Source organism: Rhodococcus sp. NPDC077669, from assembly GCF_040686915.1.
Taxonomy (GTDB): Bacteria; Actinomycetota; Actinomycetes; order Mycobacteriales; family Mycobacteriaceae; genus Rhodococcoides; species Rhodococcoides fascians.
Genome location: NZ_JBFBMD010000028.1, coordinates 1 through 48,913 on the forward strand (window position 1 = coordinate 1; position 48,913 = coordinate 48,913).

At 65.1% G+C, this 48,913-nt stretch carries 46 protein-coding genes; 21 read left to right on the forward strand and 25 right to left on the reverse strand.

Going from position 1 to position 48,913, the window contains the following annotated elements:
- Window positions 1-88 precede the first annotated feature (88 nt).
- Complete coding sequence (locus AB0P23_RS22005) at window positions 89-943, reverse strand: universal stress protein (protein WP_363799408.1); 855 nt, start codon at window positions 941-943, stop codon at window positions 89-91.
- Between the two features lie 19 nt (window positions 944-962).
- Complete coding sequence (locus AB0P23_RS22010) at window positions 963-2,465, reverse strand: APC family permease (protein ID WP_283542786.1); 1,503 nt, start codon at window positions 2,463-2,465, stop codon at window positions 963-965.
- A gap of 244 nt (window positions 2,466-2,709) precedes the next feature.
- Here AB0P23_RS22010 and AB0P23_RS22015 point away from each other — a divergent pair, with 244 nt between their 5' ends.
- Window positions 2,710-3,834 carry an adenosine deaminase gene (locus AB0P23_RS22015; RefSeq protein ID WP_045841980.1) on the forward strand — a complete coding sequence of 375 codons (1,125 nt, stop codon included), beginning with the start codon at window positions 2,710-2,712 and terminating at the stop codon, window positions 3,832-3,834.
- A 30-nt stretch (window positions 3,835-3,864) separates the two neighbouring features.
- On the opposite strand, the gene AB0P23_RS22020 is transcribed toward AB0P23_RS22015, so the two are convergent.
- From AB0P23_RS22020 to AB0P23_RS22040, 5 genes are read right to left on the reverse strand one after another with little or no spacing between them, the layout of a single operon-like run.
- Window positions 3,865-5,145 (reverse strand): primosomal protein, encoded by a 1,281-nt coding sequence (locus tag AB0P23_RS22020; protein ID WP_363799412.1) that lies wholly within the window; start codon window positions 5,143-5,145, stop codon window positions 3,865-3,867.
- A gap of 15 nt (window positions 5,146-5,160) precedes the next feature.
- Window positions 5,161-5,475 carry a YbaB/EbfC family nucleoid-associated protein gene (locus AB0P23_RS22025; RefSeq protein ID WP_363799413.1) on the reverse strand — a complete coding sequence of 105 codons (315 nt, stop codon included), beginning with the start codon at window positions 5,473-5,475 and terminating at the stop codon, window positions 5,161-5,163.
- Complete coding sequence (locus AB0P23_RS22030) at window positions 5,472-5,810, reverse strand: hypothetical protein (RefSeq protein WP_032372738.1); 339 nt, start codon at window positions 5,808-5,810, stop codon at window positions 5,472-5,474. The genes AB0P23_RS22025 and AB0P23_RS22030 overlap by 4 nt, the downstream gene beginning before the upstream one ends.
- Before the next feature lie 42 nt (window positions 5,811-5,852).
- A complete protein-coding gene (locus AB0P23_RS22035) occupies window positions 5,853-6,974 on the reverse strand; it encodes a C40 family peptidase (protein ID WP_045841977.1) in 1,122 nt (373 codons plus the stop codon).
- A 6-nt stretch (window positions 6,975-6,980) separates the two neighbouring features.
- Window positions 6,981-7,313 (reverse strand): type VII secretion target, encoded by a 333-nt coding sequence (locus tag AB0P23_RS22040; protein WP_080733168.1) that lies wholly within the window; start codon window positions 7,311-7,313, stop codon window positions 6,981-6,983.
- 176 nt (window positions 7,314-7,489) lie between these two features.
- Here AB0P23_RS22040 and upp point away from each other — a divergent pair, with 176 nt between their 5' ends.
- Complete coding sequence (gene upp, locus AB0P23_RS22045) at window positions 7,490-8,113, forward strand: uracil phosphoribosyltransferase (protein ID WP_027496434.1); 624 nt, start codon at window positions 7,490-7,492, stop codon at window positions 8,111-8,113.
- A gap of 32 nt (window positions 8,114-8,145) precedes the next feature.
- The gene (locus AB0P23_RS22050; RefSeq protein WP_230593563.1) at window positions 8,146-9,036 is read left to right on the forward strand and encodes a DUF2797 domain-containing protein; all 891 of its coding nucleotides are present in this window, start codon (window positions 8,146-8,148) and stop codon (window positions 9,034-9,036) included.
- Window position 9,037: 1 nt separating this feature from the next.
- Here the strand turns inward: AB0P23_RS22050 and AB0P23_RS22055 are convergent, their stop codons facing one another.
- Both AB0P23_RS22055 and AB0P23_RS22060 read right to left on the reverse strand, forming a co-directional pair.
- Window positions 9,038-10,639: a phospho-sugar mutase gene (locus tag AB0P23_RS22055; RefSeq protein ID WP_032372736.1), complete on the reverse strand. Its 1,602-nt coding sequence runs from the start codon at window positions 10,637-10,639 to the stop codon at window positions 9,038-9,040.
- The gene (locus AB0P23_RS22060; RefSeq protein ID WP_045842090.1) at window positions 10,636-11,463 is read right to left on the reverse strand and encodes a purine-nucleoside phosphorylase; all 828 of its coding nucleotides are present in this window, start codon (window positions 11,461-11,463) and stop codon (window positions 10,636-10,638) included. Before AB0P23_RS22060 ends, AB0P23_RS22055 begins: the two co-directional genes overlap by 4 nt.
- A gap of 85 nt (window positions 11,464-11,548) precedes the next feature.
- Here AB0P23_RS22060 and AB0P23_RS22065 point away from each other — a divergent pair, with 85 nt between their 5' ends.
- From AB0P23_RS22065 to AB0P23_RS22075, 3 genes are all read left to right on the forward strand, one after another.
- Window positions 11,549-12,253, forward strand: a complete 705-nt coding sequence (locus AB0P23_RS22065; protein WP_032372735.1) for an enoyl-CoA hydratase-related protein — start codon at window positions 11,549-11,551, stop codon at window positions 12,251-12,253.
- A 116-nt stretch (window positions 12,254-12,369) separates the two neighbouring features.
- Window positions 12,370-13,533: a M20 family metallopeptidase gene (locus tag AB0P23_RS22070; RefSeq protein ID WP_032372893.1), complete on the forward strand. Its 1,164-nt coding sequence runs from the start codon at window positions 12,370-12,372 to the stop codon at window positions 13,531-13,533.
- 86 nt (window positions 13,534-13,619) lie between these two features.
- Window positions 13,620-14,783: a M20 family metallopeptidase gene (locus tag AB0P23_RS22075; RefSeq protein ID WP_032372892.1), complete on the forward strand. Its 1,164-nt coding sequence runs from the start codon at window positions 13,620-13,622 to the stop codon at window positions 14,781-14,783.
- Window positions 14,784-14,820: 37 nt separating this feature from the next.
- On the opposite strand, the gene AB0P23_RS22080 is transcribed toward AB0P23_RS22075, so the two are convergent.
- On the reverse strand, window positions 14,821-15,285 hold the full coding sequence (locus AB0P23_RS22080) for a gamma-glutamylcyclotransferase (protein ID WP_027496440.1): 465 nt from the start codon (window positions 15,283-15,285) through the stop codon (window positions 14,821-14,823).
- Window positions 15,286-15,466: 181 nt separating this feature from the next.
- On the opposite strand from AB0P23_RS22080, the gene AB0P23_RS22085 reads away from it, so the two are divergent.
- The 3 genes from AB0P23_RS22085 to AB0P23_RS22095 all read left to right on the forward strand — a co-directional run bounded on the left by AB0P23_RS22085 (window position 15,467) and on the right by AB0P23_RS22095 (window position 20,073).
- Window positions 15,467-16,870 carry an NAD(P)H-quinone dehydrogenase gene (locus AB0P23_RS22085; RefSeq protein ID WP_027496441.1) on the forward strand — a complete coding sequence of 468 codons (1,404 nt, stop codon included), beginning with the start codon at window positions 15,467-15,469 and terminating at the stop codon, window positions 16,868-16,870.
- Between the two features lie 140 nt (window positions 16,871-17,010).
- Window positions 17,011-18,243, forward strand: a complete 1,233-nt coding sequence (locus tag AB0P23_RS22090; RefSeq protein WP_363799419.1) for a PLP-dependent aminotransferase family protein — start codon at window positions 17,011-17,013, stop codon at window positions 18,241-18,243.
- A 99-nt stretch (window positions 18,244-18,342) separates the two neighbouring features.
- On the forward strand, window positions 18,343-20,073 hold the full coding sequence (locus AB0P23_RS22095; RefSeq protein ID WP_027496443.1) for a glycerol-3-phosphate dehydrogenase/oxidase: 1,731 nt from the start codon (window positions 18,343-18,345) through the stop codon (window positions 20,071-20,073).
- A gap of 163 nt (window positions 20,074-20,236) precedes the next feature.
- On the opposite strand, the gene AB0P23_RS22100 is transcribed toward AB0P23_RS22095, so the two are convergent.
- Both AB0P23_RS22100 and AB0P23_RS22105 read right to left on the reverse strand, forming a co-directional pair.
- Entirely contained in the window at window positions 20,237-21,010 is a 774-nt protein-coding gene (locus AB0P23_RS22100; RefSeq protein WP_283542785.1) for a DNA-formamidopyrimidine glycosylase family protein, read from the reverse strand.
- Between the two features lie 51 nt (window positions 21,011-21,061).
- Window positions 21,062-25,603 (reverse strand): ATP-dependent helicase, encoded by a 4,542-nt coding sequence (locus tag AB0P23_RS22105; protein ID WP_363799422.1) that lies wholly within the window; start codon window positions 25,601-25,603, stop codon window positions 21,062-21,064.
- 95 nt (window positions 25,604-25,698) lie between these two features.
- Between AB0P23_RS22105 and AB0P23_RS22110 the strand changes: the two genes are divergently transcribed.
- Together AB0P23_RS22110 and AB0P23_RS22115 are read left to right on the forward strand one after the other, a co-directional pair.
- Entirely contained in the window at window positions 25,699-25,950 is a 252-nt protein-coding gene (locus AB0P23_RS22110) for a hypothetical protein (protein ID WP_027496446.1), read from the forward strand.
- 101 nt (window positions 25,951-26,051) lie between these two features.
- Window positions 26,052-26,579, forward strand: coding sequence for a DUF1992 domain-containing protein (locus tag AB0P23_RS22115; RefSeq protein WP_032372728.1), 528 nt, complete (start codon window positions 26,052-26,054; stop codon window positions 26,577-26,579).
- Here AB0P23_RS22115 and AB0P23_RS22120 read toward each other — a convergent pair.
- Together AB0P23_RS22120 and AB0P23_RS22125 are read right to left on the reverse strand one after the other, a co-directional pair.
- On the reverse strand, window positions 26,563-28,128 hold the full coding sequence (locus tag AB0P23_RS22120; RefSeq protein ID WP_032372727.1) for an NAD-dependent epimerase/dehydratase family protein: 1,566 nt from the start codon (window positions 28,126-28,128) through the stop codon (window positions 26,563-26,565). The genes AB0P23_RS22115 and AB0P23_RS22120 overlap by 17 nt on opposite strands.
- The gene (locus AB0P23_RS22125; RefSeq protein WP_363799425.1) at window positions 28,125-29,354 is read right to left on the reverse strand and encodes an aminotransferase class I/II-fold pyridoxal phosphate-dependent enzyme; all 1,230 of its coding nucleotides are present in this window, start codon (window positions 29,352-29,354) and stop codon (window positions 28,125-28,127) included. The genes AB0P23_RS22120 and AB0P23_RS22125 overlap by 4 nt, the downstream gene beginning before the upstream one ends.
- Before the next feature lie 377 nt (window positions 29,355-29,731).
- Between AB0P23_RS22125 and AB0P23_RS22130 the strand changes: the two genes are divergently transcribed.
- Window positions 29,732-30,850, forward strand: a complete 1,119-nt coding sequence (locus tag AB0P23_RS22130; protein WP_027496450.1) for an acyl-CoA dehydrogenase family protein — start codon at window positions 29,732-29,734, stop codon at window positions 30,848-30,850.
- A gap of 3 nt (window positions 30,851-30,853) precedes the next feature.
- Here AB0P23_RS22130 and AB0P23_RS22135 read toward each other — a convergent pair whose 3' ends face one another.
- Window positions 30,854-31,459, reverse strand: coding sequence for a hypothetical protein (locus AB0P23_RS22135; RefSeq protein WP_032372726.1), 606 nt, complete (start codon window positions 31,457-31,459; stop codon window positions 30,854-30,856).
- A 54-nt stretch (window positions 31,460-31,513) separates the two neighbouring features.
- Between AB0P23_RS22135 and AB0P23_RS22140 the strand changes: the two genes are divergently transcribed.
- The 3 genes from AB0P23_RS22140 (at window position 31,514) to AB0P23_RS22150 (ending at window position 33,909) form a co-directional block, all read left to right on the forward strand.
- A complete protein-coding gene (locus tag AB0P23_RS22140) occupies window positions 31,514-32,698 on the forward strand; it encodes an NAD(P)H-binding protein (RefSeq protein WP_027496452.1) in 1,185 nt (394 codons plus the stop codon).
- On the forward strand, window positions 32,698-33,408 hold the full coding sequence (locus AB0P23_RS22145) for a type II CAAX endopeptidase family protein (protein ID WP_027496453.1): 711 nt from the start codon (window positions 32,698-32,700) through the stop codon (window positions 33,406-33,408). Before AB0P23_RS22140 ends, AB0P23_RS22145 begins: the two co-directional genes overlap by 1 nt.
- Window positions 33,409-33,471: 63 nt before the next feature.
- Complete coding sequence (locus tag AB0P23_RS22150) at window positions 33,472-33,909, forward strand: Lrp/AsnC family transcriptional regulator (RefSeq protein ID WP_027496454.1); 438 nt, start codon at window positions 33,472-33,474, stop codon at window positions 33,907-33,909.
- On the opposite strand, the gene AB0P23_RS22155 is transcribed toward AB0P23_RS22150, so the two are convergent.
- On the reverse strand, window positions 33,881-36,595 hold the full coding sequence (locus AB0P23_RS22155; RefSeq protein ID WP_283550083.1) for a molybdopterin cofactor-binding domain-containing protein: 2,715 nt from the start codon (window positions 36,593-36,595) through the stop codon (window positions 33,881-33,883). The two genes, AB0P23_RS22150 and AB0P23_RS22155, sit on opposite strands and share 29 nt — an antisense overlap.
- Window positions 36,592-37,404, reverse strand: coding sequence for an FAD binding domain-containing protein (locus AB0P23_RS22160; RefSeq protein ID WP_032401223.1), 813 nt, complete (start codon window positions 37,402-37,404; stop codon window positions 36,592-36,594). Before AB0P23_RS22160 ends, AB0P23_RS22155 begins: the two co-directional genes overlap by 4 nt.
- Before the next feature lie 382 nt (window positions 37,405-37,786).
- On the opposite strand from AB0P23_RS22160, the gene AB0P23_RS22165 reads away from it, so the two are divergent.
- Both AB0P23_RS22165 and AB0P23_RS22170 read left to right on the forward strand, forming a co-directional pair.
- Window positions 37,787-39,151 carry a helix-turn-helix domain-containing protein gene (locus tag AB0P23_RS22165; protein ID WP_363799430.1) on the forward strand — a complete coding sequence of 455 codons (1,365 nt, stop codon included), beginning with the start codon at window positions 37,787-37,789 and terminating at the stop codon, window positions 39,149-39,151.
- A gap of 7 nt (window positions 39,152-39,158) precedes the next feature.
- Entirely contained in the window at window positions 39,159-39,794 is a 636-nt protein-coding gene (locus tag AB0P23_RS22170; protein ID WP_032370679.1) for a DUF2461 domain-containing protein, read from the forward strand.
- Between the two features lie 10 nt (window positions 39,795-39,804).
- On the opposite strand, the gene pucL is transcribed toward AB0P23_RS22170, so the two are convergent.
- The 4 genes from pucL to uraD (AB0P23_RS22190) are packed head-to-tail and all read right to left on the reverse strand — an operon-like array spanning window position 39,805 to window position 43,468.
- A complete protein-coding gene (pucL, locus tag AB0P23_RS22175; RefSeq protein ID WP_363799433.1) occupies window positions 39,805-40,725 on the reverse strand; it encodes a factor-independent urate hydroxylase in 921 nt (306 codons plus the stop codon).
- Window position 40,726: 1 nt separating this feature from the next.
- On the reverse strand, window positions 40,727-41,053 hold the full coding sequence (uraH, locus tag AB0P23_RS22180; protein ID WP_032366655.1) for a hydroxyisourate hydrolase: 327 nt from the start codon (window positions 41,051-41,053) through the stop codon (window positions 40,727-40,729).
- The gene (gene uraD / locus AB0P23_RS22185) at window positions 41,050-41,553 is read right to left on the reverse strand and encodes a 2-oxo-4-hydroxy-4-carboxy-5-ureidoimidazoline decarboxylase (protein ID WP_027496461.1); all 504 of its coding nucleotides are present in this window, start codon (window positions 41,551-41,553) and stop codon (window positions 41,050-41,052) included. Before uraD (AB0P23_RS22185) ends, uraH begins: the two co-directional genes overlap by 4 nt.
- Window positions 41,554-41,563: 10 nt before the next feature.
- Window positions 41,564-43,468 carry a 2-oxo-4-hydroxy-4-carboxy-5-ureidoimidazoline decarboxylase gene (gene uraD / locus AB0P23_RS22190; RefSeq protein WP_032366654.1) on the reverse strand — a complete coding sequence of 635 codons (1,905 nt, stop codon included), beginning with the start codon at window positions 43,466-43,468 and terminating at the stop codon, window positions 41,564-41,566.
- Between the two features lie 177 nt (window positions 43,469-43,645).
- Here uraD (AB0P23_RS22190) and AB0P23_RS22195 point away from each other — a divergent pair, with 177 nt between their 5' ends.
- Window positions 43,646-44,179 carry an NTP transferase domain-containing protein gene (locus AB0P23_RS22195; RefSeq protein ID WP_032372719.1) on the forward strand — a complete coding sequence of 178 codons (534 nt, stop codon included), beginning with the start codon at window positions 43,646-43,648 and terminating at the stop codon, window positions 44,177-44,179.
- A 147-nt stretch (window positions 44,180-44,326) separates the two neighbouring features.
- On the opposite strand, the gene AB0P23_RS22200 is transcribed toward AB0P23_RS22195, so the two are convergent.
- A complete protein-coding gene (locus tag AB0P23_RS22200; RefSeq protein ID WP_363799437.1) occupies window positions 44,327-44,683 on the reverse strand; it encodes a hypothetical protein in 357 nt (118 codons plus the stop codon).
- Between the two features lie 225 nt (window positions 44,684-44,908).
- Here AB0P23_RS22200 and AB0P23_RS22205 point away from each other — a divergent pair, with 225 nt between their 5' ends.
- The 3 genes from AB0P23_RS22205 (at window position 44,909) to AB0P23_RS22215 (ending at window position 47,049) form a co-directional block, all read left to right on the forward strand.
- Window positions 44,909-45,550, forward strand: a complete 642-nt coding sequence (locus AB0P23_RS22205; RefSeq protein WP_230593561.1) for a class I SAM-dependent methyltransferase — start codon at window positions 44,909-44,911, stop codon at window positions 45,548-45,550.
- 86 nt (window positions 45,551-45,636) lie between these two features.
- A complete protein-coding gene (locus tag AB0P23_RS22210) occupies window positions 45,637-46,464 on the forward strand; it encodes a hypothetical protein (RefSeq protein WP_363799439.1) in 828 nt (275 codons plus the stop codon).
- Between the two features lie 18 nt (window positions 46,465-46,482).
- Window positions 46,483-47,049 carry an AAA family ATPase gene (locus tag AB0P23_RS22215; protein ID WP_080733179.1) on the forward strand — a complete coding sequence of 189 codons (567 nt, stop codon included), beginning with the start codon at window positions 46,483-46,485 and terminating at the stop codon, window positions 47,047-47,049.
- 10 nt (window positions 47,050-47,059) lie between these two features.
- On the opposite strand, the gene AB0P23_RS22220 is transcribed toward AB0P23_RS22215, so the two are convergent.
- From AB0P23_RS22220 to AB0P23_RS22230, 3 genes are all read right to left on the reverse strand, one after another.
- Window positions 47,060-47,746 carry a haloacid dehalogenase type II gene (locus AB0P23_RS22220; protein ID WP_032372714.1) on the reverse strand — a complete coding sequence of 229 codons (687 nt, stop codon included), beginning with the start codon at window positions 47,744-47,746 and terminating at the stop codon, window positions 47,060-47,062.
- Window positions 47,743-48,159: a DUF1707 domain-containing protein gene (locus tag AB0P23_RS22225; protein WP_032372713.1), complete on the reverse strand. Its 417-nt coding sequence runs from the start codon at window positions 48,157-48,159 to the stop codon at window positions 47,743-47,745. The genes AB0P23_RS22220 and AB0P23_RS22225 overlap by 4 nt, the downstream gene beginning before the upstream one ends.
- An 83-nt stretch (window positions 48,160-48,242) precedes the next feature.
- On the reverse strand, window positions 48,243-48,913 hold a 671-nt coding region (locus tag AB0P23_RS22230), incomplete at its 5' end, for a biotin/lipoyl-containing protein (protein ID WP_363799442.1).

The following is a 48,913-nucleotide window of genomic DNA, read 5'->3' on the forward strand; positions in this document are numbered from 1 at the left end:
ACATCTGTGGCTCTACCGGCCAGGACCCACTCCTGTCGGCAACCCACGCTTACATGCGGAGGGGCCCCAGCCAAGACCTCCATACCGTCTACTCGTGCGGAACGACGACCACCGGCACCGGGGCAGCACGCAGAATCTTGGCGGCACTCGAGCCCAGGAACACCCGCTTGGGGATCGCCAGCCGACTCGAGCCGAGCAACAACATATCACCCGGTTTCCACTCGAGGTTGCCCACGGCCTCGTCCAGTGTCGACCCGTCGGCCACCACGGATTCCAGGCCTTCGATGCCGGGGAGGGTGCGGGCCGCGAGTTCCAGATTCTCCTGTGCGGCAGCGACTTGCCGTCGACGCGTGTCCAGTGAAGTCTCGTCGCTCGGGGTTCCGGTCGATTCCAGAGAGACCAGCGAGACCAATCGAAGAGGCACGTGCGCAGCGCTGGCGAGAGTGAAAGCGAACGGCAACGGGTTCGGGGCGGATGACCGGGTTGGGACGGCGACGGTGAGATCGGTGATCGGTGCGCTGCAGAGCCGGTAACCCCGAGGGGCAAGTGCCAACGGAACTTCCGAGGCGTGCAGAAGCTGACCGGCGACCGAGCCGATCGAATGTCGGTTCAGCAGGCCGTCACTGGCACCGCCGACAACGATCATGTCGGCATCGGAGTTCACGGCGAAGTCGATCAGGGCGCGGGCGAACGACTCGTGGCCGATCACGTGCGTGGTCACCTCGATACCCGACGGGACCTGGGCGGCCGCGTCGTCCACCCAGCCCCTCGCCTTGGCCTCGAGGATCTTTCGATACGGTCCACTGCCTTCCATGACAGGTTCGTCGACGGCCATGACCAGCACGATGTCGATGGACGCGTCGAGGGCGCGGGCGAGGGCGGTGGCCAGGGCTACGCCGTCGTCGCCGCTCGGGGTGGCGAGGTAGCCGACGGTGATCTTCATGAGTTTCGGTCCTTCTCTTCTAGTAAGTGTCCGGAACCTTGACTTCGGTGGACGCGGTGAGTGTTTTGCCCTGGAAGAAATCCTTATTACCCACGAAGCACAGCAGCATCAGGGGGATTCCGAGTACCAGCATGCCGACACCGAGGACGAACACTCCGCCGATCGGACCGTAGACGGTGTAACCGTAGTCGGGCTTGATCATGTCGACTGCGCTCTGCACGAACGCCCACGTCATGGACAGCCCACCGAGAAGTGGAAAGATGCCGCGCATGAACAGGTTTCGGGCGGACGAGAACAGTGTCCGACGGAAGTACCACGTGCACGCGTATGCGGTGATGCCGTAGTAGAACGCGACCGCGAGCCCGAGCGATGCCACCGAATCCTGCAGCGCGTTGGCGCTGACGAAGGTGAGCACAAGGTAGAACATCAGGGCTGCGGCACCCATCACGAGCGTGCCGAAGCCGGGCGTCATGTACTTGGGGTGCACGCTGGCGAACCGCTTGGGGATTGCCTCGTAGACGGCCATCGACAGTGTTCCGCGGGCCGTGGGCAGGATGGTCGTCTGTGTAGAGGACAGCGCCGAGATGGACACCGTCAACAGCAGCAGCGACGCGACGATCGAGCCGGCGACCGGATCGCCGAGAATGGTGAGCACATCGTCGATGTTGTCCGGGTTGTTCAGACCGATACCCGTGTCTCCGAACCCGGCGAACGACTGCACGGCGTATCCGACGAGCACGTAGGTCGCGACGAGAATCAGCGTGGTGATCACTGCGGCTCGTCCCGGCGTCTTCTCCGAGTCCTTCGTTTCCTCGCCGACGGCAAGGCAGGCATCCCATCCCCAGTAGATGAAGATGCACAGGATGATGGCCTGGGCCGCGTCGGACATCGTCACCCCGGTGGGCACCAACCAGCTCCATTGCGGCGTGATGGCCTGCGGACCGGCCGTACCCGTCCCCACCTTGACCAGTGCCGTCACCGACACTCCGATGAGTACGCCGAACTGGACGACCAGCAACACGTTCTGCATGCGTTCGCTGATGAGGATGCCGCGAAAACTGACGTAGGTCATCGCGACGATGAAGAACGAACCGAGGGCGACCTTGGCCGCGGTGGACTCCGCCAAGTCCGACAGGCCGAGGAACTCGAACAGGTAGATGGCTGCGATCTCGGCGACGTTGGCCAGCACGATGATCGCCGAGACGGCCAGCCCCCACCCGGCCATCCAACCGACCCAGGGCCCGAAGGCCTTGGTGCCCCAGGTGAACGACGTCCCGCAGTCCGGTGTGTCGCGCCCGAGCTCGCGGTAGGCGAAGGCGGTGAGCAGCATCGGAACGAAGGCGATGAGAAACATCGACGGTGCTTTGTCGCCGACGGCCAGAACGACGTAGCCGAGGGTGGCGGCGAGACTGTAGGCCGGGGCCACCGCCGACAGTCCGATGACGATGTTGCCGACCAACCCGAGCGCGCCGGTGTTGAGTCCCTTGCCCGGAATGGTGTTGGGCGGTTCCGCAATCGACATAGGTCTCTCCGAGGTTCGAGTCGACCGAGGCGTCGGAAGTGGACCCGACAGAATCGGTCGCGTGTGATGGATGAACACTACGATTTCCGTCGCCGATTCGCTGTGTATCGACGGAATAGTTTTCATCGGAGTAACAATGCAACGAAATAGGTCGCGGAAGCGGCGGACGTCGGGGGAATCCGCGGACTCGCCGAGTGGCGATGACAGGCGCGCGTCCGCGCACGACGCGCGCTACCGTCGACACATGAGCACCGCGGAGAACACTCAGTCCTCGATCGGTGGCAGTGCGCCACTCGATCTCGCGTCCATCAGGTCGGCTCCGAAGGCGTTGCTCCACGATCACCTCGACGGCGGACTCCGACCGCAGACCGTGCTCGAACTGGCCGACGAATGCGGATACGACGGGTTACCCGCGACCGACGGTGCCGCTCTGGGGGAGTGGTTCCGCGACGCAGCGGACAGCGGATCGCTCGAGCGCTACCTCGAGACCTTCGCGCACACCGTGGCTGTCATGCAAACCCCCGAGGGGTTGTTCAGGGTGGCGCGCGAATGCGCCGAGGATCTGGCCGACGACGGCGTCGTGTACGCCGAGGTGCGCTTCGCGCCGGAACAGCACCTCGAACGCGGGCTGACCCTCGACGAGGTCGTCACCCACACCCTCGCCGGTTTCGAGGCGGGCATCTCCGCAGCCAAGGTGCGGGGCAAGAACATCACCATCGGCACCCTGCTGACGGCCATGCGGCACGCCGCACGTTCACGAGAGATCGCGGAACTGACGGTGCGTTTCCGTGACCGCGGGGTGGTGGGCTTCGACATCGCCGGGGCCGAGGCGGGCTTCCCTCCCAGCCGCCATCTCGACGCCTTCGAATACATGCGAGCCAGCAACGCGCACTTCACCATTCACGCGGGCGAAGCGTTCGGTCTGCCGTCCATCCAGGAGGCAGTGGCGTTCTGCGGGACCGACCGGCTCGGACACGGAGTGCGGATCACCGACGACATCACGACGAACTCCGACGGCACGCCGTCACTCGGTCTGTTGGCCGCGTACGTCCGCGACACCAGGATGCCTCTGGAGTTGTGCCCCAGTTCCAACGTGCAGACCGGTGCCGTCGAATCGTTGGCGACACACCCCTTCGATCTGCTCGCACGACTGCGGTTTCGCGTCACCGTGAACACCGACAACCGATTGATGAGCGACACCTCGATGAGCCGAGAGATGGTCAAACTGGTGGATACGTTCGGCTACGGGTGGAGTGACCTTGAGCGATTCACCATCAATGCGATGAAGTCCGCATTCCTGCCGTTCGACGAGCGATTGGCGTTGATCGACGACGTCATCAAGCCCGGCTACGCGGTGCTGATCGGCTGACGAGCGAGCGCGCGGCCGGACGGGAACGCCCTACTTCTTGCGGAGACGGCTCTCGAACTCTCGCTCGAGGGCGCGCCAGGCCTCGGCCTCGACGTCGAACGGTGCGCTCGGGGCCAGCCGATCGGGACTGGGCTCGAGGGTGTACGAGACGTACCAGCCCAACGGTGTGGACGTGGCGAGGGCCTCGTCCACCGAGCTGTCGCCGGCGAAATCGGCTGCATCGGTGAACAATTCGACGGCAAGATCGAGCTGGTCGACGTCCACCGCGGTGGGCCCGTCGGCAAGGTCGTCGGCGAGTCCGGGCAGTACGTAGACGTTGTCGTCGGTGATCGTGATGTCCAGGGAGCCGTCGATCGCGGCGGTCTGAACATCGGAGTAGGTGCCGACCTGCGCCAGGTCGTGATCGTGATCGTCGGCGAGATAGCGAGCCAGCGACCGCTCGGACCCGAACACGCTGATGGCTCCACCGCGGCCGAGGAAGACGGGCTTGTCTCCGAGGTAGCACCGCAGGGTGTACAGCGTGTCGTCGGACGTGATGATGCGAATGGGATCGATACCGACGGTGGTCCAGAACGTCTCCTCCGCCGCGGCAGCGGCGATGGGATCTCGGTCGACGTCGTCCTCGTCGCTCTCTGCGTCGTCGCCGGACTCTTCGTCCTCGGTGTCGTCGTCGATGTCGTCCGTTGCGTCGTCTGCATCGACGGCGTTCTCCGCAGCCGCGGTGATCTCCGCGTCGGCGACGGCAACGGCGGCGCTGTCGACGTCGGGGGAGGTCACGATGGAATCGACTGCGTCGAGGACTTCGTCCCAATGCTTCGCCACTGCTGCGCCGATGCGGTCCCACAGCTCGGCACCTTCACGGCCGAGAAAGTTCTCGACGCCACCGGCCACCGCTCCAACGAACGGATTGGTTCCGAAAAAGCTTGTGATGGGCCGTAGTTCGCAGACATCACCGATGGACGAGACGATGTCGAAGGTGGCCTGCAGTTCGGCGAGAACGTCGGCTTCGGGGTCTGCAGCCACCAACTCGGGGACTGCGACGAGGTCGAACCGATGCAGCTCGTCGGGCTCGAGTTCGTAGGCCGCGAGAGCGGACACCACCGGCCACGACGGGTGGTCGACGAGGTCGTTGTCGTCGTCGGATCGGACGAATGCGGCGAGCTCGGCAACCGTGGCGAATCCGTAGAGATCTTCCTCGTGTCCGAGGAATGCCTCCCATTCGTCGTCGCCTTCTCGCCACTCCGGTGCCCACAGAGTCGAGAAGTCACCGGCGGTCAGACCGAGTTCGATCGGGATGATGTCTCCAGCCATGGCGCGAAGCCTATCTCAGGAGTCTGTGAACGAAGCCTGCAGACTTTGCAGGATGGTCTCGCGCAGGTCCAACGCTGCGGACGCCGCCTCGGCAGCTGTGAGAACGATGGTCGACGCGAGTTCGCGGGCAGTCACCGATCCGAGATCCTCCGCGAGATCGAGGCCGACCATGGCCCCGGTTCCGTCCGCGACGACGGTCACGAGCCCGTTGGGCGAGGCCACTCGAATCCTGATGTGGTCGACGCGCTCCTGTGTCTCACGTAATCCGTCGAGCCGGTGTCGGGCGTTGTCGATCACGGTGTCGAGATCGGTGGGGTGAGAGTGGGTCATACCGGTCGCAACCAACTCGTGGGTGCCGGTTCCTGGGCCAGATCGTCGTTCGCGTCGGCGGCCGTCCGGGCGTGGGTCGGCAGACCCAGGCGATCGAGGATATCGGAGGGAACCCCGTCCTCGGCCAACCGGATTCGGCGCTGTGCCCGAGCGGCTGTGGTCGCCCGCGTGCATCGATCCAGGATCGTCGACGCCAATGCTGTTCCCCCGTAACGTAGTTCACGTTCATCGATAGCGATTGCGATCGGCACTCCATGCTCGGTGGCGCGAACGGATACCGAGCCGGATCGAGTTGCCGATACCGCGCTGACGACGGTGGTGTTCGCGTCCGTCATTGACTTCCTCTCATTCGGTCTGCCTCTCGTTCGGTCCGACCGTTACTGGGTCGGGCGGTAGAAGCCCTTGAATGCCATGTCGCTGTTGGTCGTTCTGATCGGTCCTACCTGCACCGGGTCTCCCGCCTCGACGAGCTGGCCGTTGCCGATGACCATCGCTACGTGGCCGTCCCACACCGCGAGATCGCCGGGCTGTACGTCACCGGCCGCGACCGACGAGCCGATGTCCTGTTCCTGCGCCAGCCGGGGGATGTCGACGCCCTGCTGTGCGTACGCCCATTGGGTCAACCCACTGCAGTCCAGTCCGGTGCCCGGCGTCGTACCGCCCCAGGCGTAGGGGACGCCCTGCTGCGTCAGCGCGCTGCGAACGGCACCTGCGGCTTCGGCGTTGGGGGCAGTGACGGTGCTCCCGTCGGGCAATCGCACCTCTACTCCTCGGCCGGCGTCCCCGGCGCGGGGTGAATCCATCGCCGAATTGCCCAAGAAGTGCTGTGCTCCACCGGCTCCGGGGGAGTCCGGCGTGCCGCCGGTTTGTGAGAGCGGCAGCGCGAACGTCTTCGCCAGCTTCTCCCCGGTCTCGATCACCTGAGCCGTTGCAGGTGAGGTCATCAGGTTCGAGGGCGAGCCCGGCACCGCTGCCGGGCCGGAGTCGATGGGTGCGGGGACCGCGGGCGGGGAGGCCAGCTCGCCGGCTGTCGCAGCGTGCACGGCCAGTTCAGCGCGCACACGCGCAACCACCGCCAGGGCACGCTCGAGGTGCTCGATCGCGGCCGAGATCAGCATCGTCTGCCCCATCGGGGTGGCGATGATCGGTCCTGCGGAAAGGGCGATGCCCACGAACGACTGCACTATTGCCTGTAGTTCGACGAAACCCTGCTCGGTATCCCGACATGCCCGATCGACGACGGCGGCGATATCGTCCGCGTGATCGGCAAGGGCCAGAGCACTCGCATGAGCGTTCTCGGCGTACCGAAGTGCTGCGTCCGCGGCGTCGCCGTTCCAGTTCGAAGCAAGTTCGGTGATCGCGATGCGGCCGATTCCCTGGGCGGCCTCGATCGCAGCCGACGACAGTCGCAACACGTCCGCGGGGCCTCCGGAGGGAACGGTACCGCCGCCGAAGGCACCGAGTAGCTCGACGATGGGGCGAGAGAGTAGATCGATCATCGCCGCTTACCGAGCGTCCGGTGCGCGACCGGCAGAGTGGGCCGTGACGGCCGCCCCGGTTGCGTCGTCGGTGCGGGCGTACGACACCGCAGCATCGGCGGCCGCAGAACCGAGGCTCGCCACCGCTCCCGCCAGGCGAACGACCGCATCGGTATGCGCCAGATGGGTTCCGGTCACCGTGGCCAGAAATTCCTGCCCGATCAGGCCGAACACCGGCGCCAACACGGCGGGCCCGCAGGCAGCGGCGGCAGCACCGGCCGCCGCGATCTGCTCGGCCATGGTCGACGCAGCCGCACCGTAGGCGAGCACCCCCTCGGTCTCGACGACGAGTTCGTCCATGAGTCCCCCTGAAATCGCGTGCGTTCGCGCAGTCGCCGAATGCGACGCCCAACTGGTTCGACGCGACTGCGGGCACATCGGTTCCCACGACTTGCCGTTCACCGTGCGTCTCGGCGATCTCCTCCGCTGGGGCTCATCGTGTGGGCCTCATGGTGCTGGGCCTTATCCTGTGAGACATGGATACACACGTGGTCGACCACCCACTGGCCGCCGCCCTGCTCACCACCATGCGGGACGAGCGGAGCGACAACGCCACGTTCCGCACTGCGCTCCGCCAGCTCACCCACATGCTGGTGTACGAGGCCACCAGGGACGCCGACATCGACACGTTCGAGGTACGTACTCCCGTCGCAGTCACCCAGGGCACCCGGTTGGCTCGTCCGCCGCTGCTCGTGCCCGTACTGCGTGCCGGTCTCGGCATGGTGGAGAAGGCGAGCGGTCTGATTCCACAGTCTCGCGTCGGGTTCGTCGGGATGGCCAGGGACGAGCAGACGCATCAGCCGGTGCCCTACATGGAGTCCCTGCCCGACGACCTGTCCCAGACTCCGGTCTATGTGCTCGACCCCATGCTGGCGACCGGCGGATCGATGGTGCACACGATCGAGCTGCTCGTCGGACGCGGCGCAACCGATGTCACTGCCATCTGCGTCGTGGCCGCCCCCGAAGGCGTCGCAGCGCTCGAAGCATCGGGACTCCCGGTGCGACTCGTTGCCGCGAGCATCGACGACGGACTCAACGACAATGCCTTCATCGTCCCGGGCCTCGGCGACGCGGGCGACCGTCAGTTCGGGCCCCGCTGATTCGCTCCGGTGCAACCCTGCTCGCGCTCGGGGTGTCCTGGCCCTCCGCCGGTCCTGACACCCCGCGGTTGCGCCTGCTCGACATCGAGGCCGAGCAGGTCGAGTTTCAGGAGCTGGTGGGTAACACACTGAGCTACCGCGCTCTCGGCGGTGCGGCAGACCGATACTGCACGGGCCGAACGGCATTCACTGCGGACGGGCCGCCGCGGTACGTTCCGTGCCCGGGCCGGGAGCCGGCCGTCGGATCGAGCCAGTGTGCACGGTGCGCGGACAAGGACGTGTTTCGTTTCGTTCATACCGTGCACCGCAGCGGATTCGTCTCGCGTGATCTGGAAAAGCATGTCATGGCACCGCATTGGCTCTACCTGGCGGCGTTTGCCAACGGCACCTTCAAGATCGGGACGGCCGCGCAGACTCGCAAATGGGGTCGGCTGGCCGAGCAGGGGGCTATCTGTGCGCAGTACGTCGCGCACGCGGACGACGGCAAGGCCGTGCGTGTCGCCGAGGACCTGGTGACCGAAAGGCTCGGACTACGGCAGGCCGTACGGTCGGCGACGAAAGCAGCATCGCTGTGCGTGCCACTCGATCTCGACCGGTTGGAGGCAGGCACTGCCGCGCGTGCGGAGCAGGTCCGTCAGCTGTTGACCGACGCCGCGATCGGCGGATGTCGGCCGATCGCGGAGCGGTGGACTCCGCCTGCGGGGCGGGAAACATTGAGCGAAAACGATACTCGGGTTGCCTACCCCGCCGATGTCGCAACCGGCTCTCATGGACTGCAGATCAGGACATGCGTCGGGCAGGCGGTGATCGCCTCGGTCGACGAGCAGACCTACGTCGCGGATCTGGCGGCATTGAAGGGTCGGCGCATCGAACTCGGGGCCTTCACGTCCGATCTGCCTGCGGTGCAGTCGGCACTGTTCTGAGTTACAGCTCTTTTGCGAACGCGGAGAGCTGGGCCAGGAGTTCGTACGCCGTCGCTCTCGCCCTCGCCAGATCCTGCCGGTCCGAGACGGGCTCGACGACCTCGAGGTACGCCTTGAGCTTGGGTTCGGTCCCGGACGGTCGCACGATGACCCGGAGTCCGGATCCCGCGATTTCGACTGCGTCGGTGCGCAACTCGTCGTCCCGGTCGGCGTAGTCCATGACAGTCACCGTGCGTCCGGCCAGCTCGGTCGGCGGCGTGCTGCGCAGTCGGCGCATCATGTCCCCGATGTCGGTGAGATCCTGCACTCGGCGCGACACCTGCGCACCGCTGTGGACTCCGAATTCGACGGCGAGGTCGTCGAGTACGTCGAGTAGCGTGCGTCCGTCCTGCTTCAGCGCTGCCGCGAGGTCCGCCAGTACGACGGCGGCAGAAATCCCGTCCTTGTCCCGCACCACATTCGGATCTACGCAGTGACCGATCGCTTCTTCGTAGGCGTACACGAGGCCGTCTCCGGCGCGCACGAGCCATTTGAAACCGGTCAGTGTGCGGGCATAGCGCGCGCCGCGGGCCGGTGCCAGTGCCGAGAGCAGCTGCGAGGACACGATGGTATTGGCCACCAGTGAGCCGGGCGGCGCGTCACGCAGCAGGTAGTCGGCCAGCAGAGCGCCGGTTTCGTCCCCGGTCAGCATCCGCCAACCGTGAGCGTCTCGGACTCCGACTGCGCAGCGATCGGCATCGGGGTCGAGTGCGACGGCGAGGTCGGCGCCGGTCTCGGCCGCCAGCGCGAGAACCGCGTCCGCAGCACCCGGCTCTTCCGGGTTGGGGAAGGTCACCGTCGGGAAGGACGGATCGGGCTCGAACTGCTCCTCGACCACCCGGATGTCGCGGAACCCAGCGCCGCGCAGTGCCGCCACGGCGAGTTCTCCGCCGACGCCGTGCAGTGCGGTCAGGGCGATACGAACATCGCGTGATCTCGAACGGGGCAGTCTCACAACCGAATCGAGGTAGCGCGACGCGATGTCCGAGCCGCTGGGCTCGACGGCTGTGCGAGGCACGTCGACTGCATCTGCACTGGCGTCGATGAGCGCCTCGATCTGGGCATCGCTCGGCGGAACCAACTGCGACCCGCCCCGCAGATACACCTTGTACCCGTTGTCGGCGGCCGGGTTGTGCGAGGCGGTGATCTGCACCCCCAGCTCGGCATCGAGCGCCCGTACGGCGAAGGCGACAACGGGCGTGGGGAGTGGTCGAGGGAGAAGGACCACCGAAAATCCCTGCGCGGCCAACGTTTCCGCCGCTGCGAAGGCGAACTGTTCCGAACCGGTGCGCGCGTCACGGCCCACCACGACGGTGGATCCGCCGAGGCCCTGCCCGAGCAGCCACGCTGCGATACCGGCGGTTGCTCGCACGACCACGGCGACGTTCATGCCGTTCGGGCCGGCGCGCACCGGCCCTCGGAGGCCGGCGGTGCCGAAGGTCAACGGACCGCTGAATCGGTCCGCGAGTTCGGAATCGGAGAGGCCGTCGAGTTCGTCGCGGCTCGCCGGATCGGGATCTCCCGCGATCCAGCGTTGCACACGCTCGGTGAGATCCTCGATCACAGTCGGGTGACCAACTCGTGCAGCAGAGCGCCCATCCGAGCTGCCGAATCCTTGCCCGCAGCGAGCACTTCGGAGTGATCGAGGTGTTCTCCGGTCATGCCGGCAGCGAGGTTGGTGACCAACGAAATTCCCAGCACGCGAGCACCCTTTGCACGGGCGGCAATCGTCTCGTGCACCGTCGACATGCCCACCAGATCTGCACCGAACGTGCGCAGCATCTTGATTTCGGCAGGCGTCTCGTAGTGAGGGCCCGGCAGTCCCGCGTAGACGCCGTCCTCGAGAGACGGATCGATCTCGGCCGCGAGAGCGCGGAGTTCGGGTGAGTAGGCACCGACGAGATCGACGAATTCGGCGCCGACGAGCGGCGAACGGGCGGTCAGGTTGAGGTGATCGGAAATCAGAACGGGTTGGCCGACGCTCATGCCTTCACGGATGCCGCCGGCGGCGTTGGTGAGGACGACGGTCGTCGCGCCTGCCGCGATCGCGGTGCGCACCGGGTGCACGACGCGTCGGAGGTCGTGACCCTCGTATGCGTGCGTACGGCCCTGAAGTAACAGAGTGTGGGTTCCGCCCACGTCCACCGAGGTGATCGTGCCGGAATGGCCCGACGCGGACGGCGGCGCGAAGCCGGGGAGATCGGCCATGCGCACGGTCGCGGTGGGGGAGCCGAAGACATCTGCGGCCGCCTGCCAGCCGGAGCCGAGGACGATGGCGACGGCATGGGTGTCGATGCCGGTCGCTGCAGCGAGAGCATCGGCGGCGGTGCGCGCCGCCGCATCGGGATCGGTCACGGGATCGGTTGCTCGTGCGTCGGAAGTTGCCACGATGAACAACAGTATGAGATCGCTGCGATGGATGTGGAACCGAGACGGTGCGACCGGGAAGTTACCGCCGAGTAGTATCCGCTGCATGCCTTATCTCGAACGCGACGGTGATGTCCACATCTTGTTCCTCGGTGCCCAGGAGGGCGCGGGCAATCCAGAGAACAGGTTCAACCCCGACTGGATAGATGCCGTCCATGCACTGCTCGACGAGGTCGAGGCATCGACCGGTCCGGCCGCGCTGGTCACCACCTCGGCAGGCAAGTTCTACAGCAACGGACTCGATACCGATTGGCTGTTCGCGAACCTGGACCGGATCACTTGGTACCTCGACCGCGTGCACACGCTCTACACGCGGCTGCTGGCGTTCCCGATGCCCACGGTCGCAGCGGTGCAGGGCCATGCGTTCGGTGCCGGCGCGATGTTCGCAACATCGCAGGATTTCCGCATCCAGCGCGCAGACCGAGGCTTCTACTGCCTGCCGGAGGTCAACCTCAACATGCCGTTCACCGTCGGCATGTCTGCCCTGATCAATTCCAGGCTGCCCAAACAGACCGCCGTCGAGGCGATGCTGACCGGCCGTCGTTACGGCGGGGCCGATGCGGTGGCCGCAGGAATCGTCGAGGCCACCGCGTCCGAGGAATCGGTGGTCTCCGACGCCGTTGCCAAGGCGGCGGCGCTGACCAGCACCCGGGGAGCGAACCTGGCCGGCATCAAGAGTCGGATGCACGTGGACCTGCTCGCTGCGCTGACGACGCCGACGGACGACAGCAACTTCAGCTTCGGCAACTAGCCCGTCCGGCACTGTTCGGGCTCGGAGTCGGCACAGCCGTTCCGACACGCCGCCGCGCTAGTGACACACTGTCTCTCGTGATCGACGAACCGAACAGTGCCGCCGTGGGCGAGGAGATCGGCCGCGCGCTCGCTCACGCAACCGACGAACTGGTTGCGCTGTCGCACTCGATTCACGCAGAACCGGAACTGGCGTTCGAGGAATATCGCAGCGTTGCGAAGGTCCTCGACACGCTTCGCGCCCACCATTTCGAGATCGAATCCGGGGTCGCCGGCATCGACACCGCATTCACCGCGTCGGTGGGTAGCGGCGAGCTCGTGATCGGAATCTGCGCGGAGTACGACGCGTTGCCCGAGATCGGTCATGCCTGCGGCCACAACATCATCGCCGCGTCCGCGGTGGGTGCCGCCCTGGCGCTCGCGCCGGTGGCCGATGCTCTCGGCATCACGGTCCGAGTGCTCGGCACCCCTGCCGAGGAAACGGGCGGTGGCAAGGTCCTGATGCTCGAGCGCGGCGTCTTCGACGACATCGGTGCCGCACTGATGGTGCATCCGGGCCCGTTCGACATCGTGGGCGCGACGTCGCTGGCATTGGCCGACGTTGCCGTCAAATTCACCGGCCGTGCGGCCCATGCGTCGGCCGCCCCCGAGTGGGGAATCAACGCGGGCGATGCCGTCACCGTCGCGCAGGTGGCGCTCGGGCTCATTCGGCAGCACCTCTCGCCCGGCCAACAACTGCACGGCATCGTCAGCGACGGCGGCGTCGCGCCGAACATCGTGCCCGGACATGCCGAGCTGCTCTACTATCTTCGCGCGAACAGCACCGAGTCACTCGAGGCGCTGACGAAGAAGACGTTCGCCTGTTTCGAGGCGGGTGCCATTGCCACCGGATGCACACACGAAATCCGCACGGTGTCGCCGACATACGCGGCCCTGACCCCGGATTCGTGGCTGGTGGCGGCATTTCGTCAGGAAATCGAAACATTGGGACGGTCGCCCTTGGCACCGGATTTGGAAGGATTTCGCCCGTTGGGCAGCACTGACATGGGAAACGTGACGAATGTTCTACCCGGAATCCACCCCGTCGTCGGCCTCGATGCCGGAGGGGCGGTGACGCATCAACCGGAGTTCGCCGCAGCGTGTGTCACCGAGTCCGCCGATCGTGCACTGCTCGACGGTGCTCTCGCCCTCGCCGGAACGGCCGCTCGCGCCGCAGCCGATCCACAGACCCGGGCGCGTCTGCTCGACGGTGTGAACGCTCGATCCGCGGTGCAGCGATGAGCGCAGGCGAAGAGGCAGAAGTTCGGATGAGCGCAGGCGAAGAGGCAGAAGTTCGGATGAGCGCAGGCGAAGAGGCAGAAGTTCGGATGAGTTCACGTGAAGCCGCGATCGATCGGTGGATTCAGGCTCACACAGAAGATCTGTCCCTGTGGCGTCGGCACATTCACGCCCATCCGGAACTGGCCCGTCGTGAATTCGCTACGACGGCGTTCGTCATGGAGCAGCTCTCGGCGGCAGGCCTGTCACCCAAACCGCTGCCCGGCGGCACGGGCTTGATCTGCGATATCGGTCCCGACGGCCCACGCGTCGCGCTGCGCGCGGACATGGACGCGTTGCCGCTGCAGGAGATCACCGGTGCGCCGTACACGTCGACGGTTCCCGGCGTATCCCACGCGTGCGGGCACGATGCCCACACCACGGTGTTGCTGGCGACCGGACTCGCGCTGGCGTCGCTGCCGGACCTGCACTATGGCGTTCGGCTGATCTTTCAACCTGCCGAGGAGGTCATGCCGGGCGGTGCACTCGACGCCGTTGCCGCGGGTGCGCTCGACGGGGTGTCGAAGATTTTCGCGTTGCACTGCGATCCGCGGCTCGAGGTGGGGCAGGTGGGAGTGCGTGTCGGGGCCATCACCTCCGCCGCCGACACCGTCGAGTTGCGTCTGGACTCGCCTGGCGGGCACACGTCGAGGCCGCATCTGACGACCGATCTGGTCTACGCATTGGGGACCGTCATCACCGGGCTGCCCGGCATGTTGAGCAGACGAATCGATCCGCGAACCAGCACAGTGATGGTCTGGGGCGCGGTCGTGGCGGGGCAGGCCCCCAACGCCATTCCGCAGACCGGCATGCTCACCGGAACAGTACGGACCGGCGACCACGAAACGTGGGCGCTGCTCGAGCCGCTCGTTCGCGAGATCGTCACCGGTCTGCTGGCACCGACCGGGGTGCGATTCGAGCTGCACTACCGTCGCGGCGTACCGCCTGTGGTGAACGACCCGGCGTCCACGGCCACCTTCGAGAAGGCCATCGGCCGAGTCGGTCCGGCGGCGTTGGCCGACACGGCTCAGTCCGGTGGCGGCGAGGACTTCTCGTGGTACCTGGAGAACGTGCCGGGAGCGATGGCCCGACTGGGCGTGTGGTCGGGGACCGGTCCGCAACTCGACATCCATCAGCCGACATTCGACCTCGACGAGCGAGCCTTGGCCGTGGGTGTGAAAGTGATGACCGGGATCGCATTGGATCCGAACTAGCGGTCGGGCGGTGGTCGTCGCCGCTGACCGCGAACTTCTACGACGTGGTGCCCGGCCCCACGTTGCGGCTGTTCCTGGTGCGTAGGTCGCGCACGTATTCGGCTGGGGCACCGGCAATTTCGGCTGCCTCGGCCATGACCCCGAGGTAGCGTGCCGACGGTAGGCCACCCTCGTAGGCGTCGAGAACGTAGAGCCACGCGAGGACCGGCTCGCCTCCGGTCTCGATGCGCAGCCGGATCTTGCGGTGGATGCCGAGCTCCGAGCCCTCCCACCGATCCAGGCTTTCCTCGTCCTCGTCGGAGACGTCGTAGAGCACCACGAAGACCTGTGAGTCCGGGTCCTCGACGATCGTGGCGAGCGCGCCCTCCCAGCCGATGTCGCCACCGCCGAAGGTCAAGCGCCACCCGTGCAGCCACCCGGTTCCCGACAGCGGTGAGTGGGGGCAACGCTGCAACATCTGCTCCGGATGCATGTTCGATCCGTAGGCGGCATAAATTGGCACGTCGGCCAGCCTAAACCGTATCGCCGCCCGTTGACGCCCCGTGGTGGTGTTTCGGTGCGTCGTCGCAGGTACGCCGAGCGACGGGTGGAGTGAAGCTAGCCTTACCGACGCGCGGAACCGGACACTGCAATACCGTTGACGTGACACAGTACAAAGATTTCAGCACGCGAGAAGAGGATCAATGACCCGGATTGTGATCATCGGTGGTGGTCCGGCAGGGTACGAAGCAGCATTGGTGGCGGCGCAGCACGGCGGACAGGTGACGCTCGTCGATTCCGACGGCATCGGTGGTGCCTGCGTTCTGTGGGACTGCGTGCCGTCGAAGACGTTCATCGCCTCGACCGGCATTCGCACCGAGATGCGTCGCGCAAGCGACCTCGGAATCTCACTCGACCCATCACAGGCAGCCGTCGCGCTGCCCCAGATTCATTCGCGAGTGAAGAGCCTCGCGCAGGCGCAGTCCACCGACATCGCGCACCGGGTCACCTCGGTGGGGGTCGAAATACTGGCTGGTCGCGCCGAGATGATCGACACGCACGTCGGATTGGCCTCGCATCAGATCAAGGCGGTGTTGGCCGACGGCGAGGAGCGAATTCTCGACGCCGATGTGGTCCTCGTCGCCACCGGAGCGCGCCCCCGCGTCGTCAAGGGTGCCGAGCCGGACGGCGAACGCATTCTCAACTGGCGTCAGTTGTACGACCTCGAAGCACTGCCCGAACACCTCGTCGTCGTGGGATCCGGTGTGACCGGTGCCGAGTTCGTCTCGGCCTACACCGAGATGGGCGTCAAGGTCACCGCGGTATCGAGCCGCGATCGCGTCCTCCCGCACGAGGACGAGGACGCTGCCCTGGTGCTCGAAGACGCGTTCAACGAACGTGGCGTCACCCTCGTCAAGCATGCCCGCGCAGACTCGGTCGTCCGCACCGACGACGGTATCGTCGTCACGCTGTCCGACGGGCGCACCGTCGAGGGCAGCCACGCGCTGATGACCGTCGGATCGGTCCCGAACACGTCGGGACTCGGTTTGGAGAAGGTCGGGATCGAGCTCGACAAGGGTGGATACCTGCGTGTCGACCGCGTGTCTCGTACCGCGGTCGCGGGCATCTACGCGGCGGGTGACTGCACGGGTCTGCTGCCGTTGGCGTCGGTGGCCGCGATGCAGGGACGCATCGCGATGTACCACGCCCTGGGCCAGGCCGTCAGTCCCATCAAGCTCAAGACCGTAGCGTCGGCGGTGTTCACGCGGCCCGAGATCGCATCGGTCGGCGTCGCACAGTCCGCGATCGATGCAGGTGACGTACCGGCACGCACGGTGATGTTGCCGTTGACGACCAACCCGCGAGCGAAGATGAGTGGTCTCAAGCGTGGTTTCGTCAAAATATTCTGTCGCCCCGCCACCGGTGTGGTCATCGGTGGTGTGGTGGTTGCTCCGAGCGCATCGGAGTTGATTCTTCCGATCGCGATGGCCGTGCAGAACAATCTGTCGGTGAACGATCTGGCCAACACGTTCTCGGTCTATCCCTCGCTGTCGGGTTCGGTCATCGAGGCCGCGCGTCAGTTGATGGCGCACGACGACCTGGACTGATTTCACAATGTGAGAAGTGCGTTTCATATTTCGGACGCACATGACATAGTCGAGAGAGCGGACACACCCGTCCGCTCTCTCTTCGACTCTGCGGATCCGCGGGCCGTTCTCCCCGTCCCTGCTGCCCTGGAGTCTCTTTCGTGTCTTCGATTCATCCGCCTGCCGATCTGGCCCGCCGTACCGCAACACTCGACAGTTCGGCCATCCGCGACCTTCTGGCCCTGACCGCTCGCGACGAGATCATCAGCCTGGCCGGCGGTTTACCGGCCACAGATCTCATACCGGTCGACCGCATCGCTGCCTCAGCGGACGCAGTGCTGCGACACTCCGACGCAGTGCAGTACTGCGAGACCCCCGGCCACCGCACACTGCGCAACGTGATCGCCGCCAGAGAGAGCGCCGTGCGCGGGGGAGTGACGGTTCCGACTGACACCGTCGTCGTGACGCACGGATCGCAGCAGGCGCTGACACTGCTCGCGCAGGCGCTGATCGACCCGGGTGCCGTCGTGGTGGTCGACGAACCGGCGTATACCGGAGCGCTGCAGGTGTTTTCGATTGCCGAGGCGCAGATCGAATCCATCCCCATCACCGATGGCGGGATGGATGTCGACGAGCTCGAAGCGCGGCTGCTCGCCGGCCTGCGGCCCGCGGTGGTCCATACGGTCGCCAACTTCCACAACCCCCGCGGCGTGACGATGACCGAGGCTCGCCGTCGCCGACTCGCGGCCCTGGCCGACCGGTACGGATTCTGGATCATCGAGGACGATCCGTACGGCGAGTTCTGGTTCGACACAATCGAATCCGGACCGTCCCCGTTGCCGATCGCGTGTCACAGCGATCGTGTCGTCAGGCTGTCGAGCGCGTCGAAGATCCTGGCGCCGACTCTGCGCGTGGGATGGTTCGTTGCCCCGCCCCGAGTGTGCGCGGCGGTGGAACTGCTCAAACAGGGTGCCGATCTGTGCGGTTCCTCGCTGACACAGCTGATGGCAGCGGACATGCTGGGCGACACCGGGTGGCTGGCGGACCACCTGACCGATCTTCGGCGTGAGTACGGTTGTCGCGCAGACGCATTGACGAGCGCTCTGTCCGGGGAATTCGGTTCGGCGCTGGACGTCTCGCGACCCACAGGTGGAATGTTCGCATGGGCGACCTTTCGCGACGGGACCGATACCACCGAGCTGCTCGCTGCGGCGCTCGCGCACGGCGTCGCGTTCGTGCCGGGTAGCGCGTTCGTGCGCGCTGCAACGTCCACGTCGGCCGAGTACTTCCGCCGCTCGCTGAGGTTGAGCTTCGCCGGCTCCACACCGGAGGTGCTGAACGAGGCAGTGCGGCGGCTGAGCGCGGCACATGCGTCGATGACACGGCGAAGCTGAACCGCGACCAGCCTGCGCTGGTTCTGCGCTCGGCCGACCTGGGGCGGTAGCCTGACGTGGGAGACATCGCGAGGAATTTTCGAGGACAGGGAGCGCCCAGTGAGCAACCGATCGAACACGAAGTTCCTCGGACCCACCCAACGGGTGGAGGCGTGGGACCAGCTCGGACGCGAACAATTCGACGTCGTGGTCGTCGGCGGTGGCGTCGTGGGTTCGGGTGCCGCGCTCGACGCCGCAACACGAGGCCTGAAGGTGGCGCTCGTGGAGGCGCGTGACTACGCGTCGGGCACGTCCTCTCGCTCGTCCAAGATGTTCCACGGTGGCCTTCGCTACCTCGAACAACTCGAGTTCGGACTCGTCCGTGAGGCGCTGCACGAACGTGAACTCTCGCTCTCCACACTCGCGCCGCATCTGGTCAAACCGCTGAAATTCCTGTTCCCCCTCACCCATCGGGGGTGGGAGCGCCCGTATATCGCGGCGGGTATCTTTCTGTACGACCGGATGGGCGGTGCCAAATCGGTTCCGCAACAGAAGCATCTGACCCGTTCGGGTGCCCTGCGGATGTCGCCCGGCCTCAAACGGAAATCGCTGATCGGCGGAATTCGGTACTACGACACCGTCGTCGACGACGCGCGGCACACGATGACCGTCGCCAGAACGGCAGCCCACTACGGCGCAGTGGTGCGGACGTCCACTCAGGTCGTGGGGTTCCTCCGTGAAGCCGACCGTGTTTCCGGTGTGCGAGTACGAGATTCGGAGACCGGGGCCACCACCGAGGTGCGTGCGCACGTGGTGATCAACGCCACGGGCGTGTGGACCGACGAAATTCAGTCGCTGTCGAACATGCGTGGTCGCTTCCGAGTACGGGCCTCGAAGGGTGTGCACATCGTGGTGCCGCGAGATCGGATCGTCAGCGAAGCCGCGATCATTCTGCGCACCGAGAAGTCCGTGCTGTTCATCATTCCGTGGGGCGCGCACTGGATCATCGGGACCACCGATACCGACTGGAACCTCGATCTCGCGCACCCTGCCGCGACCAAAGCCGATATCGACTACATTCTCGGCGAAGTCAACGGGGTGCTCGTCACGCCGCTCACGCACGACGACATCGACGGCGTCTACGCGGGATTGCGGCCGCTACTGGCGGGTGAAAGCGACGAGACGTCCAAGCTGTCCCGTGAGCACGCGGTGGCGCGGGTGGCACCGGGACTCATTGCCATCGCAGGTGGCAAGTACACGACCTACCGGGTGATGGCCGAAGACGCAGTGGATCTCGCGGCCGAGGACATCCCGGCGCGGGTGGCGTCGTCGATCACCGAGAAGGTGCCGCTCGTCGGCGCGGACGGTTACTTCGCCCTGGTCAATCAGGCCCCGCACCTGGGCGAAGTACACGGGCTGCATCCGCACCGAGTGACTCATCTGCTGGACCGATACGGCTCGCTGATCGACGAGGTGCTGGCCATGGCGGACGGCAAACCCGAACTGCTGCAACCGTTGACCGACGCGCCCGCTTATCTGCAGGTCGAGGTGGTCTATGCCGCTGCGGCCGAGGGCGCACTGCACCTCGAGGACGTGCTGTCGCGGCGCACCCGGATTTCCATCGAGTACTCACATCGTGGGATGAACTGCGCGGGTCAGGTCGCCGCACTCATTGCCCCGATCCTGGGTTGGGACGAGGCCACGGTCGACCGTGAGGTCGACACGTACCGGGCTCGGGTCGAGGCCGAGATCGCGTCGCAGCGTCAGCCGGACGACGAATCTGCCGACGCTCTGCGCGTCGTCGCCCCCGAAGCGCGTCAGGAAATTCTCGAACCCGTCCGGACCCTCTGAGTCACGGAACCCGAACCAGCGTCCGCGGTGCGCGAGCAGCCGTCGCGCCGGAAACAGCCATGACCAGCAGGGTGAGTATCGCAAGTGTCAACATACGATCCATGGTGATCGGCGAAGCTGTGAGCAGGCTTGGTCGGCCCTGACGAAGCTGTGTGAAGGCCGGTCATCTCTGGCAGTGCGGGCAGTAGTAGATCTGCCGTTCTTCGAGTGGATTGTCGCCGATCAGTCCGAACTCGATGGTGGTACCGCACCGTCGGCACGGCTTGTTCTCGCGGCCGTACACCCAGAAATGGCGACCCGCGCGACGATCCCCGGTGGTGACGCGCTGATTGCGATTCTTGTTGGCGGTGATGGTGCGGAAGGACAGGTCGATCATCTTCTTCAGGTCTCCGGATTCCTCGACCGGCGTGCGGGGATCGACTCCGCGAAGGAAACAGATCTCGTTGCGGTAGACATTGCCGAGTCCGGCTATGTTGCGCTGATCGAGCAGGGCCAGGCCGATCGGTCGGCCGGGGTCCGACTCCAGATTGGTCAGGGCGACACCTGGGTCCCAGTCGGGTCCGAGTAGATCCGGTCCGAGATAGCCGACAGCGTCGTCCTCGTTCTCGAGGATCTCCAGCACGCCCAGCTCGAATCCGATGGCCTGCGCCTTCTCGGTGTTCAGAATGATCCGAGCTTGGAAGGCCGGACGACGCCAGCGAGACCCCAGTGCATAGACGTGCCAGGTGCCTTCCATCTTCAGGTGCGAGTGGATCGAGTAGCCGCCCACTCTGATCAGCAGGTGTTTGCCCCTCGACGCGACAGACTCGACCGTTTCGCCGGTGAAGTCGACTGTGGCGTAACGGGGTACACGAATGTCGCAGGCAGTGAGCTGCTGGCCCTCGAGCGCTGCCCGCAGAGTGTTGGCGGCGCGCCAGACGGTATCGCCCTCGGGCATCTACGTCCTCTCTCGTTCTTCGGTTCTCTTTTTCGTCAGTGGTGCGGTGCCTCAGCGCCGCAGGCGTAGTCCGCGGGGAGTCGCCGAGAAACCGGCCGCGGTCAACGTCTTGGAGAAGTCCGTGCCGTGGATGTCGTGACCGTTGATCCGTTCGACCAGTAACTTGTCCACCCCGCCGCGCTTGACCGTGGTCGCCAATGCCGTTGCTGCAGAAGCGATGTCCTCGGTGTTGTCGCCGAAGGTCAGCACCGACTTTCCGCCACGTTCGACGAACATCGTCAACTCACCGCGAACGAGGACTACCAGTGCACCGGCCTTGCGACCCGGCCGGTGCTTCGTCGTGTCGTCGGTGTCTTCGCCGCCGGCCTTCGGCCAGGGCAGTGCTCCGCCGTAGGGGTTGGCCGGATCGCAGGACGCGAGTACGACGGCGGTGGCGTTCTTCTTCGGTTCGTCGTAGCTGCGCAAACGGTCGACGACGTCGGAGGTGGAGAACTGAGCGCCGCCGAGCGAATCGACGAAATAGCCGCGGCGGCAGCGACCCGAATCCTCGAACCCCGTCAGCACCTTGTACATCGTGGCGAACCCGCCGGGGACACCTTCGTTCATGACCGAACCACGCGTCACCACGCCATAGCGTTCGAGAAGTACATCTGCGGTGGCATGAGCCCGGACGGTGAGGTCCGGTTCGAGTTCGGGCAATCGCGACCATCGGCCGCCGGCCGTCGGTGGGCCGGTGCGGGTGGGTAGAGACGGCCGCTCGAACTGACGGTAGGAACGCAGGCGCGGGGTTCGACGCGGTGATCGATGACTCGGGGCCGAGCGAGTGGTCGTGGAGTTCAACAGGGCTCGCAGTGGCGCGAACGTGTCGTTGCTGAGTCGTCCGGCCCACACCAGCTCCCAGAGTGCAGCCTGCAGAGCAGTGTCGTCGGTGCTCCCGACGGTGTCCGAGAGCTGGCGGAAGAAGTACGCACCGCCGCCCGCGACTGCGTCCTGGATGCGAATCTGCAACTCAGACAGGTCGGATTCGGCGGCGGGCACCAGGGTCAGTGGCGCGGTATCGGCCATGTGCAGGCTCACCCAGCCGTCCTTGGACGAGATCGCACCGTGCCCCGCCCACAACACCTCGCCGGTCGAGGTCAACTCGTCGAGCATGGCGGGGCTGTAGTCGCTCACCCGGGAGGCGAGCACGAGCGACTCCCACGCCGACGCCGGAACCGGCACGCCCGCAAGCTGTTCGATGACCGTTGCCACACCATCGATCCCGCTCAACCGGCGACTGTCGACGTGCTGCCACGCCGGCAGGAATCGGCCGAGCGTGGCTGTGGACACGGGTTCGACTTCCTGCCGCGCCGCCGCCAGAGATCGCCGCCGCAATCGCCGAAGAACCTCGGCGTCGCACCATTCGCTGCCCGTTGCACCGGGACGGAATTCGCCCTCGACGACGCGTTTGTCGACGGCCAGTCGGCGCAGGACGTCACGCACCACGGCGGTACCGACGCCGAAGCGCGCGGCGGCGTCGTCGAGGGTGAACGGACCGTGGGTTCGGGCGTACCGGCTGATCAGGTCGACCAGGGGGTCGTCGACGGGCTCGATGAACGCGGCGGGAGTGCCGATCGGTAGCGGAACACCGAGTGCATCGCGCAAGCGAGCCGCGTCCTCGATGGCCGTCCACCAGTTCTGGCCGGCGAACGAAACTTCCATTGCCCGCTTTGCATCGGCCAACTCGGCGAGCCACTGCGGGAATTCGTCGCCGTTGGTGCGCTGTCCGACTTCCGTGGCGGTCAGCGGACCGAGCAGCCGCAGCAGATCCGCAACACCCTCGATGTCCTTGGCGTGTCTGTCCTCGGGCAGTCGCTGTAACTCGAGCTCGGTGGTGGTGATGACGCTGTCGTCCAGCAACTCTCGCAGCTCGACGCGTCCGAGCAACTCGGCCAGCAGCGCCGAATCGAGAGACAGGGCGGCGGCCCGCCGTTCGGCGAGCGGGCTGTCGCCCTCGTACATGAAAGCGCCGACGTAGTTGAACAGCAACGAATTCGCGAACGGTGACGGTGACGGCGTCTCGACGTCGACGATCCTGATCTGGCGTCGGCCGATGCGGGCCAGGATGTCCTCGAGGGCGGGGAGGTCGTAGACGTCTTGCAGGCACTCGCGCACGGTTTCGAGCAGGATCGGGAACGTGGGGTATTTGCGAGCCACGTCGAGCAGCTGTGCCGAACGCTGCCGTTGTTGCCACAGCGGTGCCCGCTTGCCGGGGTTGCGGCGGGGCAGAAGCAGTGCGCGAGCGGCACATTCGCGAAATCTCGACGCGAACAATGCCGATCCGCCGACCTGCTCGGTGACGATGTCGGCGATCTCGTCACGCTCGAACACGAACAGTTCCGCGCCGGGCGGCTGGTCGTCGGTATCGGGAAGCCGGACGATGATGCCGTCGTCGGATGCGGTGGGGGCGGCGTCGATGCCGTATCGCTCGATCAGCCTCGCGCCGACCGCGAGGGCCCACGGCGCGTGTACCTGCTGACCGTAGGTGGAGTGCAGCACCAATCGCCAGTCGCCGAGTTCGTCGCGAAAGCGCTCGACGATCATCGTCTTGTCGGTGGGGAGCTGGCCGGTGGCCTCGAGTTGTTCGTCGAGCAAAGCGATCAGGTTGTTGACTGCGTTGGCGTCGAGACCGTCGGTGCTCAGCCGCTCGGCCAGGTTGCTGCGGTCGGTGGTGCTCCGCAGAAACTCGCCCAGGGCCCGGCCCAATTCGGCCGGTCGACCGAGGCCGTCGCCGTGCCAGAACGGCAGCCTGCCCGGTTGGCCGTATGCGGGACTGACCAACACCCGGTCGTGCGTGATCTCTTCGATGCGCCAGCTGGTGGCACCGAGTGCGAACACGTCGCCCACTCGCGATTCGTAGACCATCTCCTCGTCGAGTTCGCCTACCCGAGACTGCTTTTCGCCCACCATGTAGACGGTGAACAAACCGCGGTCGGGGATGGTGCCGCCGGACGTGACGGCCAGTCGCTGCGACCCGGGACGGCCGGTGAGAGTGTTGGCGTCGCGGTCCCACACGAGCCGTGGCCGTAGTTCGGCGAACTCGTCCGACGGGTAACGGCCCGAGAGCAGGTCGAGTGTCGACTCGTAGGCAGACCTGGGCAGGGTGGCGAAACTGCCGGTGCGACGGACGGATTCGAACCAGTCCTCGGCGTCGATGGGTTCGAGTGCGCACGCCGCGACGGTCTGCTGGGCGAGGACGTCGAGGGGATTGGCCGGGACGAAGAGGGCCTCGATCTTGCCCGACGTCATGCGTTCGACGGTGACCGCGCAATGGATGAGATCGGTGCGGTGCTTGGGGAACAGCACGCCCTTGGAGATCTCGCCCACCTGGTGGCCGGCGCGACCGACGCGCTGCAGGCCACTGGCCACCGACGGCGGTGCCTCGACCTGGACCACCAGATCGACTGCGCCCATGTCGATTCCGAGCTCCAGACTGCTGGTGGCCACAACGCAGCGCAGACGACCGGTCTTCAGATCGTCTTCGATCAGCGCGCGCTGATCCTTGCTGACACTGCCGTGGTGGGCCCGTGCCAGCAGAGGATCGGCACCGTGGTTGACGTCGGATGCGGTGCCCACCTGAGATGGTGGTTTGTGCTCGGTATCGACTCCGCCGCCGATACGTTCGGCGTACACCTCGTTGAGCCGCGCGGTGAGTCGTTCCGCGAGCCGGCGCGAGTTGGCGAAGACGATGCACGATTTGTGCTCGAGGATGAGATCGACCATCTTCTCCTCGACGTGCGGCCAGATCGATCCCTGAGCCGGGGGAGCGGCGGAGGTGTCCGCATTCGGGTCGGTGACGCCGAGTTCGGTCATGTCCTCCACGGGCACCTGAACCGTCAGGTCGAAAGTCTTCGGAGCGGGTGGGGCGACGATCTCGATGGGAGCGGCACCGGCGAGGAATCGGCCCACTTCCTCGTGGGGGCGCACCGTCGCGGACAGGCCGATGCGTTGCGCGGGCTTGTCCAGCATCGCGTCGAGCCGCTCGAGGGACACTGCGAGGTGCGCGCCACGCTTCGTGCCTGCGACGGCGTGCACCTCGTCGACGATCACCGTATCGACCTCGGCCAGGATGTCCCGCGCCGCAGAGGTGAGCATGAGGAACAGAGACTCGGGAGTGGTGATCAGAATGTCCGGCGGAGTCTTGATCATGGTCCGGCGATCGGCAGCGCTGGTGTCGCCCGAGCGGACTCCGACGGAGATCTCCGGCGGGTTCAGACCGAGACGCTTGGCCGTCTGGGTGATGCCGACCAACGGAGCTCGCAGGTTGCGCTCGACGTCCACTGCCAGAGCCTTGAGCGGCGATATGTAGAGCACCTTGGTCTTGCGGGTGCTGTCCGCACCCAGCTGGGCCAGCTCGTCGAGGGCCCACAGGAATGCCGACAGCGTTTTGCCCGAGCCGGTCGGCGCGACCACCAGGGTGTGCGATCCGCTGGAAATGGACGACCACGCACCGAGTTGCGCCGACGTGGGGGCCGGAAATGCGCCGTTGAACCACTCGCGAGTCGGCCGCGACAGCTTCTCCATGATGTCGGTGCCGATACTGTGCGTGGCCATCCCACCATCATGCCCCGAGGCACCGACAGGTAACCCCGGAGCGCGAAGCTCGTGCGCTGCGGTGTCGTTTCGCCCGATTCGGGTACCCGGTGGCCATGACCGACGACCAAGAGATCATGCAGAAGATTTCCGCGAAACTCGACGCACTGCTCGGCAGCAAGACGAACGGCCTGCAGAATGAGGTGCCGCCGGGTGCAAGCATCCAATCGGACGAGGACGACGCCGAGCACGGTCCACTCGGCCGGGATTACCACTTGGCGAGCAAGTACGCCCAGGCGCTGGCCATCAACGAGCCTCAGGTGATCGACCGTGACGAGTTCGACCGCTTGGTCGCCGAATACGGCTGAGCCGACGCATTCGAGTGAGCCCCGACCCCTGCACGGGATCGGGGCTCACTCGTCTCGGGCGCACCTGGCGAACACCCGGGGCCGGTTCTACAGTTGATGGAGTGACCGAACGCAAGAAGCCAGGAGTCACGTTCGAGTCCTGGGTCGACAAACAGATCCGCGAGGCGCAGGACGCCGGCGCATTCGAAGGACTCGACGGCACCGGCAAACCCATCCCGATGGGCGATCCCGACGACGAACTGTGGTGGGTTCGCGGCTATCTGAGGCGCGAGAATCTGCCCGTCGATGCGCTCTTGCCCACGGCGTTGGCGTTGCGCAAAGAGATCGAGCGGCTGCCCTCGACGTTGATCGGTCTCCGGCGCGAGGATTCCGTACGAGACGTGTTGGACGAGCTCAACGCTCGTATCGTCGAGTGGATTCGCTTTCCTACCCCGCCGATCGTGCCGCTCGGCCCCGTGGATGTCGAGACATGGGTGTCCCGGTGGCGTACCAATCGAGCCGAGGTCGACCGCCTGGAAAGAGAGCACGACGCGGAGTCGGCTGTGACGTCGGGCCGGCCCTCGGCGGCGGACCACGACGGTGCATCGTGGTTCGCGCGCGTTCGCAGCAGGTTCAGCTGGTGGCGCTGAGTCCGATCGTCCTGGCGCAGTAGGCCAGAGCGTCCGCCGCAGTGGACACGAACGGAAGCGCAGCTGTGCCGTCCACGCGAACTCGAGAAGGCAACAGTCCGTCGGGGCACTTCGGTTCCTCGAGTATCGTCCACCCGGTCGCGCGCCGACGCACGCCGCCGACCAGGGTGTCGGTCGCGTGCCGGACTCCGCTGCGGAGCGCAGTGGGGGCGGTGTCGAGGTGCGTGCGAGCGAAGCGCAGTGCGGCGTCGACAGCGTCCACGGTCTGGGTGGCCGATGATCGACCGCGCAGCCCGATGCTCAGGCCGTGGCCGGGGAGGTCGAGTACCACCACGTCGACGCCTGCTCGTGCGATCTCGGCGGCCAGGGGTGTCAGGTAGCGGGCATGCAGACCGGAATCGGCAACCAACACCACCGACTGGTCGGTGGCCGTCGCCGATCGGTGTACTTCGATGTGCACTCGACCGCCGGCGATATCGAGCTGCCGGTGCACGATATCGAGGCCGGCGACGTCTGCGCGGGCGAGCGCGACCGCGTCGGTAGCCGGCCGCAACGCTGCCTCGCAGGCGAGGTCTCGCTCGAGGGCGTCCTGACTCCTCAGCAGCGACTTGCCCTGCAGCAGAATCATCACGGCGGCAGCCTCGTGGGAGGTGAGGGTGGGTGACCAACCGGTGGCGGCACCGAGCGCGGTCGAATCGACGATGGGCTCTCCGGGCGTGACCCACTGCCCGGAGAACGGCGTGAGGCCGAGGGCGAAGGCGATGTTCGCGATACGCGTCGCCGCTTTCTGTGGAACGTCGAACATCAACTGGCCCTGCATCGCAGCGAGTTCGCGCACGCCGACCCAGTCCACCGGACCCAGGTTGTACGGACCGACGAGGTCGGTCTTGGCCGCGCGGTGGAAGGCGTCGGCCATGTCGTCCTGGAACAAGAATTGGTACGAGGCCCGATCCGCTTCCGGGAACGCGCCGATCGGCCCGGTGAACTGGTCGATCCCGTCGTTGGCGAAGTCGGGTCCGACGATGTACGTGCACCGCAACATGGAGATGGTCATCTCACCGGGGTGCCTACGCAGCCACCACTCCGCGTAATGTTCCACCTCGGCTTTGTCGTAGAAGTAATAGCGATTGGGATCGCCTGCTGGATAACTGTTCTCGGTGAGCGGCTCCGGAGCGATGTCGGCACCGTACACATTGATGCTCGAGGCGATCACCACGCGTGACACCCCCGCTCGGTATGCGGAATCGATGACGTTGCGTGACCCGCGCAGGTTGATGTCGTGGGTCTCGGTCTTGTCTTTGAGCTCCTCGACCACGAACGCCAAGTGCAGCACGACGTCGCACTCGGCGAACGTCTCCTCGAGGTCGGGAGAGCGAATGTCCGAGCGGATCGCGGTGAACTTCGGGTGCGTGATTCGGGCTGGGCGACGGGCTATCCCGACGACCGCGTCCACCTCGGGATCCTCGAACAGCCTCGGGAGAATCGCGGCCGCGAAGTCACTGGTGGCTCCTGTGACCGCGATACGCACGCCGCGGTGGCGCTCACTCATGAGGGCAGCTCCGCTACGGCCTCGATGATCTGTTCCGTGGCGGTCGACAGGTGTTCTTCGGTGTGCGTTGCCATCACGCACAGGCGAAGTATGGCACCGGATTTCGGCACGGCGGGATGCAAGGCAGCGCTGGTGAAGATGCCACGGTCGTAGAGGTTCTTCCACAGACTCATGGCCACGAGGTCGTCGCCGATGTGGAGTGAGACGATCGGGGCGGCCGTATCGCCGTGGGGTGTGGACGAGCGGCCTGCGACGTCGAGGCCGGCCGATTGCAGTCCGCCGCGCAGGATCTCGGCGTTGTCGAGTACGCGCCGAGCCCGATCCTTGCCCTCGTCACTTCGGATCAGGCGGACGGAAGCCAATGCGGCACCCACCGCAGCAGGCACACCGGAGGTCGTGAACAGGAAGGCGCGGGCCTTGACCCGGAGGGTGTCTATCAGGTCGCTCGAGCCGGTCACGAACCCGCCGGTGGAACTGGGGCTCTTCGACAGTGACGCCATCGTCACGTCGACGTCCTTGGTGATGCCGAACAGCTCTGCCGCTCCGGTGAGTTCGGGCCCGTAGACACCGAGGCTGTGGGCTTCGTCGACCATGAGCGCTGCGTGATAGCGGATACACAGCTCGGAGACGACGTCGGGCGGTGCCAGGTCGCCCTCCATGGAGTACAGACCGTCGACGATCACCAGCACGGCTCCGTCGTCGACGACGGGTTGCTGGAGTTTGGCTTCGAGATCGGCCATGTCGTTGTGCTTGAACTTGACCACCGACGCGCCCGAGAGGGTGCTGCCGTCGCGAATCGATGCGTGGGCCGCCGAATCGACGATCACCGTGTCACCGGGGCCGACGATCGCACTGATCGTTCCGAGGTTCGTCTGGTAGCCCGTGGTGAAGACGAGTGCGTCGTCCGTTCCGTGCCACTGGGCGATCTCGTGCTCGAGTTCGAGGTGGAGGTCCAGAGTGCCGTTGAGCAAACGACTTCCGGTGACTGCGCTGCCGAATGTGTCGAGCGCGTGCTGGGCACCCTCGACAACCTTGGGATGGTCGGCAATGCCGAGGTAATTGTTGGATCCGAGCATGATCTTGTCCCGGCCCTCGACGCGAACGACCGGGGCAACGGCTGATTCCATCTTGCGGAAGTACGGGACCACATCGGCGTCTCGTACAGCGCGCAGCAAATCCACGCGCTCGTCTCCGCCGAGTCGTTTCATCAATCTGTTGACAACCATCGTGTACCAGAACTCCTCACAGAGTCGATTGTGGATTGTCGCGAATTCATGAGTTCATTCGGAGCGGGCGGCGCGGGCGATTGGTATTCGGCGGAAGAATATTCAGCGTTTCAAAGGATGCTCGTGCGACGGAAATCGGTTGGTAAATGCGCCCCGAAAAATAACTTCGGTTTCTTTCGAGGGGCAAACTTTACGAGACCTTTAGTTTATCGCCGCAGGTGGCGGGGTATTGTCGGGATCCAGCGCGAATTCACCTGCTTTACCGCTGTCCATGCCGATATTCGACTGATTTGTCCAGGTCGACTGATGGTACAAATTGGACGACGCCGCAATCAATCAGTGACACACAATCGATTAGTGACACAAGGAGATGAACAGTGACTGGATTAATGGTGCGCGAAAGAGAAACGCTCGAGAAGTACATGCCGGGTTTGCTGCAGTATCTGGACACAACCCCACTGGACCGACTGGAGTCCCGCGATTCGGACGCGATCGACAAGTTTCGGGAATTCGGCGGTACCGGCTTGGTGGTCCCGGGCGAACTGGGTGGTCTCGGTGCTCCGGCCATCGACGCGGTTCGGGCGCAAAGGGCCATCGGGTCTCGCTCACCCTCTCTGGGCGCGGGAACCACGATGCACCATCTCTCACTCGCGTCCCTGACCGAATTCGCTCGTGGTGCCACCGACGACGACCGAGCATTGATCAAGGGATTGGTCGACCAGAAGGCGATCGTCGCTTCCGGGTTCTCCGAGGGCGTCACCGGCGGGAGTGTGTTCATTCCGACGATGACCGCCGTGAAGAAGGGCGACAACTACATCGTCAACGGAAGCAAGAAGCCGTGCAGTCTGGCACGTTCGATGGACTTGCTGACCTGCAGCGTCGAGATCGACTCCGGTGACCGCGCCGTCGCGCTGATTCCGGCCGGCCTTCCGGGTATGAGTGTGAAGCCGTTCTGGACCACCGACATTCTGGCCGGCGCGCAGAGCGAGGAAGTGTTGCTCGAAGACGTCGAAGTACCGGCAAGCCTCGTCCTACCCAACAAGGACGACGATCCCGATGGCGTGCACGAGATGACCGGCTACCTCTGGTTCGGGATGCTGATCTCCGCCAACTACATCGGCGCCGCGACCTCTCTGCTCGAGCGGATGATCGAGCAGGACAAGGGTGACTACGAAGGCTACGTTCGAGCGGCGGCCGAACTCGAGGTGTCCATGGCGGCAATCGAGAACGTGGCCCGTGCCTTCGACGAAGGTGAACGCGGACAGGACATCTCGGTGAAGTTGCTGTTCAACCGCATCGCGATTCGTGACGCACTGGTGCGCAGCAGTTCGGCTGCCATCGAATCGCTGGGCGGGATCGGCTTCATCAAGTCACCCGAAATCGCTTACGTCGCAGCAGCATTGCACGCGTTCGCATTTCATCCGCCATCACGGCGGTCCATTTCGGAGACCCTGGCCCGTTTCCACGCAGGTGAAGATTTCGCGTTCGTCAAATAGCGACTACCGCTGTTCGTCTTCCATCTCGTCGTTCAACTTGTCCTCGCCCCGGTTGCGGAAGAACTTGAATCCGGGGATGCCGATGACGGCGCGCCTGACGTCCTTCGTCACTCCGAGAAGCTCGTGGATCTCGGGGGAGACCGTATCGAGGGTCGCGAGGATGGGGAGTAGAGCTTCCATGTGGTCGAGGAGTCCGGGAAGCTGATCGACCATGGCGATCGCTGCGTCGACCTCGGCGTCGGACAGGTTGTCGACGAAGCGTCGCGCCATCGGCTCGGACTTCTTGGCGATGGGATCGAACAGTTCGATGAGCTCCAACGCCGTATGCGAGGCGGCCGATGCCGACGCGACCACGGTGTCCGCGGCACCGGTCGTCCGTTGTACATGAGCAACCACGGCATCGGCCGAATCGATCACATGGTCGATTCGTGTCATCAATGTCTCTATACGGCTCAGCAGTGCTTCGATTCTGCCGGGCAGGGTAAACGCGAAATCGGCCGTGGTGAACATCCAGCTCACACCGGCCCGCGCCACTGCGGCTCCTCGCCGAAGCACCGTTTCGGTACCGAGAGGGTCGGGGAGGACCACACCTGCCAACACGAGAGCCATAGGAGCGACAATGCCATACCGACGCAACGCCCCGACTGCCGTTAGCCTCGACGCATGAGAGTCCTCGTGACCGGTGCCAGCGGGTACATCGGATCTCGGCTGGTGGCGGCCCTGTTGGCAGACGACACGGACGTCGTCGTCGGGTCTCGGACTCCGAAGAACCTGCGCACTTTCGACTTCTACGATTCCGTGACCGCGGTGTCGCTCGACGTCACGGACGAACAATCCTGTGCCGCGGCCTTCGCAGAGTCGGGCGACATCGATGTCGCCTACTACCTCGTCCATGCGATCGGCGAAGCCGACTACCGTGCCCAGGACCGGACGTCCGCCGAGCAGTTCGCCGCGGCCGCCGCGCGAGCGGGAGTGCGTCGAATCGTGTACCTGGGCGGCTTCGTCCCCGACGACGCCCACCTGTCGGAGCACCTGGCCAGTCGCGCCGACGTCGGTGAGGCGCTGACGGTGGACGGTATCGATCTGGTGTGGTTGCGAGCGGCGATCGTCATGGGTGCCGGCTCCACGTCGTATGAGATGCTCCGCTATCTGGCGGACCGCCTGCCGGTGCTGCCGTTGCCGAGTTGGCTCGCCGAGCCCGTTCAACCGATAGCAGTCGACGACGTACTGCACTACCTGGTGGCGTCGGCCGATACCGACACCGTCCCAGCAGGTTCCTACGACATCGGCGGCCCGGACGTGGTCCCGTACCGCGACCTGGTGTTCGCCTACGTCGAAGCCGCCGGGCTGCAGCGCATCGGGATACCGGTACCGCTCGTTCCGACGTCACTCGCCGGCAAGGTGATCGGAAAGATCATTCCTGTGCCCGCCGGGCTCGCCGAGGATCTGGTCGGTTCACTGCACAACACGATGACCACGTCGGAGAGCCGGATTCGGGATCTCGTCCCCGATCCGCCCCGTGGTCTGACCACCATCGCAGACGCCATGGCCCGTAGCGTGCGAGGAACCGTGGGCGAGCCGCCCGGGGTCTGTGCACTGAAGGACCCGCTGCGACTGGCGAACACCGACGCAGCATGGAGCGGCGGAGATGCGCTCGGCGTCCGGCGGCACGGCGTGGCCGCGTCCTCGGACCGCACCTGGGGTCTGGTCGAGGCTCTGGGCGGCCGTCGACTGCTGGCATCGAAGCCGGTGGCAGCAGCAGTGCGTACCAACCTCGATGTGGCTGCGAGTGTGAACCGACGCGCGAAGTCGGTCGTGCGCCGACTGACCGATACCGAGGAGGCATGATGGCAACGTGGTCGACGACCGCGCTGAACGTGATGAAGTCCGCTCTGGTCGATCCTGTCGAGCGAGACCACCGAGAGTCCGACGCGGCGTTCAGGAAACGGCGCATCATCGTGCTGATCACACTGGTGATCGGGGCGACGGTGCTGTATTTCTCGCTGAAGGTGGAACCGGGTGACCCGTCGTTCTACGCACTGACGCTCGTGTTGGCCGCAGTGTGGATCGTTGGAGGATGTCTGTCGGGGCCGCTGCACCTCGGACGGATCAAGGTGGGCGGGTCCATCCGGCGGCCGATCGTGACCCCCATCCTCATCGGTCTCGCCGTCGGTGGCGTGTTCATGCTCGGCGGCCTCGTCGTCCGCCAGATTCCGCCGCTCGCCGACTTCACCGAGAACGTGCTCGCACACGCCCGAGTGGGGTCGCTGGTACTGATCGTGTTCATCGCGTTGCTCAACGGTGTCGCCGAGGAGATCTTCTTCCGAGGAGCCTTGTACTCCGCCATCGGAGTCAAACATCCGGTGATCATCTCGACGGTCGTCTACACCATCGCCACCCTCGCGTCCGGCAACCCGATGCTCGGCTTCGCCGCCGTGCTGCTCGGTTACGTGATGGGGCTGCAACGTCGCGCGTCGGGCGGAATTCTGGCACCGATCCTGACGCATGTCAGCTGGTCGGCGGTCATGGTTCTGGCCCTGCCCCCGCTGTTCGTGTGAGCAGAGGGTCATGTCTCGTGCGGGCAGAGGGGCATCGGCGGGGATCTGAGCTAGATTGCGCACGTGAGTGAAAACCTCGATCGCGTCGACCGCCTGATCGTCGACGAATTGATCTCTGACGGCCGCGCGACGTTGGCGACGTTGGCAGAGAAGGCGTCTCTGTCCGTGTCGGCTGTTCAGTCGCGAGTTCGACGCCTGGAGTCGCGACGAGTCATTCGCGGTTACACGGCGCAGGTCGATCCCGAAGCTCTGGGGCGTCCGTTGTCGGCGTTCGTCGCGATCACTCCGATCGATCCAGCTCGCCCGGACGACGCCCCCGCGCGATTGAAGCATCTGACCGCCATCGAGTCGTGTCACTCGGTTGCCGGCGAAGAGAGCTACGTCCTGATGGTGCGCGTCGAGTCGCCGCGCGCCCTCGAACATCTACTTCAGGAAATTCGCGCCACGGCGCACGTGCAGACGCGCAGCACGATCATTCTGCAGACGTTCTACGATCGTTGACCGCTCGCCAGACGCGGTCCGAGGACATGGGCAAGTGGTGCAAGCGCACTCCCACCGCGTCACGGATCGCGTTGGCCAGTGCGGGGGCGACGGGGTTGTACGGTGACTCGCTCATCGACTTCGCGCCGAACGGGCCCAATCGGTCGTAGGTGTCCGCGAACAGCACCTGGGTTCGTGGAATGTCGGCGAACTGGGGAACGTGGTAGCTACGAATGGAGTCGGTGGTGATTCGCCCCGCACCGTCGGTGCGCATCTCCTCGTACAGTGCGCTGCCGATGGCCTGCGCGACACCGCCTTCGACCTGACCCCGGCACTGCTGCGGGTTCATCACGGTGCCTGCGTCGGCGCTCTGCACCGACTGGAGGATCGCGACCGTACCGGTCGCTTCGTCGACCGCCACCCGAAATGCCTGCACGTTGAACGCCAGTGATCGCGGGAGTCCGCCGCTGTTGCCGTTCGCCGTCAACGTGCCGCCCGCCGATGCCAGTACGTCGTCCAACGGGACGAAGCGATCTCCGCATCGCACCCCCTCGGGCCCCAACGTGCAGTCCGAAGGGCGGTGCCCGGTCGCGGTGGCAGCGACCTCGACGATGCGGGCCGACAACCCACGCACCGCCGCGTAGAGCGCCTTGCCTGCCACCACAGTTCCCGCCGAGCCGAACGCACCGGTGTCGTACGTGACCGACTCTGTATCGGACTGCACGACGCGGATACGGTCGACCGACGTACACAGCTCGCTGGCCGCGATCTGGGTGTGGACGGTGGTGGTCCCGTTTCCGAACTCCGCTGTTCCGACGCGTATCTCGTAGCCACCTTCGGGCAGCAGCGACGCGGTGGCCTCGGCGCGGTGGCCACGGGGCGGAATGGTCGCGATCATGGCCACCGCCATTCCCTCACCGATCTTCCAGCCGGACGGCGCAGGCTCGCCGTTGCCTTGCCTGATGGCCTTCTCGGCGAGGTCGATGCACTGATCGAGACCGTAGCTGCCGAATTGCAGGTCGTCGCCTTCGAGGTGCGCGGCGACGATCTCGTCGCCGGGAACGATGACGTTGCGGCGGCGGAACTCGAACGGGTCGATATCGAGCTCTCGGGCCAGATCGTCGATGGCCGATTCGATCGCGAACATGACCTGCCCCAGTCCGTAGCCGCGGAAGGCACCCGATGGAATGTTGTTGGTGTACACGGTCTTCGCGTCGACCTTCTTGTTGGCGCACCGGTAGATCGCAACCGATTCGCCGCACCCGTGAAACATCACTCCGGCACTGTGATTGCCGTACGCCCCGGCGTCGGTCAGCACGTCGATCGACAGTGCGGTCAACACGCCGTCGGCGCTCGCGGCGGCGGTGACGTCGACGCGAAACGGGTGTCGGCACGGTGCGACCGTGAACTCGTCCGTGCGGGTGAACTCGAACTGCACCGGCCGACCGGTCCGCAGAACGGCCAGGGCGACGACGTCCTCGGTCAGTAGTTCCTGTTTGCCGCCGAAGCCGCCACCCACCCGTGCGGTGAACACGCGGACACGATCCCGGGGGAGGCCGAAGATTTCGCATATTTCGTCGCGCACCAGGTAGGGAACCTGGGTGCTGGTGCGCAGATGAAGCCGGCCGTCGGCGTCCAGCCAACCGATGGTGCCATGAGTTTCCAAGTGCACGTGCTGAATTCGCTGAGTCGTCCATCGCCCGGTGACCACCGCTGCTGCATCACGTACTGCAGCGTCGACGTCACCGGTGCTGCCGTGCAGTTCGGCCACCAGGTTTCGGGACGGGTCGGCGATCCGAGCCGCTGCGTCCTTGTCGCCGTGGATCTTCGGTGCGTCCGGGGCGTATGCCGACTCGGGGTCGAACACGGCGGGTAGCACCTCGTACTCGACGATGAGGGCGCGGCAGCCCGCCTGTGCGGCGGCGATCGACTCCGCGACCACGATCGCCACACGTTGGCCGATGAACCGGACGACGGTGTCGAGTACCCGGGTGTCGTCGGGGTCGTCGACGCGGCTGTCGTGTCTGGCCGTGGAAAATGCCACCGCCGGGCTGTCTTTCGAGGTGAGCACCAGCTGCACGCCCGGAACCTGCTCCGCGGCCGTGGTATCGATGGAGACGATCCGCGCGTGGGCATGCGGACTGCCGAGAACGCTGGCGTGCAGCAACCCGGGCGGGGAGTGATCGAGCGTGTACGGCTCGGTTCCGGTGACTATCCGTGTGCTCGCGGGGGCTTCGAGCGAACGCCCGCATGCCGGACCGTCTGCCACCTTCTCGGTGTTGACCACCCCGCACACGGCATCGGAAATGGCGCGATACCCGGTGCAGCGACACAGGTTTCCCTTCAATCGTGCCGGCAGCTCGTCCCTGTCGTCCGCGGTCAGGGTCGACGCGGTCACGACCATCCCGGCCGTACAGAACCCGCATTGGAATCCGGCGGCCTCGACGAACCGGCGCTGCATCGGGTGCAGATCCTCCGGGGTGCCGAGCCCGGCCACGGTGGTGACGGACCTGTCGGCCGCGCGGTAGGCGGGAAATATGCACGAGTGCACCGGTTCTCCGTCGACGAGGACCGTGCATGCGCCGCAGTCACCGGCGTCGCAGCCCTTCTTGACCTCGAAACGGTCGTGTTCGCGGAGCAGGGTGCGCAGACATTGACCCGGTCGCGCGGCGACCTCGGTCGGTACGCCGTTGATGTCGACGATCATGACAGCTCCTCGCGAATGGACTGCGCCGCAGCGCAACTGATGTGTCGACGCCAATCCGGCGCACCGTGGGGATCGTCGTACCAGTGCTGCGGACCGATAGTGTCGGCAAGGGCGTCGTCGAGCTCGTGCGCCGTCGGTACGGCCGAAAACCGAAGCACGAACGGACGAACGGTCGACGCGGTAACGGTCAACACGAATGTGCCGTCGGGGTCGACGCGTCCTATCACCACCGCCGCCGATCGGCCGAGAGGTGAGAGCGACAGCGTGCGCATCGCCGTTCTCGACTCAAGGGCGTGCCGCGGAACGTCGATGCTGCGCAGCACATCCCCGGGTCGGAGCACCGTGGTCTGGGGGCCGACGACCAGCTGGTCGATAGGCAGACGGTAGTCGTGCTCGGGGCCGTGTGCCGACCACACCTCTGCGACGCCGTCCAGGGCGGCAGTCAACGAAATCATGGCTCCGGCAGGCAGAGCGAGCGCTACGTTTCCGCCGACTGTGGCGGTCTTCCAGATCTTGAACGAGGCCAGCAGGGCGGCTGCACACCGAGGGAACAAGGTGGTTGCGGGGAAGGCGGACTCGAATCGAGCCAGAGTCTCGATCGTGCACGTCGCTGCGATCCCGAGTCCGTTCTCGTCGACGATCAACGGCTCCCATCCCAGGGCCGTGATGTCGATCAGGGTGGTCAGGTGGTCCTGTTTCTCCGAGAACAGCCACGTGCCGCCCGCAACTACCGCGGCGTCCGCGCTGCCCGGCGGCAGATCCGCACGCGAGCGGGGAAGCAGAACACGATCGACAGTGCCGAGATCCATGGCTTCGTTCACCTCATTCTCGCCGGCCCGGATTCACCGCCCGGTGCGCCTTCTCGAACTGTAGTGACTTTCTGTTACCGATCTCGGTGCTCACGCGATACGCCCGAAACTCGGCGGAAACACCCCGCGCTTATCTTTGCCTCCGGCACGGCCGAACACACGAGGCGGGAGGTTCAGCGATGTACGTCGGAGACCTACTCGATGCCTCGCACCTGGGCATCCGATTGCTCACCTCCGATCGCGACGCCCTCGGACGTACCCTGCGGTGGACGTTCACCACCGACCTACCCGACCCGTCCCGATACATCGCGGGCGGCGAGTTGGTCATCACCGGACTCGATGGCGGCGCACGCCCGACGACAGCGAAGTGTTCGTTCGATCGGTGGCCGAATCCGGTGCGACGGCATTGGCCGCGGGGGAGGGGTTGCTCGGACACATTCCGCTCGATCTCGTCGACGCATGCGAGCGACACGGTCTGCCGCTCCTCGCTGTTCCCGACACGGTGTCGTTCGGTGAGGTCACCGAATTTCTCGTCGGCCGGGTCACCGGTGATCGAATTGCCTCGCTGAACAATTCGCTCGTGCGCCAACGCCAGTTGCTCACCGCGGTCGCCGACGGCAGAGCCCTCGACGAACTGGCACTGCACATCTCCAGAGAAACGGGAATGGCGTGTCTGATCTACACCGCCACCGGGCGTCGGTTGGTCACCGAGGCATCTGCTTTGTCCGACGCCGATGTCGACACCTTGACGCACGCGGCACTCTCGTCCGAAACGCTTCCTACGACAACCGTTCTCGCTGATGGATCGACCTACAGTGTCTTCGGCGTCGGGCCATCGCTCGTACAGCGCACCACGCGATGGTTCCTGGCTGTGGCCGGAGACATGGATTCGTTCTCTCCCGACGTCTCCGAGGCGTTCGGGCAACTCGCAGCCATCGCCGCACTCGATCGTGCCCGGCGTGAAGAAGGACGGCTGGTGCGGCGTGAGATCGCAGATCAGGCGGTGGCGTTGATCGAACACGACAGCACCGGATTCGAGGCACTGACGAGGCTGCGCCAGGCAGGAGTCGACCCCGACAGGCCGCTCGTCGTCGTCAGAGTTGCCCACAGCGGTCGCGTCGACCTGCGAGAGATGCTCCGATCCGTCGTCGGTGACACCCTGACCTCGTTCGGCGGTGGGTGTGTCGGATGCAGCGCACACGGCGACATCGTCGCAGTCGTCAATACCGACGACACACTGTTCGCGCGGACCATCCGCATTCGGCTGTCCCGGTTGCGCTCTGGAATCGGACCCAGCCGAATACATGTGGGCGTGAGCGCCGTGGCCACCGGGCTGACCATCGACGGCGCACTGAGGTCGGCTCGTCACGCTCTCGAACTCAGCAGGCAGGGATCCGCGGCGGTGACGGTCACCGCAGGCACCAAGCCGACCTCGGCAGTATCGATGATGTCGGCGCTTCCCGACGACGTACGAAAATCGTTCGTCGAGCATGTCCTCGCGCCGCTGCTCGAGCACGACCGACGCACCGACGCCGACCTGACCGACACGCTGCGGGAGTTTCTGGCCAACGGAGGGTCCTGGCATCGAACCGCAGAGTCGATGCACGTCCATCTCAACACCGTCCGATATCGCATCAAACGCGTGGAGGAACTGCTGGGGCGAGATCTCGGCTCCACTGCGGACAGACTGGATGTCTACCTCGCCCTGCAATCCATGCCTCGGGCGTCGGCCCACGGCGCTGCATAATGGGGAAATGACTGCAGGCTTCACCGGAATCCCCTTCACCGCCCTGGACTTCTACGAAGACCTCGAAGCCGACAACAGCAAACTCTGGTGGAACGAACACAAGGACGTGTACGACAGTGCCGTCAAGGCACCGATGACCGCGTTGCTGGCGTACCTGGAACCCGAATTCGGTAGCGCCAAACTGTTTCGGCCGTACCGGGACGTTCGATTCTCGAAAGACAAGACCCCGTACAAGAGTCACCAGGGCGGGTTCGTCGCACGGGGCGACAGCCTCGGCTACTACGTCCAGATCGATCCCGCCGGATTGTTCGTCGCAGGCGGCTTCTACAACAGCTCCCCGGACTCGATCGCGCGTTTCCGCAAGACCGTCGACGACGACGTACGCGGAGCCGAACTCGAGGCGCTACTGGCCACGCTGACGAAATCCGGGTTCGAGATCGGCGGCGACGTGCTCAAGACCAAGCCGCGGGGTTACGAGATCGACCATCCGCGCATCGATCTGCTGCGGCACAAGACGTTGACTGCCGGCAAACATTTCGGCTCACCCGCGTGGCTCGAAAGCCCCAAGGCAGCAACGAAAGTACGCGACGCCTGGCGTGCTCTGAGCCCACTGGTGGAATGGTCCGCGGCACTGCACACGTGAGCGCACTGTGTTACCCGACGACGGAGTATGTGCGCCAAGCACTTCCGGCGTCCGGAGCGTCCTCTCGTTCGACCGTTGCCTGAATCAGACCGTAGGGCCGATCGTCGGCGTTGAACACCTCCAGGTTGTTCTCGATGCCGAACTTGTCCAAGTCGTAGACGAAGTGGTGCTTGTTGGGGGCAGACATCGAGATCTCGGCAATGAACGGATACTTCTCCAGTACCGCCTCGCCCATGGCGTACAGGGTCTGCTGAAGAGCCAGCGACTGCAGGTTGGCAAATCGCTCGATCATCGCGGCCTTGACGCCCGCGTACACCGCATCCCACTCGACATCGGTTGTGGTGTAGCGCCACTGCGCTGTCAGCGACGTCGCCATCACTCGGTCGGTCGTGGGCTCGAGAATCGTCAGATCGTCCTCGAGGAAGCCGTGGAACTCCGAACCCGTCGACTTGAGAATCACCATCTCCTTGAAACCGCTGACGACCCAGGTTCGCTGCGCCTCGCCCTTACCCTCGACCGTGACGGCCGAGGTGCGAATTTCCTCGCCCTTGCGGGTCCACGTGTGGTCGTGCTCGACGCCGTCGACGACCGCACGCGCCCAGGCGTACTCCTCGAGTTCGATACGGGCACCGTCGACGGGCTCGACGTCGTCGACGTAGTGACGGGCGAGGTCGAGTCCGTAGCTCTCCAGGTGGAGCAGACCCTTGGTCTTGGCATACGCGTACGCGGTCTGCTTCTGGGTGTCGGTGGGCAGAACGGCGGACTGATCGCCGGCCAGGTGTGCGGCAGAGAAATCGCCACGCAGCGCACTCGATACGTTGATGTCGTGAATCTCGTGCCGCGGAGAATCTCGATAGATCCGCACCACCCGGTTCTCGGCTTTGCCGTACTGATTGGCTCCCAGAACGATCTTTCCGGTCAGGTCGGTCATGTCAGCTCCCGCGGTAGGTCGAATATGCGAAGGGGGACAACAACAACGGCACGTGATAGTGGGCGTCGGGGTCGGTGACGGTGAAGGAGACGGACACCTCGGGGTAGAAGCTCGGGGTCGAGGTCGCCTCGAAATACGATTCCGTGTCGAACGAGAGCCGGTACACGCCCGGTTCGACAGGTCCGGGAATCACCTCACCGATGCGGCCGTCTCCGTCGGTGGTGGCCGTCGATATCTCGCCCTGTTCGGAATGGAACAGCCGCACGCGCATGCCGACCGCCGGTGTACCGGCCGTGGCGTCGAGCACGTGCGTGGACAGCCCGGTCACTGCGTCGGTCCCAGCACGCGGCCGAGGCGAATTCGGTTGATCTTGGCCAGTTCCACGCGGAGCACCCGTCTTTCGGTTTCGGCATCGTTGTCGAGCCTCTCCTCGAGGATAGCGAGCAACTCCTCGGCCGACCTGCCGGTCGCGCACACCAGATACACGTGCCCGAACTTGTCTTCGTACGCGCGGTTTCCCGCCGCCAGCTTCTCGCGTACTTCGGTGCCTGCAGTGGTCACTGCGGCCTGCTCACGCTTCGACGACGGGTTGTCCGCAGTGCCCCCGATCCGGGGATGGCCGTCGAGTGCATGATCTATCTCGGCCTCCGGCAGCTCGGCAAGTACCCGATCTGCTCTGTCCAACAAAGAGTCTCGGCTGGCGAACGGTCTACCCTGGGCGACTCGACGGGCCCAGATCGAGGACGCGCAGCACTCGAACAGTGCATGCATCGCCTGTCGATCGGAGAGCTTGTTGAACCCGTCGAGTCCTATCCATTCGTGCAGCACATCTCGCTCGCTATCTGAAGTCGTTGATCCGGCCGAACCGCGCGGCCGCGATGGGGTTGGCGTCCGCAACCAGATCGTCGAACCGATAGTTCGCGATCTTGGCGATTTCGATCATCGCGAAAGATCGCTCCGCCGACGGCGCATTCTCCACCCGCGACCATCCGTTGGCCAGAACCCGATCGTAGCGTTCGGTCTCTCGGGCGCAGATCACCAACGGGAATCCGAAGTGTCGCCGATACTCGGCGGCGAGCTGAACGATGTTCTCGTGTTCGTCCTCCTCGAGGTTGGACAATCCGACGTGATCGGCAGCGTTGAGGGTGCCCGTCGCATCCTCGCTGCCGAGGTCGGGGTAGCTGTTGATGAGCTCGATCTGTTCCTCGGTGGTACCGGCCAACAGGGCTTCCTGGAATGCCTCACGCAGACCGTGGGCGTCGGCGAACGGGCGCTGCTGATACGCACGCTCGACTACCCACGGGGTGCCCTGCACCAGACCGCCGAACGTGGCGGCGAACTCCTCGGCCGACATCTCGTTGACCCGGTCGAGGGTGATACCTGCACCCGGACCGCCGGCGACGGCCTGACCACGATTTCCGATGTGGAAGAACAGGACGTTGAGGACGATGGCAGAGACGGCACCCAGGACGATTCCGCTGCCGAACAGCATCTCGAGCCAATCCGGTACGCCCTGCGAAACGGTGGGTTGGATGGTGACGAGCATCGCCAGTCCGAGACTGGTGGCGACGATGATCAAGTTGCGATGGTCGGTGAAGTCCACCTTCGACAGAGTCTGGATTCCGACGACGGCGACCGTCGCGAACAGGGCCAGTGCGGCACCGCCCAGTACCGGTGGCGGGATGGAGGCGACGACGGCCGCCGTCTTCGGCAGCAGTCCGAGCAGAATCATGATGCCGCCCGCGCTGGCGACCACCCACCGACTACGCACACCGGTCAGTCGGACCAGGCCGACGTTCTCCGAGAATGCCGTGTACGGGAACGAGTTGAACGTGCCGCCGATGACGGTGGCGACTCCATCGGCCCGCAGCGTGGCAGCGATGTCGTCCTTCTTGATGCGCTTGCCGACGATCTCACCCGTCGCATACACACTGCCGGTGGTTTCGACCGCGATGATGAGCATGACGACGATCATCGAAATGATGGCGACGACACTGAATTTGGGCACACCGAACAGGAAGGGCTGGGTGAATCCGACCCACGATGCTTCCGCGGTGCCGTCGAAGTTCATGTCCCCCAACACGAATGCGACGGCACTGCCGATGACCAGACCGAGCAAGACGGCGATGGTGGCCATGAAGCCCTTGAAGAACCGTTGGATCAGCACGATGATCAGCAGCGTGCCGATCGCGTACGCCATCCATCGACCGTTGGTCGGATCCTGTTCGTGTGTCGCAGGATTGGTCACCGCATCGTTGACCGCTACCGGCAGCAACGCGACGCCGATGATCGTGATGACGGTTCCGGTCACCACCGGTGGGAAGAAGCGCAGCAGCCTACTGAAGTACGGTGCCATGAAGAACGTGACCAGACCGGCGACGATGACGGCACCGTAGACGTACAGCAACCCCTCGGTGCCGCCGCCGTTGGCCATTGCGATCGCGATCACCGGCGACACACCGGCAAACGTGACGCCCTGCAGAAGTGGGAGCCGGACACCGATCTTCCAGAACCCGACCGACTGAATGATCGACGCGATACCGCAGGTGAACAGGTCCGCGTTGATGAGATGGATCAGCTGTTCGTTGGTCAGCCCGATTGCACTGCCGATGATGATCGGTACGAGAACGGCACCGGCGTAGAACGCGACCACGTGCTGAAACCCGTACGCCGCCAATTTCGGAACAGGGAGCACTTCGTCGACGGGATGGACGCGCTTACGTGTGATGGGCTTGACGGACATCGGTGGGCACCTCGCGGACGCAACAGGGTGGATTCCTGCGACGCTGCAGGAGAAGTGCACCAAGAATCGGTCATTGCGACCGCCGCCGCCAGTCGAGCGAGCACAAAGTTTCCGCCGCGCTCGAGGCGCGTGTTGTGCGATCATCCAAGACTCGGCAGTACGACTGAAGGAGCGACGATGTCCGACGCTGTCGTGGGAGTGGTCCTGGCCGCAGGTGCCGGAACGCGATACGGATCGCCCAAAGTGCTCGCGCACGACGGATTGTGGCTTCGCACGGCTGTGCAGGCACTGACCGATGGTGGTTGTGACCAGGTGATCGTTGTGCTGGGCGCAGTCGACGTGACTGTGCCCGATGGCGCGACCGCTGTACACGCTCCCCACTGGGAACAGGGAATGAGCGCATCGTTCACCGCCGGCTTGGCGGCCGCATCGGACGCGGAGTACGTGGTGGTTCACGTGGTCGACACACCCGACGTCGGACCGGAGGTCGTCCACGCCGTTCTCGACGCCGCACCGCGGACGGGTCTGGCGAGGGCAGTGTTCGACGGCCGCCCAGGTCATCCGGTCGTTCTGGCGCGTCGACACCTCGAGGCAGCTGCGGCATCGGCGTCGGGAGACTCCGGGGCGCGGGACTTCCTGCGGGGAAGGGACGACGTGATCGCCGTCGAATGTTCGCAATGGGCAACGGGAATCGACCACGACTACCGGTAGCTACCGAATGTCGGCAACGATCGTCTCGGTCACGCCGTCGAACTGGTGACCACCGGTCGGCAACTCGATCACTGTCGCCGACGGCAGAGCCTTCGAGTTCATTGCCAGATGCGACACGGGGACGACCTCGTCGTCTCGGCAGTGCAGCTACGTCAGGTCGGTCCGCGGCTCGCCGGTGAGCGCGTACTGCGCCACGTCCCAGCCCTGCGGACTCCAGTCCGGCATGGCCAGCAGCGTGGCTCGCTCCGGATGGGCGCGCATCGTTTCGGCCAGGACCCGAACCACGATCGTGGCTCCGAAAGAATGCGCGACAACGCGGTCCGCAGGTCCTGCGTCGTCGAGCAGCTTCCGAACCGGCACAGCCCAGGCCTCGTAACCCATATCGCTGTCGGACAGTTCCGGCATGACCAGGTCCAGGCGCAGCGCCTCAGCCAACCCCTGCGCCAGCTCGGTGTCGTCGACGTAGCCGCCGGCACCGTGAACGAACAGAAGTCGGCCGACCATGCTGAGATCCTCTCCTCGACAACGCTGTCGTAGAAGGAGACCATCGAACGGGTTCCCTCGTGCGCGTTTTACGTACCTGGAGGGGCGCAAAACGCGCACGAGGGTAGACCGGCATTCCTGGAGACGGTGGTCGCGGGTGTACTTTCGCGACCCCACCGGCCACTTCTTCGAGATGCTGACGCGCTCGTACCTGGCCGAACCGGGCGAGTCTGTACCGTGACGGTTGTGGCCGAACAGCAGCACGTTTCGATGACGAGGGCGGCATACGACACCGTCGCAGAAAGCTACGCGGACCTGGTTCGCGACGAGCTGGACGGCAAGCATCTGGAAAAGGCGCTGCTGGCCACATTCGCCGAGAGTGTCGACGCTGGGGTCGTAGTCGACGTGGGATGCGGATCGGGGCGCATCGCGGGCCATCTACGACGCCTGGGTCTGGCCATGACCGGAATCGATCTGTCGCCCAGCATGATCGACGTTGCGCGTCGTGAATTTCCGGACGTGCGTTTCGTCGTCGGCGCGATGCAGTCGCTCGACATGGGCGACTGCACCGTCTCGGGAATTGTCGCCTGGTATTCGATCATCCACACCCCGCCGGCCCAGCTGCCGCAGGTGTTCGCCGAACTGCACCGGGTGCTGCGGCCGGATGGACTGCTGCTGTTGGCATTTCAATCCGGGGACGAGCGGGTGCGACTGGAACAGGTGTACGGACACTCGGTCTCGTACGACGCGTATCGACTGGACCCCGATGCCGTGGCGAACATGCTCGCCGATGCGGGGTTCGAGCTGGACATCCGTGTGCACCGGGCTCCGGTGGGATACGAATCGACGCCGCAGGCATTTCTGATGGCGCGCAAACGAACATCGTGACATCTCGAGACCGATAGCGCGGGAACGCGACAGGCATTGCCGCTGATGTCCTACTGGCTACCGCATCGATCGGTAAGATCTGCCCGATGTGCTCACCCCGTCCACGCGTTCTGTTCGTCACCGACTTGGCGTATCTGTCTAAGGGCCGACGCTACTGCGACGAAGACATCTTTTTGTCTTCGCAGCTCCGTGAGTGGGTCGACATCGCGCTGTGTCACCCGCTCGATGCGCTGGCACTGATGGATGGCTTCGATGCTGTCGTCGTCCGGAACTCCGGACCTGTGCTGGGATACCAGGAAGCTTTCGACGCGTTTGCTCGCCGTGCGCGCGAGAACGGCACGAAGATTTTCACCCAGTTGACCGGCAAAGGCGACCAGAGAGGCAAGCAGTACCTGGTCGATCTTTTCGCAGATGGTTTTCCGGTCATACCTACCGTCGACGATCCGCGGGGCGTCTCGCGCTTACCCGAGGTGAATACCTATGTGGTGAAACCGAAATGGGGTGCCGACTCGATCGGCATGCGTCAGATCGGACGCGCCGAACTGTCGGAAGTCGAGCCGGGCACATTGATTCAGCCGCGGATCGATTTTGTCTACGAAGTGTCGTTCTACTTCATCGGCCGCACAGTGCAATACGCCCTGTACGCCCCGGACCCCGGCCGACGTTGGGAGTTGGAGCCGTACTCGAGTACTGCTCAGGACGAAGAGTTCGCGCAACGTTTCGTCGACTGGAACGACATCGACCACGGAACCACGCGAGTGGACGCATGCCGCACCGTCGACGGAACGCTGCTGTTGGTCGAGCTCGAAGACCTGAACCCGTACCTCTCACTCGACCGGCTGCCCGAAACGGCGCGTCGACACTTCGTGAACAACATGGCGGACGCGATCGTAGCGCTCTGTGCTCAACCGTAGCGGGCGAAAACAGTCGTGATTCTCGGACCGAACGACGCGGTATCGCGTCGCCCCTCGCGAATCGTGGTGGCAGGAACATCCGGTTCCGGTAAGACCACGTTGTCGGCTCGTCTCGGATCGATTCTGGGAATCGAACACATCGAGATCGACAGCCTCTATCACGGGCCTGACTGGACGCCCCGTGCCACGTTCGAGCAGGACGTGAAGGAGTTCATCGCCCGCCCGGCCTGGGTCACCGAGTGGCAGTACAGCGTGGTGCGCGATCGTCTCGTCGATCGCGCGGATCTGATGTTGTGGCTCGATCTGCCTCGTCGAACGGTGATGCGGCAGATCGTGATTCGAACGGTGCGTCGACGGCTGGGTCGAACAGTGCTGTGGAACGGCAACTTCGAGCCACCGCTGCATCGCATATTCTTCGATCGCGAGCACGTCGTTCGGTGGGCCTGGAACACGCATCGTCTGACGGCCGAGCGAGTACGGCGACTGAACGTGCGCCGACCGGACCTGATGATCGTGCGATTCCGATCGCACGCAGAAGTGAACAGATGGCTGGCCGATCGACTGGTTCCGGCGGCGAGATTCTGAACCGCGTCTGTCAGCAGTTGAGTCGGTCGGCAAGGGACTCGATCGAGTCTGCGCTGTAGGTCCACTCGGCTTCGGGAGCAAGGTCGAACGTCTGCGTCGGGCCGTGTTCCAGCGGGCGGGCGACGAATGCGGTGGCGAAGCCACAGTCGGCTGCGGCGGCGAGGTCGCTGTTGTGGGCGGCAACCATCATGCACTCGTCGGGACGGAGCCCGAGGATGTCCGCGGTACGCAGGTAGGCGTCGGGCATGGGCTTGTACGCCTGCACCGGTTCTGCGCCGAGGATGGCGTCCCAGGGAAGGCCGGCATTCTTGGCCATGTCCAGCAGCAGAGAGATGTTGCCGTTCGAGAGCGGTGCTACGACGAACTCGGTGCGCAGCCGCGTGAGCCCGGGAACGGAATCGGGCCACGGCTCCAGTCGATGCCACGCGAAATTGAGTGCGGTCGTGGCGTCCGCATCCAGGTCGATCTCGAACTCGGAGAGCACCGTTCGCAGGGACTCCAGGTGCAGTACGTCCAACCGAGTGAAAGGTCGCCCACCGGACCGCACCTGTTCCATGGCCGGTTGATAGAGGCTCCGCCACCGATCGGCAAACCGATAGCTGTCGACTCCCGGACCGCAGATTTCGGAGACCTCGCGGGCAATGCTCGTGCGCCAATCGACGACGGTGCCGAAGACGTCGAACAGCAGCGCTCTCAACGCTTCTTCTTCTTTTTCTTCTTGTCCGCCGGATGTCCTACCGCAGACAGGATGGCTCCGGCCAACGGAATGAGAAGGAAGAAAAGCCACTTCTGGTCGAAATCGGTGAGAAAGAACAGAGCAAGTGATCCGAAGATGACGATCGGCATCACCACTGCAGCCCAATCGATTCCGCGGTCCTTCACGACCGGTGCGTCGGTGTCGGATCGTGCGAGCGACGCAGTGCCGGACGCGGTGGGGAGGTCGACGAATACCGATTCGAGCTGTCCACGCGTCGTCGCGGAAGCGATTGTGGCACTGCGCTCGTCGAATTCGGGAACCGTCAGGCGGCCCTCGCTGAAGTGCTGACCCAGCACATCGAGGGCCTTCTCCCGATCAGCGGTACCGATACGTATTTCCGGAAGCTCGGACATTGCTACAGGGTAGCGCTATCCGCGCCGCCGTTCGATGCCGAAAGTCGCCCGGGGGTCGATCCGTTCGGCATCGAACGTCGGTGTCACTTGATTTCTGCGAGGACGGTGCCTTGGGTGATGGCGTCGCCTGCGGTGACGCTCAGGCCGGTGATGGTGCCTGCTTTGTGGGCGGTGACGGGGTTTTCCATTTTCATCGCTTCCAGGACAGCGACGAGGTCCCCGGCGGCGACTTCCTGGCCTTCGTCGACGGCGACTTTGACCACGGTGCCCTGCATGGGTGCGGTGACCGAGTCACCGGAGGCTGCGCCGGCTCCGGCACCGCCACGGGTGCGGGCCTTGGGCTTGCGCCGCACCGCACCGGCATTTCCGCCGCTGCCACCGCCGAGGGTGAGTTCGCCCGGGAGGGAGACCTCGACGCGTCGGCCCCCGACCTCGACGATGACGGACTGCCGCGGCAGGGCCTCGTCGTCGTCGATCGGTTGCCCGGCTGTGAACGGGGGAACCTGGTTGTCCCATTCGGTTTCGATCCACCGGGTGTGCACCGAGAAGGAGTCGCCGTCGCCGATGAACGCGGGATCGGAGACCACCGCAGCGTGGAACGGGATCACCGTCGCCAACCCGTCGACGGTGAATTCGGCCAACGCCCGGCGGGAGCGGGTGAGGGCTTCCTCGCGGGTGGCTCCGGTGACGATGAGCTTGGCGAGCATCGAATCGAACTGGCCGCCGATCACACTGCCGGATTCGACACCGGAAT

Coding starts and splice junctions, on each gene's coding strand:
- uraD (WP_032366654.1), bottom strand. CDS start 43,468: ATGTCCGTCAAGCCCATCACACGTAAGCGCGTCCATCCCGTCGACGAA.
- AB0P23_RS22195 (WP_032372719.1), top strand. CDS start 43,646: ATGTCCGACGCTGTCGTGGGAGTGGTCCTGGCCGCAGGTGCCGGAACG.
- AB0P23_RS22140 (WP_027496452.1), top strand. CDS start 31,514: ATGAGAGTCCTCGTGACCGGTGCCAGCGGGTACATCGGATCTCGGCTG.
- AB0P23_RS22105 (WP_363799422.1), bottom strand. CDS start 25,603: ATGGCCACGCACAGTATCGGCACCGACATCATGGAGAAGCTGTCGCGG.
- AB0P23_RS22020 (WP_363799412.1), bottom strand. CDS start 5,145: ATGGCTGGAGACATCATCCCGATCGAACTCGGTCTGACCGCCGGTGAC.
- AB0P23_RS22110 (WP_027496446.1), top strand. CDS start 25,699: ATGACCGACGACCAAGAGATCATGCAGAAGATTTCCGCGAAACTCGAC.
- AB0P23_RS22035 (WP_045841977.1), bottom strand. CDS start 6,974: ATGATCGATCTACTCTCTCGCCCCATCGTCGAGCTACTCGGTGCCTTC.
- AB0P23_RS22145 (WP_027496453.1), top strand. CDS start 32,698: ATGGCAACGTGGTCGACGACCGCGCTGAACGTGATGAAGTCCGCTCTG.
- AB0P23_RS22085 (WP_027496441.1), top strand. CDS start 15,467: ATGACCCGGATTGTGATCATCGGTGGTGGTCCGGCAGGGTACGAAGCA.
- AB0P23_RS22210 (WP_363799439.1), top strand. CDS start 45,637: ATGTGCTCACCCCGTCCACGCGTTCTGTTCGTCACCGACTTGGCGTAT.
- AB0P23_RS22225 (WP_032372713.1), bottom strand. CDS start 48,159: ATGTCCGAGCTTCCGGAAATACGTATCGGTACCGCTGATCGGGAGAAG.
- AB0P23_RS22155 (WP_283550083.1), bottom strand. CDS start 36,595: ATGATCGTCGACATCAACGGCGTACCGACCGAGGTCGCCGCGCGACCG.
- AB0P23_RS22015 (WP_045841980.1), top strand. CDS start 2,710: ATGAGCACCGCGGAGAACACTCAGTCCTCGATCGGTGGCAGTGCGCCA.
- upp (WP_027496434.1), top strand. CDS start 7,490: ATGGATACACACGTGGTCGACCACCCACTGGCCGCCGCCCTGCTCACC.
- AB0P23_RS22200 (WP_363799437.1), bottom strand. CDS start 44,683: ATGGTCGGCCGACTTCTGTTCGTTCACGGTGCCGGCGGCTACGTCGAC.
- AB0P23_RS22025 (WP_363799413.1), bottom strand. CDS start 5,475: ATGACCCACTCTCACCCCACCGATCTCGACACCGTGATCGACAACGCC.
- AB0P23_RS22030 (WP_032372738.1), bottom strand. CDS start 5,810: ATGACGGACGCGAACACCACCGTCGTCAGCGCGGTATCGGCAACTCGA.
- AB0P23_RS22065 (WP_032372735.1), top strand. CDS start 11,549: ATGCCTTATCTCGAACGCGACGGTGATGTCCACATCTTGTTCCTCGGT.
- AB0P23_RS22075 (WP_032372892.1), top strand. CDS start 13,620: ATGAGTTCACGTGAAGCCGCGATCGATCGGTGGATTCAGGCTCACACA.
- AB0P23_RS22135 (WP_032372726.1), bottom strand. CDS start 31,459: ATGGCTCTCGTGTTGGCAGGTGTGGTCCTCCCCGACCCTCTCGGTACC.
- AB0P23_RS22120 (WP_032372727.1), bottom strand. CDS start 28,128: ATGAGTGAGCGCCACCGCGGCGTGCGTATCGCGGTCACAGGAGCCACC.
- AB0P23_RS22005 (WP_363799408.1), bottom strand. CDS start 943: ATGAAGATCACCGTCGGCTACCTCGCCACCCCGAGCGGCGACGACGGC.
- AB0P23_RS22170 (WP_032370679.1), top strand. CDS start 39,159: ATGACTGCAGGCTTCACCGGAATCCCCTTCACCGCCCTGGACTTCTAC.
- AB0P23_RS22100 (WP_283542785.1), bottom strand. CDS start 21,010: ATGCCCGAGGGCGATACCGTCTGGCGCGCCGCCAACACTCTGCGGGCA.
- AB0P23_RS22010 (WP_283542786.1), bottom strand. CDS start 2,465: ATGTCGATTGCGGAACCGCCCAACACCATTCCGGGCAAGGGACTCAAC.
- AB0P23_RS22125 (WP_363799425.1), bottom strand. CDS start 29,354: ATGGTTGTCAACAGATTGATGAAACGACTCGGCGGAGACGAGCGCGTG.
- AB0P23_RS22040 (WP_080733168.1), bottom strand. CDS start 7,313: ATGGACGAACTCGTCGTCGAGACCGAGGGGGTGCTCGCCTACGGTGCG.
- pucL (WP_363799433.1), bottom strand. CDS start 40,725: ATGACCGACCTGACCGGAAAGATCGTTCTGGGAGCCAATCAGTACGGC.
- AB0P23_RS22160 (WP_032401223.1), bottom strand. CDS start 37,404: ATGGATCTCGGCACTGTCGATCGTGTTCTGCTTCCCCGCTCGCGTGCG.